General features: G+C 70.0%; 50 protein-coding genes, 2 tRNA genes and 1 CRISPR repeat array. Of the genes, 14 read left to right on the forward strand and 38 right to left on the reverse strand.

Going from position 1 to position 54580, the window contains the following annotated elements; all coding sequences use genetic code 11:
* Nucleotides 1-137 precede the first annotated feature (137 nt).
* The 7 genes from ACIRON_RS05410 to ndk all read right to left on the reverse strand — a co-directional run bounded on the left by ACIRON_RS05410 (nt 138) and on the right by ndk (nt 8505).
* Nucleotides 138-1820 carry a S8 family peptidase gene (locus ACIRON_RS05410; RefSeq protein WP_402989965.1) on the reverse strand — a complete coding sequence of 561 codons (1683 nt, stop codon included), beginning with the start codon at nt 1818-1820 and terminating at the stop codon, nt 138-140.
* A gap of 93 nt (nt 1821-1913) precedes the next feature.
* Nucleotides 1914-3137, reverse strand: a complete 1224-nt coding sequence (gene rodA, locus ACIRON_RS05415; RefSeq protein ID WP_402989968.1) for a rod shape-determining protein RodA — start codon at nt 3135-3137, stop codon at nt 1914-1916.
* Nucleotides 3138-3154: 17 nt separating this feature from the next.
* A complete protein-coding gene (gene mrdA, locus ACIRON_RS05420) occupies nt 3155-5242 on the reverse strand; it encodes a penicillin-binding protein 2 (RefSeq protein ID WP_402989970.1) in 2088 nt (695 codons plus the stop codon).
* Between the two features lies 1 nt (nt 5243).
* A complete protein-coding gene (gene mreD, locus ACIRON_RS05425) occupies nt 5244-5798 on the reverse strand; it encodes a rod shape-determining protein MreD (protein ID WP_402989973.1) in 555 nt (184 codons plus the stop codon).
* On the reverse strand, nt 5795-6811 hold the full coding sequence (mreC, locus tag ACIRON_RS05430) for a rod shape-determining protein MreC (RefSeq protein WP_402989975.1): 1017 nt from the start codon (nt 6809-6811) through the stop codon (nt 5795-5797). Before mreC ends, mreD begins: the two co-directional genes overlap by 4 nt.
* A gap of 1 nt (nt 6812) precedes the next feature.
* The gene (locus tag ACIRON_RS05435) at nt 6813-7838 is read right to left on the reverse strand and encodes a rod shape-determining protein (protein WP_402989978.1); all 1026 of its coding nucleotides are present in this window, start codon (nt 7836-7838) and stop codon (nt 6813-6815) included.
* 262 nt (nt 7839-8100) lie between these two features.
* The gene (gene ndk, locus ACIRON_RS05440; protein ID WP_091049296.1) at nt 8101-8505 is read right to left on the reverse strand and encodes a nucleoside-diphosphate kinase; all 405 of its coding nucleotides are present in this window, start codon (nt 8503-8505) and stop codon (nt 8101-8103) included.
* A 110-nt stretch (nt 8506-8615) separates the two neighbouring features.
* Between ndk and ACIRON_RS05445 the strand changes: the two genes are divergently transcribed.
* A complete protein-coding gene (locus tag ACIRON_RS05445) occupies nt 8616-11036 on the forward strand; it encodes a Tex family protein (RefSeq protein ID WP_402989983.1) in 2421 nt (806 codons plus the stop codon).
* A gap of 139 nt (nt 11037-11175) precedes the next feature.
* On the opposite strand, the gene ACIRON_RS05450 is transcribed toward ACIRON_RS05445, so the two are convergent.
* On the reverse strand, nt 11176-11883 hold the full coding sequence (locus tag ACIRON_RS05450; protein ID WP_402989986.1) for a pyridoxamine 5'-phosphate oxidase family protein: 708 nt from the start codon (nt 11881-11883) through the stop codon (nt 11176-11178).
* 73 nt (nt 11884-11956) lie between these two features.
* On the opposite strand from ACIRON_RS05450, the gene ACIRON_RS05455 reads away from it, so the two are divergent.
* Nucleotides 11957-13330 carry a PLP-dependent aminotransferase family protein gene (locus ACIRON_RS05455; protein ID WP_402989989.1) on the forward strand — a complete coding sequence of 458 codons (1374 nt, stop codon included), beginning with the start codon at nt 11957-11959 and terminating at the stop codon, nt 13328-13330.
* Here ACIRON_RS05455 and ACIRON_RS05460 read toward each other — a convergent pair.
* Genes ACIRON_RS05460 through ACIRON_RS05470 form a run of 3 tightly spaced genes read right to left on the reverse strand, consistent with a single transcriptional unit; the run spans nt 13317 to nt 15448 of the window.
* The gene (locus tag ACIRON_RS05460) at nt 13317-13586 is read right to left on the reverse strand and encodes a competence protein CoiA family protein (protein ID WP_402989992.1); all 270 of its coding nucleotides are present in this window, start codon (nt 13584-13586) and stop codon (nt 13317-13319) included. The two genes, ACIRON_RS05455 and ACIRON_RS05460, sit on opposite strands and share 14 nt — an antisense overlap.
* 10 nt (nt 13587-13596) lie before the next feature.
* The gene (locus tag ACIRON_RS05465; RefSeq protein ID WP_402989995.1) at nt 13597-14016 is read right to left on the reverse strand and encodes a DUF4233 domain-containing protein; all 420 of its coding nucleotides are present in this window, start codon (nt 14014-14016) and stop codon (nt 13597-13599) included.
* A complete protein-coding gene (locus ACIRON_RS05470; RefSeq protein ID WP_402989998.1) occupies nt 14006-15448 on the reverse strand; it encodes a bifunctional folylpolyglutamate synthase/dihydrofolate synthase in 1443 nt (480 codons plus the stop codon). The genes ACIRON_RS05465 and ACIRON_RS05470 overlap by 11 nt, the downstream gene beginning before the upstream one ends.
* Before the next feature lie 104 nt (nt 15449-15552).
* On the opposite strand from ACIRON_RS05470, the gene ACIRON_RS05475 reads away from it, so the two are divergent.
* Complete coding sequence (locus tag ACIRON_RS05475) at nt 15553-17373, forward strand: M48 family metallopeptidase (RefSeq protein ID WP_402990001.1); 1821 nt, start codon at nt 15553-15555, stop codon at nt 17371-17373.
* Nucleotides 17374-17475: 102 nt separating this feature from the next.
* Here the strand turns inward: ACIRON_RS05475 and ACIRON_RS05480 are convergent, their stop codons facing one another.
* Complete coding sequence (locus ACIRON_RS05480; RefSeq protein WP_402990004.1) at nt 17476-18345, reverse strand: GNAT family N-acetyltransferase; 870 nt, start codon at nt 18343-18345, stop codon at nt 17476-17478.
* Between the two features lie 80 nt (nt 18346-18425).
* Between ACIRON_RS05480 and valS the strand changes: the two genes are divergently transcribed.
* Nucleotides 18426-21053, forward strand: a complete 2628-nt coding sequence (valS, locus tag ACIRON_RS05485) for a valine--tRNA ligase (protein WP_402990007.1) — start codon at nt 18426-18428, stop codon at nt 21051-21053.
* A gap of 150 nt (nt 21054-21203) precedes the next feature.
* Here the strand turns inward: valS and ACIRON_RS05490 are convergent, their stop codons facing one another.
* The 5 genes from ACIRON_RS05490 to ACIRON_RS05510 form a co-directional block, all read right to left on the reverse strand.
* Nucleotides 21204-22133 carry a hypothetical protein gene (locus ACIRON_RS05490; RefSeq protein ID WP_402990009.1) on the reverse strand — a complete coding sequence of 310 codons (930 nt, stop codon included), beginning with the start codon at nt 22131-22133 and terminating at the stop codon, nt 21204-21206.
* A gap of 116 nt (nt 22134-22249) precedes the next feature.
* Nucleotides 22250-23542: an ATP-dependent Clp protease ATP-binding subunit ClpX gene (clpX, locus tag ACIRON_RS05495; protein WP_402990011.1), complete on the reverse strand. Its 1293-nt coding sequence runs from the start codon at nt 23540-23542 to the stop codon at nt 22250-22252.
* A 100-nt stretch (nt 23543-23642) separates the two neighbouring features.
* Complete coding sequence (locus ACIRON_RS05500; protein ID WP_355231559.1) at nt 23643-24248, reverse strand: ATP-dependent Clp protease proteolytic subunit; 606 nt, start codon at nt 24246-24248, stop codon at nt 23643-23645.
* Between the two features lie 4 nt (nt 24249-24252).
* On the reverse strand, nt 24253-24915 hold the full coding sequence (locus ACIRON_RS05505; RefSeq protein WP_371113349.1) for an ATP-dependent Clp protease proteolytic subunit: 663 nt from the start codon (nt 24913-24915) through the stop codon (nt 24253-24255).
* 121 nt (nt 24916-25036) lie between these two features.
* A complete protein-coding gene (locus ACIRON_RS05510; RefSeq protein WP_402990015.1) occupies nt 25037-26047 on the reverse strand; it encodes a hypothetical protein in 1011 nt (336 codons plus the stop codon).
* Nucleotides 26048-26255: 208 nt separating this feature from the next.
* On the opposite strand from ACIRON_RS05510, the gene ACIRON_RS05515 reads away from it, so the two are divergent.
* On the forward strand, nt 26256-27014 hold the full coding sequence (locus ACIRON_RS05515; protein WP_402990018.1) for a hypothetical protein: 759 nt from the start codon (nt 26256-26258) through the stop codon (nt 27012-27014).
* A 71-nt stretch (nt 27015-27085) separates the two neighbouring features.
* On the opposite strand, the gene tig is transcribed toward ACIRON_RS05515, so the two are convergent.
* The 6 genes from tig to ACIRON_RS05545 all read right to left on the reverse strand — a co-directional run bounded on the left by tig (nt 27086) and on the right by ACIRON_RS05545 (nt 31330).
* Nucleotides 27086-28474 carry a trigger factor gene (gene tig / locus ACIRON_RS05520; RefSeq protein WP_091049259.1) on the reverse strand — a complete coding sequence of 463 codons (1389 nt, stop codon included), beginning with the start codon at nt 28472-28474 and terminating at the stop codon, nt 27086-27088.
* Nucleotides 28475-28531: 57 nt separating this feature from the next.
* Nucleotides 28532-28604: transfer RNA gene (locus ACIRON_RS05525), tRNA-Pro, on the reverse strand.
* 35 nt (nt 28605-28639) lie between these two features.
* A tRNA-Gly gene (locus tag ACIRON_RS05530) sits at nt 28640-28713 on the reverse strand.
* Between the two features lie 105 nt (nt 28714-28818).
* A complete protein-coding gene (locus tag ACIRON_RS05535) occupies nt 28819-29895 on the reverse strand; it encodes a PP2C family protein-serine/threonine phosphatase (protein ID WP_402990021.1) in 1077 nt (358 codons plus the stop codon).
* A 66-nt stretch (nt 29896-29961) separates the two neighbouring features.
* Nucleotides 29962-30804 carry an Fpg/Nei family DNA glycosylase gene (locus ACIRON_RS05540; RefSeq protein ID WP_402990024.1) on the reverse strand — a complete coding sequence of 281 codons (843 nt, stop codon included), beginning with the start codon at nt 30802-30804 and terminating at the stop codon, nt 29962-29964.
* Nucleotides 30805-30811: 7 nt separating this feature from the next.
* Nucleotides 30812-31330: a ribose-5-phosphate isomerase gene (locus ACIRON_RS05545; RefSeq protein WP_091049251.1), complete on the reverse strand. Its 519-nt coding sequence runs from the start codon at nt 31328-31330 to the stop codon at nt 30812-30814.
* 93 nt (nt 31331-31423) lie between these two features.
* On the opposite strand from ACIRON_RS05545, the gene ACIRON_RS05550 reads away from it, so the two are divergent.
* Nucleotides 31424-32647 (forward strand): inositol monophosphatase family protein, encoded by a 1224-nt coding sequence (locus ACIRON_RS05550; RefSeq protein ID WP_402990027.1) that lies wholly within the window; start codon nt 31424-31426, stop codon nt 32645-32647.
* Nucleotides 32648-32654: 7 nt separating this feature from the next.
* On the opposite strand, the gene ACIRON_RS05555 is transcribed toward ACIRON_RS05550, so the two are convergent.
* The 3 genes from ACIRON_RS05555 to ACIRON_RS05565 are packed head-to-tail and all read right to left on the reverse strand — an operon-like array spanning nt 32655 to nt 34796.
* A complete protein-coding gene (locus ACIRON_RS05555; protein ID WP_402990030.1) occupies nt 32655-33227 on the reverse strand; it encodes a hypothetical protein in 573 nt (190 codons plus the stop codon).
* A 19-nt stretch (nt 33228-33246) separates the two neighbouring features.
* A complete protein-coding gene (locus ACIRON_RS05560; RefSeq protein ID WP_402990032.1) occupies nt 33247-33891 on the reverse strand; it encodes a class I SAM-dependent methyltransferase in 645 nt (214 codons plus the stop codon).
* The gene (locus ACIRON_RS05565) at nt 33888-34796 is read right to left on the reverse strand and encodes an alpha/beta hydrolase (RefSeq protein ID WP_402990035.1); all 909 of its coding nucleotides are present in this window, start codon (nt 34794-34796) and stop codon (nt 33888-33890) included. Before ACIRON_RS05565 ends, ACIRON_RS05560 begins: the two co-directional genes overlap by 4 nt.
* Before the next feature lie 39 nt (nt 34797-34835).
* Here ACIRON_RS05565 and cls point away from each other — a divergent pair, with 39 nt between their 5' ends.
* Nucleotides 34836-36308, forward strand: coding sequence for a cardiolipin synthase (cls, locus tag ACIRON_RS05570; protein ID WP_402990038.1), 1473 nt, complete (start codon nt 34836-34838; stop codon nt 36306-36308).
* A 71-nt stretch (nt 36309-36379) separates the two neighbouring features.
* Nucleotides 36380-37642 (forward strand): hypothetical protein, encoded by a 1263-nt coding sequence (locus tag ACIRON_RS05575; RefSeq protein WP_402990041.1) that lies wholly within the window; start codon nt 36380-36382, stop codon nt 37640-37642.
* A gap of 9 nt (nt 37643-37651) precedes the next feature.
* On the opposite strand, the gene ACIRON_RS05580 is transcribed toward ACIRON_RS05575, so the two are convergent.
* The 8 genes from ACIRON_RS05580 to ACIRON_RS05615 form a co-directional block, all read right to left on the reverse strand.
* Nucleotides 37652-38440: a 2-phosphosulfolactate phosphatase gene (locus tag ACIRON_RS05580; protein ID WP_402990044.1), complete on the reverse strand. Its 789-nt coding sequence runs from the start codon at nt 38438-38440 to the stop codon at nt 37652-37654.
* Complete coding sequence (locus ACIRON_RS05585; RefSeq protein WP_402990047.1) at nt 38437-38868, reverse strand: hypothetical protein; 432 nt, start codon at nt 38866-38868, stop codon at nt 38437-38439. The genes ACIRON_RS05580 and ACIRON_RS05585 overlap by 4 nt, the downstream gene beginning before the upstream one ends.
* Before the next feature lies 1 nt (nt 38869).
* A complete protein-coding gene (locus tag ACIRON_RS05590; RefSeq protein WP_402990050.1) occupies nt 38870-39280 on the reverse strand; it encodes a hypothetical protein in 411 nt (136 codons plus the stop codon).
* 143 nt (nt 39281-39423) lie between these two features.
* Nucleotides 39424-40038, reverse strand: a complete 615-nt coding sequence (gene rdgB, locus ACIRON_RS05595; protein WP_402990053.1) for an RdgB/HAM1 family non-canonical purine NTP pyrophosphatase — start codon at nt 40036-40038, stop codon at nt 39424-39426.
* Nucleotides 40028-40735 carry a ribonuclease PH gene (gene rph / locus ACIRON_RS05600; RefSeq protein WP_402990056.1) on the reverse strand — a complete coding sequence of 236 codons (708 nt, stop codon included), beginning with the start codon at nt 40733-40735 and terminating at the stop codon, nt 40028-40030. Before rph ends, rdgB begins: the two co-directional genes overlap by 11 nt.
* A 9-nt stretch (nt 40736-40744) precedes the next feature.
* Nucleotides 40745-41521, reverse strand: a complete 777-nt coding sequence (locus ACIRON_RS05605; RefSeq protein ID WP_402990059.1) for an SGNH/GDSL hydrolase family protein — start codon at nt 41519-41521, stop codon at nt 40745-40747.
* 73 nt (nt 41522-41594) lie between these two features.
* Nucleotides 41595-42431 (reverse strand): hypothetical protein, encoded by an 837-nt coding sequence (locus ACIRON_RS05610; RefSeq protein WP_402990062.1) that lies wholly within the window; start codon nt 42429-42431, stop codon nt 41595-41597.
* Nucleotides 42428-43357 (reverse strand): ABC transporter ATP-binding protein, encoded by a 930-nt coding sequence (locus ACIRON_RS05615; protein ID WP_402990064.1) that lies wholly within the window; start codon nt 43355-43357, stop codon nt 42428-42430. The genes ACIRON_RS05610 and ACIRON_RS05615 overlap by 4 nt, the downstream gene beginning before the upstream one ends.
* 133 nt (nt 43358-43490) lie before the next feature.
* Between ACIRON_RS05615 and ACIRON_RS05620 the strand changes: the two genes are divergently transcribed.
* Together ACIRON_RS05620 and ACIRON_RS05625 are read left to right on the forward strand one after the other, a co-directional pair.
* The gene (locus ACIRON_RS05620) at nt 43491-44651 is read left to right on the forward strand and encodes a sensor histidine kinase (RefSeq protein ID WP_402990067.1); all 1161 of its coding nucleotides are present in this window, start codon (nt 43491-43493) and stop codon (nt 44649-44651) included.
* On the forward strand, nt 44648-45334 hold the full coding sequence (locus ACIRON_RS05625; RefSeq protein WP_402990070.1) for a response regulator: 687 nt from the start codon (nt 44648-44650) through the stop codon (nt 45332-45334). The genes ACIRON_RS05620 and ACIRON_RS05625 overlap by 4 nt, the downstream gene beginning before the upstream one ends.
* A gap of 23 nt (nt 45335-45357) precedes the next feature.
* Here ACIRON_RS05625 and ACIRON_RS05630 read toward each other — a convergent pair whose 3' ends face one another.
* A complete protein-coding gene (locus ACIRON_RS05630) occupies nt 45358-46128 on the reverse strand; it encodes an MBL fold metallo-hydrolase (protein WP_402990073.1) in 771 nt (256 codons plus the stop codon).
* Nucleotides 46125-46982: a glutamate racemase gene (murI, locus tag ACIRON_RS05635; RefSeq protein ID WP_402990076.1), complete on the reverse strand. Its 858-nt coding sequence runs from the start codon at nt 46980-46982 to the stop codon at nt 46125-46127. Before murI ends, ACIRON_RS05630 begins: the two co-directional genes overlap by 4 nt.
* A 118-nt stretch (nt 46983-47100) precedes the next feature.
* Here murI and ACIRON_RS05640 point away from each other — a divergent pair, with 118 nt between their 5' ends.
* The 4 genes from ACIRON_RS05640 (at nt 47101) to ACIRON_RS05655 (ending at nt 50873) form a co-directional block, all read left to right on the forward strand.
* Nucleotides 47101-48099: an alkaline phosphatase family protein gene (locus ACIRON_RS05640; protein WP_402990079.1), complete on the forward strand. Its 999-nt coding sequence runs from the start codon at nt 47101-47103 to the stop codon at nt 48097-48099.
* 42 nt (nt 48100-48141) lie between these two features.
* The gene (locus ACIRON_RS05645; RefSeq protein ID WP_402990082.1) at nt 48142-49197 is read left to right on the forward strand and encodes an alkaline phosphatase family protein; all 1056 of its coding nucleotides are present in this window, start codon (nt 48142-48144) and stop codon (nt 49195-49197) included.
* A gap of 74 nt (nt 49198-49271) precedes the next feature.
* Entirely contained in the window at nt 49272-50498 is a 1227-nt protein-coding gene (locus tag ACIRON_RS05650) for an FAD-dependent monooxygenase (RefSeq protein ID WP_402990085.1), read from the forward strand.
* A gap of 30 nt (nt 50499-50528) precedes the next feature.
* Nucleotides 50529-50873, forward strand: a complete 345-nt coding sequence (locus ACIRON_RS05655; protein WP_402990088.1) for a hypothetical protein — start codon at nt 50529-50531, stop codon at nt 50871-50873.
* 94 nt (nt 50874-50967) lie between these two features.
* Here ACIRON_RS05655 and ACIRON_RS05660 read toward each other — a convergent pair whose 3' ends face one another.
* Both ACIRON_RS05660 and ACIRON_RS05665 read right to left on the reverse strand, forming a co-directional pair.
* Nucleotides 50968-51447 carry a TrmO family methyltransferase gene (locus ACIRON_RS05660; RefSeq protein ID WP_402990089.1) on the reverse strand — a complete coding sequence of 160 codons (480 nt, stop codon included), beginning with the start codon at nt 51445-51447 and terminating at the stop codon, nt 50968-50970.
* Nucleotides 51448-51475: 28 nt separating this feature from the next.
* Entirely contained in the window at nt 51476-51832 is a 357-nt protein-coding gene (locus tag ACIRON_RS05665; protein WP_402990091.1) for a hypothetical protein, read from the reverse strand.
* Between the two features lie 180 nt (nt 51833-52012).
* Nucleotides 52013-54485: a CRISPR direct-repeat array (repeat unit 28 nt; unit sequence GGCTCATCCCCGCGGACGCGGGGAGCAC).
* The last annotated feature ends 95 nt before the right edge of the window (nt 54486-54580 follow it).

Genomic DNA, 54580 nt, shown 5'->3' on the forward strand with positions numbered 1-54580 from the left:
TCCCCCCCCGGCCCCCACCCCGTGCCCAACCCACCAACACCCCCAAAACCCCCGCCACAAAACCCCCCCCCCCCCCCCCCGCCGGGGCCCCCCCCCCCCCCCCCCCCCCCCCGGCTGCGGCGTTGCCGGTGGTGGGATCAGGCGATGGAGGTGTCGTCGATCAGGAAGCTGGTCCCGAGGGAGGAGTCCTCGGTGCCGGTGAACGTCAGCGTGACGGTGCTGCCCGCGAAGGACCCGAGCGAGAACGACTTCAGCGAGTACGACGAGCTCGCATTCAGGTTCGAGTACGTCGCCAGCGTCGTCGACCCGACCTTGACGGTCAGCTTGTCATAGGCCGTCGAGGTGGTCGTCTCGTTGGTGATCACCCGCAGGTAGAACGACAGGGTCTTGCCGGTCGTGGGCAGGGTGACCGACTGCGACAGCGTGTCGGTGCGAGCGGAGCCGTAGCCGTTCAGCCACGCCTTGTAGGAGCCCGAACGGGCCGGGGCGCTGCTCGAGCTGTCGATCACACCCGAGGAGGCGCTCCAGCCGGTCGCACCCGACTCGAAGCCCGGGTTGGTCAGCAGGTTGCCCGTGGTCGGCGGGTCCGTCGGGTCGGTGCCACCGCTCCACAGCGAGTAGAGGAGGCGGTTGGGTGAACCGGTCCCCGGCGAGGTGACCACACCGGTGGTGGCGTTGGCGTTGATCGCCGAGGCGACGGCGGAGGCCGACGCCGTCGGGTTCGCCTGCAGGTAGAGCGCGGCCACACCGGCGACGTGCGGGGTCGCCATCGACGTACCGGAGATCGTGTTGGTCGCCGTGTTCGAGGTGTACCACGCCGAGGTGATCGAGGAGCCCGGGGCGAACAGGTCGACGCACGAGCCGATGTTGGAGAAGCTCGACCGGGCGTCGGTGTTGGTCGTCGAGCCGACGGTCAGGGCTCCGGCCACCCGGGCGGGCGAGCCGTTGCACGCGTTCGCGCCGGAGTCGTTGCCCGCGGCCACGGCGTAGGTGACGCCGTCAGCCATCGAGCTGGTGACCGCGGAGTCGAGGGTCGAGGAGACCCCGCCACCGAGCGACATGTTGGCGACCGCCGGACCGGAGGTGTGGTTGGAGGTCACCCAGTTCACACCCGCGATCACTCCGGCGGTCGTGCCGGACCCGGAGGCGTCGAGCACGCGGACGGGCACCAGGGTGACGTTCTTGGCGACGCCGTAGGTCGACCCGCCGACGGTGCCGGCGACGTGGGTGCCGTGGCCGTTCTCGTCCTCGGTGCTGGACCCGATCGCGGTGTAGCCCGAGGTCACCCGGCCACCGAAGTCCGCGTGCGTGGAGCGGATCCCGGTGTCGATGATGTACGCCTTCACACCCGAGCCGGTGTAGTCGTAGTGGTAGTTCGAGTTCAGCGGCAGGTTGCGCTGGTCGATCCGGTTGAGCCCCCAGGTGGGGTTGGCCTGGTCGCCGCTGGCCTTCACGACCTGGTTGGCCTCGACGTAGTCCACGTCGGGATTGCTGCGGAGCGCGTCGAGCGCGTCGGCGTCGAGCGTGGCGGAGAAGCCGGTGATCGCCTTGTCGTAGGCGTACTTCACCGAGCCACCCTTCTCCTTGGCGAGCGCCCGGGCGTCGGCGGCGTTGGCCTTGGCGGCCGCACCGTTGCCCTTCATCACCACGATGTAGGAGTTGTCGATGGCCGTCGACTTCTCGGCACCGATCAGCGGTGCCGGACTGTCGGCTGCGCCGGCGGGACCGGACATGGCCAAGATGGTGGTGGCGGCGCCGACGGCGGTGACCGTCGCTGCTGCCAGTGCGCCGAGACGCTGGGTTCTGTGGGGTCGGTTCACGATTACTGCTCCCGTCGTCAAGCAGCCTCGGGTTGAGTGCTGCAAGGGGTAACAGATGCCCTGTGGGGCAACCGGGACGGAACGTAATCGAGTTTACTGACGATGAAACGCGACATCTTTTCGCACTGCAGCAACCTGCAGGCGATCGCGCGAACGGAGGTCCTGAAGTGGTCCGGACCGGTCCAGACCGGTGCGACGCGAACGGGCCGAGATGCCGAGCAGCAGACCGACCGCCAGCAGCGCCGCGATCATCGAGGATCCGCCGTAGGAGATCAGCGGCAGCGGCACCCCGGTCACCGGCATGATGCCCAGGCACATCCCGATGTTCTGGAAGCTCTGGATGCCGAGCCAGCACACGATCCCGGCCGCCGCCACCCGCCCGAAGAGGTCGTCGGTGCGCGCCGCGATCCGCAGGCCGCGCCACAGCACGACACCGATCAGCCCGATCACCAGCAGCGAGCCGACCAGCCCGAGCTCCTCCCCCACGACCGTGAAGATGAAGTCGGTGTGCTGCTCGGGGACGAAGCCCGCACGGGCCTGCGATCCCTGGAACAGGCCCTGCCCGAAGATGCCGCCGTCGCCGATCGCGATCCGCGCCTGCTGGACGTTGTAGCCGGCCCCGCGAGGATCCAGCGACGGATCGGTGAACGCCATGAACCGGTTGATCTGGTACTGCTTCAGCACCCCGGTCGCGACCACCGTCGTGGCAGCCGCCACGCCGGTCAACGCCAGCAGCGCCAGCCATCGCCGCGGTGTCCCCGCGGCCGCCAGCACGCAGAAGACCGTCACCCCCAGCACCAGCGTGGTGCCGAGGTCGGGCTGGAGCAGGACCAGGGCGATCGGCACCGCCGCGACCAGGATCATCGCGACCACGTCGCCCAGCGACACCCGTGCCCGCCAGCGGCCCTCGCTGCGCTCGGCCAGGACCAGCGCCATCGCGATGACCACGGCCAGCTTGGCCAGCTCCGAGGGCTGGACCTGCACCGGCCCGAGATTCACCCACGACTTCGACCCGTTGACCGTCGAGCCCATCACGAGCACCAGCACCAGCCCGACCACCGCGGCCAGATAGACCACGGGCGTCAGCAGCCGGACCCAGCGGTGGTTGGTCGCGACCACGCCCACCATCATCACCAGCCCGGCGGCCACGTTGATCGCCTGTTTGCGCAGGTAGGCGGTGGTGTCGCCACCGGTGATCGCGTCACGGTGGATGGTCGCGGACCAGACCAGCAACACCGACAGCGACACCAGGACCAGGACCGCACCGAGAAGGATCAGGTCGATGCGGCGTACGAAGGCCATCACGTCGTTCTTCATGACTCGGTCTCCTCCGCTCAGTCCTTGGGAGCGGCGATCGAGCCGTCGGCACCGAAGGCCGGCAGGTTCTTCGGCGGGTCGATGCCCGTGATCATGGCCTTGTTGGGCCGGACCTCGACACCGCCCTCCTCGATCCCGTAGAGCGACTCCCACAGCTTGCGTACGGCATCACCGACCGATCCCGAGCCGGTGCCACCTTGGGAGATGGTCATGATGACGACGTACTTCTTGTTGTACGAGGCGACCCATCCGGTCGTCTGCTTGCCGGTGACCTCGGCGGTGCCGGTCTTGCCGCGCACCTTAACCTCGTCGAGCGGGAACCCGCCGAACTTCCACGCCAGCGAGCCGCTGCGCGGGGTGCCGAGGAGCGCCTCGTTGACGTAGTCGATGCTCTTGGCCGACATCTTGACCTTGCCGACGACCTTCGGGTCGATCTTCTCGACCACGGTGCCGTCGCCGCTGACGACCGCCTTGCCGATCCGGGGCTCGTAGAGGGTGCCGCCGTTGGCGAGGGACGAATAGGCCCGGGCCAGCTGGATCGGGGTGACCATGGTGTCGCCCTGGCCGACGGAGAAGTTCACCGCGTCGCCGGTGCGGTAGTAGTTGCCCTCGATGCAGAACTCGTGGGCGAACAACTGCAGGAACGCGGTCGGCGCATTGTCCTTCTCGTCCATCCGGCAGTAGTAGCCCTTCATGGCCTCGTAGTACTCGGCCTTCCACTTCCGGTCCGCGATCCGGCCCGACGACTCACCGGGCAGGTCGATGCCGGTGCGCTTGCCGAAGCCGAACGCCTTGGCCGTCTCCACCAGCGGGTCCCTGGCCTTGACGTTGGCAGGGTTGGAGCCGTACTTCTGCCAGTAGTTGACCCCGATCTGGTAGAAGAACGTGTTGCAGGAGACCTCGAGCGCCTTGGCGAAGTCGATGAAACCGTAGGCGCCCGACTCGTAGTTCTTGAACCAGCGGTTGCCGACCTGGAGTCCGCTGGAGCAGTTGAGCCTGGTGTCTCGGCTGTATCCGTTGTTGAGCGCACCCACCGTCATGAACGGCTTCCAGGTCGACCCGGGCGCGAACTGACCCTGGGTCGCCCGCGGCAGCAGCGGGTAGCCCGCCTTCTCGGAGTAGAGCCGGTCCAGCTGCTTCTGGGTGATCCCGCCGACCCACTCCTCCGGGTCGTACGTCGGCTGGCTGGCCATCGCGACCAGCCGGCCGGTCTGTGCCTCCATGACCACGACAGAGCCGGAGTCTGCCTCGTAGTTGCGGCCGGTGATCTTGTCGAAGGTGCCGCGGGCGGTCTCGATCGACTCGGCCAGCAGCTTCTCGGCGCGGCCCTGCACCTTGGCGTCGATGCTGGTCACCAGCGTGTCGCCGGGCTGGGAGGCGACCGAGTCGCCGCGCCCGATCTCACGGCCGACCGAGTCGACGGTGACGGTGTCGTAGCCGGGCATCCCGCGCAGCCACTGGTCGTACTCCTTCTCGACGCCGGAGCGACCCACCATCGAGGTGATGTTGAGCGACTCGTCGCCGCGCTCCTTGGCGTTGTCGTTCTCGTCCTCGGTGATCGGGGAGAGATAGCCCAGCACTCCGGCGGCGTTGATACCGAAGGGGCTGGGGTAGGAGCGCAGCGTCTGCTTCTCCGCGACCACCCCGGGGAAGTCCTCCGGCTGCTCGAGGATGCGCAGCGCGGTCGACTCGGAGACGTCGGTGGCGATCGGGACCGGCTGGTAGCGGGTGCCGGACCAGCTGGCGATCGCCTCGTTCTGCTTCTTCGGGGACACGTCGACGGCCTTGGCGACGCGCTTCATCAGCGTCACCTTGTCGTCGTCGTCGAGGCCGTCGAGCACGCCCTGATCGAGGCTGACCACCCAGGCGGAGCGGTTGGTCACGATCGGCCGGCCCTGGGCGTCGACGATGATGCCGCGCACCGGCTGGCGCACGATCTCGCGCTTGGACTGCGAGGCCGCGGCCGCCTGATAGGCGTCGCCGTGGCGTACCTGCAGGTAGAAGAGCCTGACCCCGAGCGTGGCCAGCAGCGAGAAGACGAGCGCCTGGATCACGATCAGCCGCAGCCGGCTGACCTGCGCGGTGGAGAGTCGACTCGCCGCCATCTCAGGAGTCCCCCTTGCCGATCAGCCACAGCAGCGCCGGGATCAGCAACGGCGCCAGCAGCAGGTCGTAGCCCACGCTGATCGCCACGGTCGGCAGCAGCGTCAGCGGCGCCTCGCCGAGGATCAGGCCGCTGACCGCGAAGATGCTGACGCCGATGAACGCGCAGGTGGCCACCGTGGCCATCACGGTCATCGCGTTGGGACGGCCCTGGCCGCCGTGGCTGCGGCTCTCGCCGATGCTGCCTTCGCGGACGCGTCCGGCGACGTAGCCGACGATCAGCAGCGCGAGGGCCCACCGGCCCGCGGTGTGGTCGGCGGGCGGCGCCAGATCGAGCAGTACGCCGGCGGCGAACCCGGTCACCAGACCGGCCTGCCCGCCGCGGGAGAGCGCGACCGCGAGCACGACCAGGAGCGCGAGGTCGGGGGTGATCCCGCGGATCGCGAAGGCCGGGGCCACGCTCAGCTGGAGGACGACGGCGATCACGACCAGCATGCCGACCAGGACGTTGCGCAGCACCGGTGCGGCGCTCGGGGCGCGGCCTTCCACCTGGCTCATCGCAGCTCCCCTTCCGGCGTGATCACGGCGCGGTCGCTCATGGTGCCGTTGGGCACCACCACCCCGACGACGTCGAGCGAGCCGAAGTCGACGTACGGCTTGATCCGGGCCGTCTGCGAGGAGTCGCGCACGCTCTCGAAGGTGTCGGTCACCTCGCCGATCGGCAGCCCGGAGACGTACGGAGCGGCCCGGCCGTCACCCCAGGTGATCACCGTGTCGCCCTTGAGCGGGGCGGTGGACCGGTCGACGAGGTCGAGGGTCAGCAGACCGGAGCCGGCGACCACACCGGAGCCCCGGACCATGCCGACCTGGCCCGACTTCTTGCCACTGCGGTCCTCCCCGCCGACGCGACCGCCGACGACCGAGGCGGCGTCGACGATCAGCAGGACCGTCGCCGAGGTCTTGGTGACCCGCAGTACCCGGCCGACCAGGCCGTCGCCGGTCACCACCGACATGTCGGACCTGATCCCGGCGGCGCTGCCGGCATCGATGGTGACGGTGCGGCGGAAGGTCTGGGCGGGGCCGTAGGCGGTGACGCGCGCCGGCACCATGGAGTAGCCGAGATCCTCGGCGGCGCGGGTGATCGACTCGTACTCGGCGAGCTTGGCCCGGCCGTAGTCGGTGACCTCGACCTGACGGCGCAGCGTGGAGTTCTCGGCCTCGAGCTTCGCGACCCGGTCGCGCAGGTCGTCGCGGGTGTCGAACCACTCCGGGATGTCGGTGAACGGACGGGCGACCAGGGCAGCGCCGGTCTCGAGCGGGGAGACCACCTCGCCGACCGCGGCCCGGGCCGGCTCCAGGACGGGGGTCTGGTCGAGCGTCGCCAGCGTCGCGCAGCACAGGATGAGCGCGATCAGCCAGGAGCGCTTCGGGCCCCCGCCGCCGGGCTTGGTCTCGAGGCTGCCGCGGCGGTTGAGCCTCTCCCGCGGCGTACGGACCTTGGGTTTGGGGCCTTTGCGTTGTTCCAGCCCTTTGCGCAGACGTTCGCTGGGGCGGGGGCTCAGCAACGACACGTCACCATCTCCTGTTCTCGTTCACCAGGACGGGGCGGAGCACGTCGTAGTCCTCCACGCAGCGGCCGGCGCCCATCGCGACCGAGGTCAGCGGGGACTCGGCGACGTGGACGGGCATGCCGGTCTCGTGGCGCAGGCGCTCGTCGAGCCCGCGCAGGAGGGCACCGCCGCCGGTCAGCACGATGCCGCGGTCCATGATGTCGCCGGCGAGCTCGGGTGGCGTCTGGTCGAGGGTGGACCGGACCGCGTCGAAGATGTCGTGCAGCGGCTCCTCGATCGCCTTGCGCACCTCGGCACTCGAGACGGTCACGGTGCGCGGCAGGCCGCTGACCAGGTCGCGTCCCCTGATCTCGGCCTCGGGCTCGTTGGGCAGCGGCCAGACCGAGCCGAGCGTCATCTTGACCTCCTCGGCGGTGCGCTCGCCCAGGAGCAGCGCGTGCTCCTTCTTCAGCCAGGTCATGATCGAGTTGTCGAGCTGGTGGCCGGCAGTCCTGATCGACTGCGAGGTGACGATGCCGCCGAGGCTGATCACCGCGACCTCGGTGGTGCCGCCGCCGATGTCGACGACCATGTTGCCGGTCGGCATGTGCACCGGGAGCCCGGCGCCGATCGCGGCCGCCATCGGCTCCTCGATGATGTTCACCATCCGGGCGCCGGACTGGTAGCCGGCCTCCTTCACCGCGCGGATCTCGACCGCGGTGATCCCGGACGGGACGCAGATGACCATCCGCGGCTTGGCGAAGTAGCGGCGGCGGTGGACCTGCTGGATGAAGTAGCGAAGCATCTGCTCGGTGGCCTCGAAGTCGGCGATCACGCCGTCCTTCAGCGGCCGCAGCGCGACGATGTCGTCAGGCGTACGTCCCAGCATCTTCTTGGCCTCATGGCCGACGGCGACCATCTCGCCGGTGTTCTTGTTGAGCGCGACCACACTCGGCTCATCGACAAGGACACCCTTGCCGCGAACGTAGACGAGTGTGTTTGCGGTGCCGAGGTCCACCGCCATGTCACGTCCAATGATGCTCGCCATACGTCCTCGCGTTCCCGGGGCGCCGCGTCGGGGATCTGTGCTGCAGGATACGGGCCTCCCGACGAGGCTACGAAGGTCCGAGCCTCAATCCGGAGAGGCTCGCCGAAACCGCAACGATACGGGGTACGTCCGCGGCGTCGAAGCCGGGGATACCTGGTTTCGGACACCGTCGAAAGACCGTGAAAACGAGAGATCGCGCCGGTGGTTCACCGGCGCGATCGGTCAGCGGATCCGCGCTTCGCGCGGCCCCTTGCTCGACGTCTCAGGCACCGAACCAGAGCTTGATCTCGCGGTCGGCCGACTCGGGCGAGTCGGAGCCGTGCACGAGGTTCTCGCGGTTGGAGAGGGACAGGTCGCCGCGGATGGTGCCCGGGGCGGCCTTACGGCCGTCGGTGGCCCCGTTGAGCGCACGGACGACCTCGATCGCCTCGTCGCCCTCGAGGACGGCGGCGACGAGCGGGCCGGAGGTGACGAAGTCACGCAGCGGCGGGTACCACGGCTGCTCGACGTGCTCGGCGTAGTGCTCGTCGGCCGTGCCCGCGTCGATGGTGCGGTGCTCCAGCTTCACGATCGAGAGGCCCTTGGCCTCGTAGCGGGACAGGATCTCCCCCACCAGGCCCCGGCGGACGGCGTCGGGCTTCAGGATCACGAACGTGCGCTGCGTCATGGGCTGAGCGTATCGGGGCGGGCCGGCCCGGGCACGTTCGGGCCGGTCGCGGCCGTGCCTCGTCGGCCTTGTTGAAACCATGTCGGTGGGATGCGGCAGGATTGCGTTCCGTGACGACAACCCCATCAGCTCCGACGCTCGCAGACTCGATGGCCGCCATCCCGGCCCGCATCGCCGAAGATCTCGGGGTGCGCCCGGCGCAGGTGACCGCCGCTGTCGCCCTGCTCGACGAGGGCTCGACGGTGCCGTTCATCGCGCGCTACCGCAAGGAGGTGACCGGCGGCCTCGACGACGCCCAGCTGCGTACGTTGGAGGAGCGTCTCGGCTACCTGCGCGACCTGGAGGAGCGGCGTGCGGCCGTGCTCGCCGAGATCGCGAAGCAGGACAAGCTCACCCCCGAGCTGCAGGCCTCGATCCTCGCCGCCGACACCAAGGCGCGGCTGGAGGACATCTACCTGCCGTTCAAGCCGAAGCGGCGCACCAAGGCGATGATCGCCCGCGAGAACGGGCTCGAGCCGCTGGCCGACGGGCTGATGGCCGACCCGTCCCAGGACCCGGTCGCTCTCGCCGAGGGTTTCCTCGGGGAGAACGTGGCCGACACGAAGGCCGCGCTCGACGGCGCCCGGGCGATCCTGGTCGAGCGGTTCGGCGAGGACGCCGACCTGATCGGCACGCTGCGCGAGCGGATGTGGAAGCAGGGTCGCCTGGTGACCCGCGTCCGCGAGGGCCGCGAGAACGACCCGGCGGCGGCGAAGTTCTCCGACTACTTCGAGTTCTCCGAGGCGTACGCATCGCTGCCCTCGCACCGCACCCTGGCCGTCCTGCGCGCGGAGAAGGAGGAGGTGCTCGACCTCACCCTGTCCCCCTACGTCGAGGAGCCGGAGCCCGGGGTCGCCACCGACTACGAGCGCTCGATCGCTGCCCGTTTCGAGATCACCGACTCCGGCCGTCCGGCGGACAAGTGGCTGGCCGAGACGGTGCGGTGGGCGTGGCGTACGCGGATCCTCTTCCGTCTCGAGCTCGACATGCGCACCCGGATCCGCACCGCCGCCGAGGAGGCCGCGATCGCGGTCTTCGCCGACAACCTGCGCGACCTGCTGCTGGCCGCGCCGGCCGGTACGCGGGCGACGATGGGCCTGGACCCCGGCATCCGCACGGGCGTGAAGGTGGCCGTCGTGGACGCCACCGGGAAGGTGGTCGACACCTCGACGGTCTACCCGCACGAGCCGCGGCGTGACTGGGACGGATCGCTGGCGACCCTGGCGAAGCTGGCCAAGAAGCACTCCGTCGACCTGATCGCGATCGGCAACGGCACCGCCTCGCGCGAGACCGACAAGCTCGCCGCCGACCTGCTGAAGCTGCTGCCGGACCTGAAGATGACCAAGGTGATGGTCTCCGAGGCCGGCGCCTCGGTCTACTCGGCCTCGGCGTACGCCTCCTCCGAGCTTCCCGAGCTCGACGTGTCGCTGCGTGGGGCGGTGTCGATCGCGCGCCGTCTCCAGGACCCGCTGGCCGAGCTGGTCAAGATCGAGCCGAAGTCGATCGGGGTCGGGCAGTACCAGCACGACCTGCCCGAGTACGGACTCTCCAAGTCCTTGGACGCGGTCGTCGAGGACTGCGTGAACGGCGTCGGCGTCGACCTCAACACCGCCTCGGCTCCGCTCCTGCGCCGGGTCTCGGGGATCACCGAGTCGCTCGCCTCGGCGATCGTCGCGCACCGGGACGCCAACGGCCCGTTCCGGACCCGCCGCGAGCTCACCAAGGTGGCGCGGCTCGGCCCGAAGGCGTTCGAGCAGGCGGCCGGGTTCCTCCGGATCCGTGGCGGCGACGACCCGCTCGACATGTCCGGTGTCCACCCGGAGGCCTATCCGGTGGTCAACCGCATCCTGGACAAGGCGTCGGCGGACATCGGGTCGCTGATCGGCAACACCTCGACGCTGAAGTCGCTGAAAGCGTCGGAGTTCGTCGACGAGCAGTTCGGTCTGCCGACGGTCACCGACATCCTCTCCGAGCTCGAGAAGCCCGGCCGCGACCCGCGTCCGGAGTTCCGCACGGCCACCTTCTCCGAGTCGGTGCACGTGATCGCCGACCTGCGTCCCGGCATGGTCCTGGAGGGCACCGTCACCAACGTGGCCGCCTTCGGCGCCTTCATCGACATCGGGGTCCACCAGGACGGCCTGGTCCACATCTCCGCGATGTCGGACAAGTTCGTCGAGGACCCGCGCGACGTGGTCCGCTCCGGTGACGTCGTGCGCGTCAAGGTCCTGGAGGTCGACGAGGCCCGCAAGCGGATCTCGCTCACGCTCCGGCTCAACGACGACGCTCCCGCGGGTGCGGGTGCTGCGGGCGCCAAGGGCGAGGCCGGCGGTCGCCGCGGCGGTCGCCCCGGCGGTGGCCAGCGTGGCGGCCAGGGCAGTGGTCAGGGCAAGGGCGGGCCCAAGGGTGGCGGCAACCGTGGCGGGCAGAACAACCGCCCCGCTCCCGCCAACAGCGCCATGGCCGACGCGCTGCGGCGCGCCGGGCTCAGCTGACCCTCGCCGAGTACGCAGTTGTTGCGGCCGAATCCGTAGTTGTGTAGATCGAATCTGCGGTTGTGGGCGACGAAAGTGGAGTTTCGTCGCCCACAACCGCGTTCTCGGCCCGCAACAACTGCGGACTCGCGCTCCACAACTACCGATTCGCGGGGCTCTGGGCGGCTCCGAGCCCGGCGGCGCGACGTACGACATCCTCCGGGGCCGGACCGGTCGCGTCCTCAGACGTGACCGGGGCGCCTGCGACGCGGTGGATCGGGATCACGCCCGCCCAGGTTCCGGCCTCGATGTCCTCGGGGTCGTCGACCGGCCCCTCGGCGCGGGCCTTCATCGAAGCCTCGGCGAGCGGGAGAGCGAGTACGGCGGTCGCGGCGAGCTCCTTGCGGGTCGCCGGACGCAGGGTCTCCCAGCGTCCGGGGATCATCTGGTCGACGACCAGCGCCAGGGCGTGCTCGCGCTCCTCCGGGTCCTCGACCAGGCGGGCGCGGCCGATGATCACCGCCGAGCGGTAGTTCATCGAGTGGTGGAACCCGCTGCGCGCCGCGACCAGGCCGTCGAGCTCGGTGATCGTGACGCACACGTCGCGCTCCAGCGCCCGGGCGAGCCAACCGGCGGCGACCGAGCCGTGCAGGTAGAGCGACCCGCCCGCGTCCGGGCCGTCGAGATCGAAGCCGTACGCGGTGGGCAGGACGACCGGGTGGGCGTCCTCGCCCGACCCGACGGTGACGCCCAGGTGGGCGATGAGCGCCTCACCGAGGAAGGTGTGCAGGCGCTCGCGGTCGGGGACGGCGCGGTTCTTCCCGCGGCTGACACTGGTGCGTGGAGTGGGTGACAATGTCGTGCTCATGGCACCATCCTGGTAGCGAAGTGGCCTGCACGCACGGGCCAATTCTGACCTACTCCGACAGGCCATTCGACCGATGCTCCCCGTGACCCTTGACCGCATCTGCGGCGAGCCGCTCCCCGCCCAGCTCGCCGGTCAGGTGCGCACCCTGGTCCTCTCCGGCACCCTCGGGACCGGCGACCGGCTGCCCTCCAGCCGCGCGCTCGCCGCCGATCTGGGCGTCTCGCGCGCGGTGACCGAGCAGGCCTACGACCAGCTCACCGCCGAAGGGTGGCTCGAGGCGCGCCGCGGATCCGGGACGTACGTCGCCACGACCCACCCGAGGGGAGTGACGCCTCGGCCGACGCGCGTGACCTCTGGGCCGACCGGGGTGACGCCTCGGCCGACGGGAGCGACGTCTCGGCAGACGGGGGCATCCTCCCGGCTGGATACCGGCACGCCGTTCTTCGATCCGCGGCTGGAGCCGGGGTGGCGGCGGGCGTGGCGGGAGGTCTCGGCGGCCGCTCCGCCGCGCGGCTACGACGATCCGCGGGGGCTGCTCGAGCTGCGCGAGGCGCTGGCGGCGAGGCTCGGGCGCACCCGTGGCCTCGACCTCCACCCGGACGAGATCATCGTGACCGCGGGCACCACCGACGGGCTCCGTGCGCTCCTCCCCGAGCTGCGCCACGGGCCGGTGGCGGTCGAGGATCCGGGATACCGGGCGGCGGCCGAGACGGTGCTCACCTACGGTCGCGAGGTCATCGACCTGCCGGCCGTGGAGAGGGTCACAGACCTGGGGCCCGCAGTCGCGGCGTACGTCACTCCGGCTCATCAGCACCCGCTCGGGCGCGTCATGCCGGCGGCCGACCGGCTGGCGCTGCTCGAGGCGGCCAGACGGGCGGACGCGGTCGTGATCGAGGACGACTACGACTCGGAGTTCCGCTACGACGTCGCGCCGGTGCCGGCGATGGCCAGACTGGATCGCGGCCGGGTGGTCTATCTCGGCACCGCGGCGAAGTCGGTGGTACCGACGCTGCGCCTGGGCTGGCTGGTCGCACCACCCGACCTGCACGAGCTGATCCTGCGCCGCCGCACGATCACCCACGCCGGCGCCGCCTGGCCCTCGCAGCGCGCACTCCTGACGCTGCTGCGCGACGGCTGGCTCGACCGGGCCGTACGGTCCGCCCGCCGCGTCTACGCCGAGCGTGCCCCGAGGGTGGCCGAGGCGATGAGTCCCTACGCCACGCTCGCCGGCCCGCTCGCCGGGATGTACTCGACCTGGCTGCTGCCCGAGACGGACGCGCTCCGAGCCCGCGACGCCGCCCGGGCCGCCGGCTTCGAGATCAACCTGCTCTCCACCTACGCCCGCACCAGCGGCCTGACCGGGCTGGTGATCGGGTTCGGCGGCGTGAGCGACGCGGAGCTCGATCAGGCGCTCGCCGCGATCACCGGCGTACTCAGCGACCGCTAGCGTCGTCCTCGATCAGGTCGAAGAGGTTCTCGAGGCTGTCCGGGTCGTCCTCGCCTCCGCCGACGGCCCACCCGGAGCTGGTCCGTCGCAGCTGCGCGCCGACGAGCCGGCACGACTCCCCTGCCTTGTGCGCGTAGTGGGCCGTACGCGTCCGCGGCCGCCGCAGCACCAGCGCGTTGCCGCACGCCGGGCACAGTGCCCAGTCGGTGGCCGTCTCGTCGTCCGTCGCCATCTGCAGCTCGTCGCGCTCCTCCACGGCAGCCAACCTACCTGGGCTCGGCCTCTTCCCCGGCCTCTTCCTCGGCCTCTTCTTCTGCGGTGATCCGGTCGAACGCCTCGAAGGCCGCGGCACGCTCGCTCTCGATCTTGCGACCGAGGATGTCGGCCATGCCCCACAGCACCGCGAAGATCACGCCGACGACGAACATGATCGGGATCAGGAAGCCCATCCCGATCGCGACGACCTGCAGCACCCAGCCGACCCAGTAGGCCCACGGGCGGCGCAGCATGCCGGCGACCAGGATGCAGGCCACGAAGAACCCGAGGCCCAGCGGAAGCGCCAGCCCGGCGGAGACCCCGCCGATCGAGATCATCACGGGTGCGGCCAGCGCGACCGCGAGTCCCTCCATCGAGATGATCGCGGCGCACATCCCTCGCCGCGGCGACTTCTCCCGCTCACTCGCCATCTGCGTCCGCCTCCAGATAGGCCTCCAGCTCGGGGTCGGTGGTCGGCACGACCTTCGCGGTCGCCGCGGAGACACCGGAGGAGCCACGGGCGCCCAGCAGCGTACGCGCCTCTCCGGCGGTCACCACCGAACCGGTCACGAGCACCGCACCCTCGGAGATCGAGCCGGTCTCGGCGGACTCGGACAGGGCGAGCGCGGCGTCGATGGCGTCGGCGAGGCGGGGCACCACCGAGACGCGCTCCTCGCCGTAGAGGTCGACGGCGACCTTGGCGAGCTCGACGGCGGGCAGAGCGCGCTCGGTCGAGTTCTGGGTGATGACGAGGTGCTCGAGCGCGGGCTCGAACGCGGCCAGCAGGCCCTCGACGTCCTTGTCCCCCATCACGCCGATCACACCGACGACGCTCGAGAAGGAGAACGAGTCCTCCAGGGCGGCCACGGTGGCCGAGGCACCTGCCGGGTTGTGGGCGGCGTCGATCAGGATCGTCGGGGACGAGCGCACGATCTCCAGGCGCGCCGGCGAGTCGACCTTGGCGAACGCGTCGCGCACGACCTCGTCGGCCAGGACGGTCTCGCCGAGGAAGGCCTCGACCGCGGCAAGGGCCGCCGCCGCATTCTGCGCCTGGTGGGCGCCGTAGAGCGGCAGGAAGAGGTCCTCGTACGTCCCCCGCAGCCCCCGCAGCGTGAGGATCTGTCCACCCACCGCCGGGGTGCGGGACACGACCGCGAAGTCGGTGCCCTCCCACAGCAGCCGGGCGCCGACCTCGGCGGCGTGCTGGTCCAGCACGGCGGCGACGTCGACGGACTGCTCGGCGATCACGGCGATCGCACCGGGCTTGATGATCCCGGCCTTCTCGCGGGCGATCGCGACCGGGGTGTCACCGAGGTACTTCGCATGGTCGACCGCGATCGGCGTCACCACGGCGACGTCGGCGTCGGCGACGTTGGTCGCGTCCCAGCCGCCGCCCAGGCCGACCTCGACCACGGCCACGTCGACCGGCGCCTCGGCGAACTTGGCGTACGCCATCGCGACCATCGTCTCGAAGAACGACAGCGGGTGCGGCTGGTCCTCGTCGACCATGCCCAGGTAGTGGGCGACGTCGTTGAACGCGGCCACGAACTCGTCGTCGTCCAACGGCGAACCGTCGACCGAGATCCGCTCGTTGATCCGCTCGACGTGCGGCGAGGTGAACCGCCCGACTCGCAGGTCGAGCGACCGAAGCAGCGTGTCGATCATCCGGGAGGTGGAGGTCTTGCCGTTGGTGCCGGTCAGCTGGATGATCCGGAACGCGTCCTGCGGGTCGCCGAGAATCTCGAGCAGGGCACGGATCCGGTCCAGCGACGGCTCCAGGCGGGTCTCGGGCCAGCGCGACTGCAGCGCTTCCCAGACCTCTTCGATCGTGGCCGCCAAGCGCGGCGCGGGAGTCTCACTCATCAGCCCGAGTCTAAGGCGTGGTCCCTTCCCAGCGAATCGCCGGACCGACTACCCTCCCCCTCATCTCGGACTGACACCCCATCCCCCACCAAGGTCCCCCATTCATGCGTACGCTCCGGGCTGCTCTCGCGGTCTCGCTCCTGGCCGTCGCCTACGTCCTGGCTGCCTTCGCACTGGTCGGTCGGCAGGTGGCCCCGCGACGCCGCCCCCGGACCCCCAAGGATCCCGGTGGGCTCGTCCTCACCGAGCAGGACCAGCCGGGACTGTGGGCGGAGGTACTCCAGCTGGCCGCCGCCGCGGGGACCCGCGCTCCCGACGAGATCCGCCTGGTGCCGGACGCCAACGCCGCGGTCAGCGAGGAGACCAGCCTGCTCGGCCTGCGGACCGGGACCAGGCGGATGTTCCTCGGCGTACCCCTCCTCCAGGGCCTCTCCCGCAACCAGCTCCACGCGGTGCTCGCCCACGAGCTCGGTCACCACAGCACCACCCACACCCGGCTCGGCGCCCTCATCCACCGCAGCCGGCTGGCGATCGCCGAGGTCGCCGCGAGCCTGTCGAACCCGCTGGTGAAGCGGCCGTTCCGGACGTACGCCCGCCTCTTCTTCTCCCTCACCGGCCCCATCGCGCGGGCCCACGAGGTCGACGCCGACCGGCTCAGCGCGCAGGTCGCCGGGCCGCGGACCGCCGCGATCGCGCTGCGCACCCTCCCCGCGCTCGATGCCGCCTGGCGCATCTACCTGGAGCAGTACGTCGAGGCCGGCACCCACTACGGCCTGCGGCCCACCCGCTTCTTCGACAACTTCACGAACCTGATGAGCGACCCCGAGCGGCTCGAGGAGCTCGCCAGGATCAGCGCGGCGCCGCCGGAGGCGAAGACGTCCGCGTACGACTCGCACCCGCCGCTCTCCGAGCGGATCGAGCGGCTGGAAGCGATGTCCGACGACCCGGACGAGGGCGCCGCGGAGGACAAGTCCGGCAACGCCACCAGCATCCTGCGCTACCCGTCACAGAACTTCCTCGCCCTCGAGGACAAGACGTTCGCCGGCTCCGGCCTGACCCCGGCCCCGATGGCCGAGATCGTCACCGTCGCCGGTGCCCGCGCCGCCGCGATCAACGCCGAGGCCCTGCTGAACGCGATGCAGGAGAACCAGGTCCTGCCGGCCACGGTCCGCGGCGCCCTCGACAAGATCGCCTCAGGCGACCTCGACGCGCTCCTGGACCTGGTCGAGGTCGAGACCGCTCCCGAGCAGGCCGGCGAGGCGAAGCGGAAGGTCATCGCCCGGCTTCTCGGCGCCGCCATCGCCCATGAGCTGGTCGGCGAGGACAAGGCCCGCTACGAGCTCAGCTGGGCCGGCCCGTGGCGACTGGTCGACATCGCCGGCCAGGAGGTCGACCCCGAGGACCTCGCCTACGAGGCCCTCGGCTCCCCCGGCTTCGCCGCCGCCCTGCGCGCCTGGGTGCACCAGCTCGACGCGAAGGTCGACCCGAAGCCCGACAGCGAGGCCGGCCCGGCGCCGACCCAGCCCGACGGCTACATCGGCGCCCTCGCCCCGATCTCCGGCGACGGCTTCCGTACGCTGCTGGTCACCGATGCCGGTCTCATGCTGCTCAAGCCCTCCGGCTCCGACCGCCTCGCCACCGGGCTGGCCTCGGTGACCGCCGGCTCCCCCGGCCGCAAGCTGATCCAGCGCGCCCTGGACAGGTCACCGGCCGAGCTGGCCGCCACCGCCAACGCCGCCTATGTCCCCTGGGACCAGATCCGCGCCCTCCACCTCAAGCAGAGCAGCAGCGGCCGCCGCTCCGCCGACATCACGACCGCCGCCGGCAAGGGCTGGTCCCTGCGCTGGACCGACGCCGCCGAGGCCGAAGGCCACATCTGGCCCGCCGTCGACCACTACCTCGGCCGCCGCTTCACCGTCGACTGACCCGCCGAGTCGGCTCATCCTGACCCCGAACCCCGCCGAGTCGGCTCGTTGTAACGAGCCGACTCGGCGGGGAATCTGGTCAGTTCGAGCCGACTCGGCGGGTCAGTCGAGGATCGTGTGGTTGGCCATGTCGACGACGGGGCGGTAGCCGATCTTGGCGTAGACGTGGTTGGAGACGGGGTTGTCGGCGTCGGTGAACAGGCACAGCCGCGTGCCGTCGGCGCCGAGGAGGCGTGAGGCCTCGGCGGTGACGGCGGTGCCGTAGCCATGACCCCGCTGCTCCTTCGGCGTGTAGACCGGCGCGATCCGGACGACGCCGTGAGCCGGCGGGGTCGCGCCGACCAGGGACACGACCTCACCCTCGACCTCCCACAGCAGCAGGAACTCCTCGATCCGGCGCCGCACCTCGTCCTCGCCGACGGCGGCGTGCTCGTGGGCGTAGGCCTTGTTCGAGGACTGCTCCCGGGCCGCGTGCCCGAAGTCGGCCAGCCACTCCCGGCACAGCTCGAGGTCCTCGTACGTCGCCGGGCGGGCGTGCCCGGGCACACCGGACGGGATCATCAGCGTGCCGAGCTCGTGCAGACGCGACGCCATCGCGACGCTCACCCGCCCGCCCGCGAGCCGCGCGGTCTCCTCGGCCACCGTCCGGGCCGCCGGAAGCGCGCCGTTGGCCCCACCTGCGTACTCGCCCCTCGCGTGCAGCGCCCGCGCCAGCTCGAGCGCCGCCGGCTCGGGCATCGGGCAGACGTAGAGCGGGTAGGGCTCGAAGTTGGCCGTCCGCATCGCCGCTCCCACGACGCGGTCACCGTCGCGGGCGACCGCGAACCAGCGATACGGCCCCTCCTGCTCCACCCGGGTCGCCTTCTCCGCGTTGGTGGCGACCACGTTGGCGGTCACCGGCTCCGCGGCGAGATAGTCCTTCGCGACGGCGAGGAACTCGGCTGGGTCGGTGAAGAAGTCGATGGTGCCCATGACCGAAGCATGGCGAGGGCATGACACCGGTCTCAACCGGGTTTCGCGCCAGCAACCGCGCGCCCATAGGATTTGGTCCCATGACTGAGACCACGCCCACGCAGACCGCACCGGAGACGACTACGCCCGCTGAGCAGCGCGTAGTCGCCGTACCGGACAAGCCGGTCCTCGAGGGCCTGGAGGCCAAGTGGGCCGAGCAGTGGAAGAACGACAAGACCTACGCCTTCGACCGCACCCAGCCGCGCGAGAACGTCTACTCGATCGACACCCCGCCGCCGACCGTCTCCGGCAGCCTGCACGTCGGCCACGTCTTCTCCTACACCCACCCCGACCTGGTCGCCCGCTTCCAGCGGATGAACGGCAAGTCGGTCTTCTACCCGATCGGCTGGGACGACAACGGTCTTCCCACCGAGCGACGGGTCCAGAACTACTTCGGCGTCCGCTGCGACCCGAGCCTGCCGTACGACCCCGACTTCACCCCGCCGGAGAAGCCGGACCCGAAGCGCCAGATCTCGATCAGCCGGCCCAACTTCGTCGAGCTGTGCAACCAGCTGGTCGTCGAGGACGAGAAGGTCTTCGAGGACCTGTGGCGCACGCTGGGTCTCTCCTTCGACTGGGACCAGCAGTACACGACGATCGGCAAGGTCTCCCAGACCGCTTCTCAGCGGGCGTTCCTGCGCAACCTCGCCCGCGGCGAGGCCTACCTGCAGGAGGCGCCGACCCTGTGGGACGTCACCTTCCAGACCGCCGTCGCCCAGGCCGAGCTCGAGGCCAAGGACTACCCCGGCTTCTTCCACCGCGTCGCCTTCCACCGCCCTGACGGCACCCAGGTCCACATCGAGACCACCCGACCGGAGCTGATCCCGAGCGTCGTCGCGCTGATCGCGCACCCCGACGACGACCGCTACAAGGACCTGTTCGGCAAGACCGTCACCTCGCCGATCTTCGGCGTCGAGATCCCCGTCCTGGCCCACGAGGCCGCGGAGATGGACAAGGGCGCCGGCATCGCGATGTGCTGCACCTGGGGCGACCTCACCGACGTCCAGTGGTGGCGTGAGCTCAACCTCCCCGCCCGTGCCCTGATCGGCCGCGACGGCCGCTTCTCCCGCGAGACCCCGGAGTGGATCACCACGCCGGCCGGCACCGAGGCGTACGAGGAGCTCAAGGGCAAGACCGTCCACTCGGCCCGCGAGGCCGTCGTCGCGATGATCCGCGACTCCGGTGACCTCGAGGGCGAGCCGAAGAAGACCCAGCGGATGGCCAACTTCTACGAGCGTGGCGACAAGCCGCTCGAGATCGTCGCCAGCCGGCAGTGGTACATCACCAACGGTGGCCGCAACCCCGAGCTGCGTGAGCAGCTGCTGGCCCGCGGCGGCGACCTGACCTGGCTGCCCGAGCACATGCGCCACCGCTACGACAACTGGGTCGGCGGCCTCAACGGCGACTGGCTGATCTCCCGCCAGCGCTTCTTCGGCATCCCGTTCCCGGTCTGGTACGCACTCGACGCCGAGGGCAACCCCGACTACGACAAGCCGCTGCTGCCCGGCGAGGACCAGCTCCCGATCGACCCGTCGACCGACGTCCCGGCCGGCTACGAGGAGGCGCAGCGCGGCAAGCCCGGCGGCTTCCAGGGCGACCCGGACGTCATGGACACCTGGGCGACCTCGTCGCTGACCCCGCAGATCGCGGGCGGCTGGGAGGCCGACCCCGACCTGTTCAGCCGGGTCTACCCGATGGACCTGTGCACCCAGAGCCACGAGATCATCCGCACCTGGCTCTTCGGCCGCATCGTCCGCGCCCACCTCGAGGACGGCACCGTCCCGTGGAGCCACGCGATGATCGCCGGCTGGATCCTCGACCCCGACCGCAAGAAGATGTCGAAGTCGAAGGGCAACGTCGTCGTCCCGACCGAGATCCTCGAGAAGTTCGGTGCCGACGCGGTTCGCTGGCGTGCCGCGCTGACCCGGCCGGGCATGGACTCGCCGTTCGACGAGACCCAGATGAAGGTCGGTCGCCGCCTGGCGATGAAGATCCTCAACGCCTCCAAGTTCGTCCTCGGCAACGTCGGCGCGTCCACGCTGAACCCGGTCGCGATCACCCAGCCGGTCGACTGCGCCCTGATGGCCCGCCTCAAGGAGACGATCACCAAGGCCACCGACGCGTTCACCGCCTACGACTACTCCACGGCGCTGGAGACCTCGGAGAAGTTCTTCTGGGAGTTCTGCGACGACTACCTCGAGCTCGTCAAGGAGCGTGCCTACGACGAGGACGGCGGTCTCGCCACCGAGTCCGCGCGCGCGACGCTGGCCACGGCTCTCCACGTCCAGCTGCGCCTGCTGGCCCCCTTCCTCCCGTACGTCACCGAGGAGGTCTGGTCGTGGTGGCAGACCGGTTCCATCCACACCTCCTCGTGGCCGCGTGAGCTCGAGCTCGGCACCGCTGCCGCCGCCGACCCGGCGGCGCTCGACGCCGTCGCGGCGACCTTGACCGGGATCCGCGGTGCGAAGTCGACCGCGAAGGTGAAGATGCGTCACCCGCTGGCCAAGGCCGAGGTCACCGGCCCGGCCAAGCTGGTCAAGGACGCCGAGGCCGCCGCGCCGGACCTCAAGCGGGTCGGCAACATCGTCGGCGACCTCTTCTTCACCGTCGACGAGAACGCCACGGAAATCTCCGTCACCGCTGAGCTGGCAGAGGTCCCCGAGGCCTGAGCCCCGGGCCGAAACAGCCCGACGACCGAGCAGGCCCCGGACCGCGATGCGGTTCCGGGGCCTGCTTCGTCCCTCACTCCAGCCGAGCGCCCGGGGGGACTCGCTCGGCCGGTTCACTCTGGCGTGGTGCAGTCGCCATCGGAGTGATCCCTACTGCACCGACTTCTCGGCACAAGTCTGGTCGTCCTTGCTGCCTCGCTTCGGCTCCTGCTCCGGCTCCGGTGCTTCGGTCGTCCCAGCGTTGGACTGCTCGGTGTCGGACGGCTCAGCGGATTCGGTGGTGGCCTCGGGTTCGGCTGCGGGCGACGACCCTACCGGTGTCTTCGGCTCAGCGCACGCCTCATCACACTCGGGCGTGGCCTCGGACTCGGGAGCCTCGTCCGCTCCGGGCAGCGTCTTCACGTCCTCAGCGATCGCGGCGGTGAGCTCGCAGGCGTCCTGGATGACCTGTTCGGCCTCGGACTCGTGCTTGGTCGACTCCGCCTCGGGGTCCTCCGTCTTCGCCGTCTCCTCGTCGGATTCCCGGTCGGCCTTGGGCTCTTCCAGCGGAAGGTCCTCGACCGGGATGCCGGCGTCGGCGGCGATCAGCTGCCGCAGGAACATCGGCACGGCCTCGTCGACGGGGCGGGCGTCCTCCTCGGCCACGAACGGCCACAGCAGCGGCGCCATGATGCCCGGGATCGGTCCCACGGACGGGACCAGCGTCGGCGGCTTGCCGTGGCCCTCGTCCTCGCCGGGGTCGGCGGGCGTCGTCGGATCCGCGGAGGGCGGCGCGTCGGGCTGCTCGGCGGGCGCGGACGGTGCCTTGTCCGGCTTCTCGTCCTCGCGCCTCTTCGGCGGGGCCGGGTCCTCCCGGTCGCTCTCCCGGTCCGCATCGGTCGTGGTGCTGGGAATCGTCGACACCCCGGAGACGTCGGGAGACGGCGCCGGAGGGATCACGGTGAAGTCGGCCTGGCCCGAGAGCGTACGCGGCACCCGGTGCAGCGCGGAGACGTCCGGGCTGAGGGTCTGGATGACCACGAGCAGGCCGATGAGCACTACGGCGGCGTAGGCCATCACCGGGCCCCTCTGGAACCTCACGTGCCCACTTCCCTACCGAGTGACGGAGCTGGAAAGGTACAGATGCTCATCAGTGCGTATTGTGTCCGACCGTCCGGGCCAATACCGACCCGGACGGCGAAAATGACCCAAACGGGCTACGCGGACTTCTTCTTGGTTTCCTTCTCGCGAGGAACCAGGGTCGGCATCTCGCCGTCGTCGACCACCTCGCGGGTCACGATCACCTTGCCGACGTCGCCACGAGAGGGCACGTCGTACATCACGAAGAGGAGGACCTCCTCGATGATCGCCCGCAGGCCTCGGGCACCGGTGCCACGCTCGAGGGCCTTGTCGGCGATGGCGGTGACCGCTTCCTCGGTGAACTCGAGGTCGACGCCGTCGAGGTCGAAGAGCTTCTGGTACTGCTTCACCAGCGCGTTGCGCGGCTCGGTCAGGATCTGGACCAGCGCGGCCTGGTCGAGCTTCTCGACGCTCGCGATCAGCGGCAGGCGACCGATGAACTCCGGGATCAGCCCGAACTTGGTGAGGTCCTCGGGACGCACCAGCTTCAGCAGGTCCTCGGACTCCTTCTCGGCCTTGCCGCGCACCTCGGCGGTGAAGCCGAGGGTCTTCTTGCCGACCCGCTGCTCGATGATGTGCTCCAGACCGGCGAACGCGCCACCCACCACGAAGAGGATGTTGGTGGTGTCGATCTGGATGAACTCCTGGTGCGGGTGCTTGCGGCCGCCCTGCGGCGGCACCGAGGCGGTGGTGCCCTCGATGATCTTCAGCAGCGCCTGCTGCACGCCCTCACCGGAGACGTCGCGCGTGATCGAGGGGTTCTCCGCCTTGCGGGCCACCTTGTCGATCTCGTCGATGTAGATGATGCCGGTCTCGGCCTTCTTGACGTCGTAGTCGGCGGCCTGGATCAGCTTGAGGAGGATGTTCTCGACGTCCTCGCCGACGTAGCCCGCCTCGGTCAGCGCGGTGGCGTCCGCGATCGCGAACGGGACGTTGAGCATCCGAGCCAGGGTCTGCGCCAGGTAGGTCTTGCCGCAGCCGGTCGGGCCGATCACCAAGATGTTGGACTTGGCGACCTCGACCTGCTCCTCCTTGGCGTGCTTGCCGGGACCCTGCGGGCCGCCGGGCTGCAGGCCGGCCTGGACGCGCTTGTAGTGGTTGTAGACCGCCACCGCGAGCGACTTCTTCGCCTGCTCCTGGCCGATGACGTAGGAGTTGAGGAAGTCGAAGATCTCCTTCGGCTTGGGGAGGTCCGCGATCTCGACCTCGGAGCCCTCGTTGAGCTCCTCCTCGATGATCTCGTTGCAGAGATCGATGCACTCGTCGCAGATGTAGACGCCGGGACCCGCGATGAGCTTCTTGACCTGCTTCTGGCTCTTCCCGCAGAAGGAGCACTTCAGCAGGTCACCTCCGTCGCCGATGCGTGCCACGAGTGGCCTTCCTTCCCCGACTTGTGCTGCTAGGTCCGAATAGTTACTGACGGTACCCCGCGCCGCGCCCTCAGTGTGGGAGCGGCACGGGGCCCGAAGGTCAAACGAGCTGCGGCGTCTTGAGCGACTCGAGCACCGAGTCGATCAGGCCGTACTCGACCGCCTGGGCGGCGGTGAGGATCTTGTCGCGCTCGATGTCGTGGCTGACCTCGTCCATCGACTTGCCGCTGTGGTCGGCGATCATCTTCTCGAGCAGCTCACGCATCCGCAGGATCTCGTTGGCCTGGATCTCGATGTCGGAGGTCTGGCCGAAGGTGCCCTCGGTGTAGGGCTGGTGGATCAGGATGCGGCTGTTGGGCAGCGCCATCCGCTTGCCGTGCGCGCCCGCGCCGAGCAGGATCGCGGCAGCCGAAGCGGCCTGACCGATGCAGACGGTCTGCACGTCCGGCTTGATGAACTGCATCGTGTCGTAGATCGCGGTGCAGGCCGTGAACGAGCCACCGGGGCTGTTGATGTAGATCGAGATGTCCTGGTCCGGGTTCATCGACTGCAGGCAGAGCAGCTGGGCGATGACCGCGTTGGCGACATCGTCGCTGATCGGGGTGCCCAGGTAGATGATCCGGTCCTCGAAGAGCTTGGCGTAGGGGTCGATCCGGCGGACGCCGTAGGACGTACGCTCCTCCCACTGCGGGATGTAGTAGTTCATGTCTTCAGTCCTTCTTGTGAGCGGGGCGGCCCTCGTCGGAGGCTTCCTTGGCACTCCGGATGACCTGGTCGACCAGGCCGTAGTCGAGAGCTTCGGCGGCGGTGAACCAGCGGTCGCGGTCGGCGTCCGTGGTGACCTGCTCGACGCTCTGGCCGGTGTGCTCGCTGATCAGATCGAGCAGCACCTTCTTGATGTGCAGCGACTGCTGGGCCTGGATCTTGATGTCGGAGGCCGAGCCACCCATGCCCGAGGAGGGCTGGTGCATCATGATCCGCGCGTGCGGCAGCGCGTAGCGCTTGCCCTTCGCGCCGGCGCACAGCAGGAACTGGCCCATCGAGGCGGCCAGGCCCATGCCGACGGTCGCGACGTCGTTGGGGATGTAGTTCATCGTGTCGTAGATGGCCATACCGGCATCCACCGAGCCACCGGGCGAGTTGATGTGAAGGAAGATGTCGGCCTCGGGGTCCTCCGCGGACAGCAGCAGGAGCTGCGCGCAGATCGCGTTGGCGTTCTGGTCGCGGACCTCGGAGCCGAGGAAGACGATGCGCTCCCGCAGCAGTCGGTTGTAGATGTTGTCGTCGAGAAGGCTCAGACCGCCGCCGTTGCCGCCCAGGCTCGGGGAGAGCCCTGGGGCACCGGCATGAGCGTCAGCCGCGCTGGAGTCGATGTTCACAGGATCGACACTAGCCGCCACATCCAGTTGTTCCACGGCTGGTGTGCCATTGTTCGCCGACGGCAGAACTATTGGCGATCGCGTCGCGATCCGGGCGGCGCCGCGATTGCGACGGCTACGCCAGCCAGCGCAGCAGGGCGTCGTGGACCGCCGGATGGTTCGACAGCGGCGTCTCGGCGGTCGAGAGAGCGAAGCGCTCCGCCGTCGGGAACAGGTCGCGCACCCGCCGCGTCCGCAGCGGCGTCTTGTGCCGCCACCACAGCATCTCCCCGAAGAGTCGACCCACCCGGTTGGGGCGCGAGGTCGCCTTGTCGGTGACCAGCAGATAGTCGACATCAGGTCGCGGCGGGAGCATCGCCTCGTCGGCCCCGACGACCGCGATCCCGGCGAGGTGCTCGTCGATCTGCTTGCCGACCCCACCCGAGATCGGGGCGGAGGTGACCGCATAGGGAGTCGTGCCGAGGGCGATCAGCTCGGAGACGTACGTCGTCCAGGGCCGCGCGCCGGAGGTGGCCACCCCGAGCGCGTTGCGGGCGATCAGACCACCACCGGCGTAGCCGACCAGGACGATGCGCGGCGAGCCGGCAGGATCGATGTGCGGCTCCGCCACCAGAGCGTCGACGCACTCCTGGATCCGGCTGCTGAGCGCCACCGCGGCGGGCACCGACCTGCTGCCGGCCGACGCGTGCATGTGCAGCGGCATCCAGCCGAGCAGCTCGGCGAGCCGGTCGGCGTACGTCGCCCCGGTCGCCTGCGAGCCCTCGTCCCAGACGGTCTCGCTCTTGCCCGCCGGCGGGATCAGGACCAGGATCCGAGGGCTCGTCCCGACGTGCCGCTGGGCGGCGGCCCACTCCTTCGGGCTGACCGTGCGGCCCTGGTGCCGGACCGTGACGGCGGGTCCGGAGTCGGTGTTGACGACGCCGCGGACGATCGGCGTCGCGAGTGCGAACGGGGCCGCGAACGGACGTCGAGCGAAGGCCGTGATGCGCCAGGCGAGCTTCGCCAGACCGACGAGGCCGGCCACCTTGCCCTGACCGCGGTCGAGCAGCTCCTCGGCGTCGGGGTCCACCGGGGCGTCCTCGACGTTGAGGACCACGGCGCGGACGGTCTCAGGGCTGGGGGTCACGCTGGCAGCGTAGGGCCTCCGCGCCGCCGACAGGATCAGCTATGGCCGCTGTTCGGCCCGCCTGTGTCTCAGATCACACCGCGACGACCACATTCAGTCCGTTTGCGTTCACTCGCACGTATGGTGTCTGTGATGCTGTTGTTACTGGTGTTGCGTGACGGCAGCGGTCTTCACGGGTTACCGTCGGATGGGGAAGGGGGTGTCGGACGTGAGCGAGGAGAAAGAATCGCACTGCCTGTCGTGCGGCGATGCGCTGCTGCCGGGGGCCGTCTACTGCATCGGCTGCGGCACCCCGCTCCTGGCTCCCCCGGAGCGGCACCGTCCGCTCTTCGTGGACGAGCTCGGTGAGGGGGCGACCACGGGCCGCAGCACGCGCGGGTACTTCTTCGACGAGGCCGCCTCGCCACCGCCGGCGCGACGGAGGGGTCGCACCGCCCCGATCCTGGTGATGATCGTGGTGCTGGTGCTCATCGCCGGCGTGCTCGGGTTCATCTTCGGCAAGGACGGGATCGGACCCGTGCAGTCGGAGGCGGAGCCGGAGCCTTCGGCCAGCCCCACGAGCGAGCCGTCGAGCGAGCCCTCCGTGGACCCGGACGCCCCGCCCGAGCGCCAGCTGCTCCGCATCTCCCGCCTCGACACCGAGGCGGCCACCAAGCTCATCGGCACCTGGATCCCGCAGCTCGCGGCGGTCGGCGCCGGGGACGGCGGCGACACCGACTGGGACCAGGCGCTCACCCGCTACCAGAGGATCAAGACCGCCCACCCCGAGGCGCTGCTCCTCGACACCGGCGAGTGGCCGAGCTCGTACGTGAAGCCGGGGATGTACGCCGTCGTGGTGCCCCATCCCAGCGACACCTCCAGCCCCGCGCTGGAGTGGTGCGTCGAGCAGGGACTCTCGAAGACCGACTGTGCGGCCAAGCACCTGGAGGTCTCGGGCGATCCGACGGACAACTTCGACGCCCAGTAGCGCCGACTCACCCGAAAACGACAGCGCCCCCGCCGTGAGGCAGGGGCGCTGTGACGTACGTCAGAGGGTGATCAGGCGTCGGCCTTCTCGGTCTCCTCGGGGGCCTCGGCCTCAGCCTCGGGCTCGTCCTCGCCGATGGTGCCGTCGGGGCGGAGGTTCTTCAGCTCGACGTGGTTGCCGGACTCGTCGGTGACCTTGGCGGCCTCGACGAGCTGGGCCAGCGCCTTGCCGCGCAGGATCTCCTGGACCAGCTCGGGCACGTGGTTGTGCTCGAGCATGTGGTTGACGAACTCCTGCGGGTCCTGACCGGACTGCTGCGCACGGCGCATCATGTGCTCGGTCAGCTCCTGCTGCTCGACCCCGATCTCCTTCTCCTTGGCGATCTGGTCGAGGATCAGCTGAGCGGCGACGGCGTCACGAACGCGGCGCTCGAGGTCGGCCTCGAACTCCTCGATCGTCTGCTCCTCGTCCTCGAGGTACTTCTCGAAGGTGAGGCCGGCGAAGCCGAGCTGCTGCTCGATGCCCTCGCGGCGCGCGTTGAGCTCGTCGGTGACGATGCTCTCCGGCAGCGGGATCTCGATCTGCTCCAGGAGCGCCTCGAGGACGGCGTCACGGGCGGCAGCGGCCTGCTCGAGGCGCTTGCCGTTGCCGAGGCGGCCGCGGACGTCCTCCTCGAGCTCCTTGACGGTGTCGAACTCGCTGGCGAGCTGGGCGAAGTCGTCGTCGTAGGCGGGGAGCTCCTGCTCCTGCACCTGGTTGACGGTGACGTTGACGTCGACCTCCTGGCCGATCAGCTCACCGCCGACGAGGGTGCTCTTGAAGTCGGTGGACTCGCTGGCGGACAGACCGACGATGGCCTCGTCGAGGCCGTCGAGCATGCCGCCCTTGCCGACCTGGTAGCTCATCCCGACGGCCTCGGCGCCCTCGACGTCCTCGCCGTCCTTGGTCGCCTTGAGGTCGATGACCACGAAGTCGCCGTCGGCGGCGGCGCGCTCGACGTCCTTGAGGGTGCCGAAGCGCTCGCGCATCGCCTGGATCTGCTCCTCGACGTCAGCGTCGGTGAGCTCGATGTCGTCGACCTTCGCCTCGATGCCCTCGTAGTCGGGCAGCGTGATCTCGGGCTTGATGTCGACCTCGGCGGTGAACTCCAGGGTCTCGTTGTCCTCGAGCTTGGTGACCTCGATCTCGGGCTGCGCGAGCGGCTCGAGCGAGTTCTCCTGGAGGGCTTCGAAGTACATCTGCGGGAGGACGTTGTTGACCGCCTCGGAGAGCACCGCACCGCGGCCGACCTGCTTGTCGATCACCTGGGGCGGGACCTTGCCCCGGCGGAAGCCGGGGACGTTGATCTGCTTGGCGATCTGCTTGTACGCCGCGTCGAGGCTCGGCTTGAGCTCCTCGAAGGGCACCTCGACGGTCAGCTTGGCCCGGGTCGGGCTCAACGTCTCGACGGCGCTCTTCACAGGGTGTCTCCTGTCGTTTGTTTCTGAGAATGATGTCGCGTGCAGGGCTATGAAATGTCGGGGCGACAGGACTCGAACCTGCGGTCTCCTGCTCCCAAAGCAGGCGCGCTAGCCACTACGCTACGCCCCGTCAAGGGCCCCTCCCCAATCAGCGGGAATGGCACTTGGAGCGGATGACGGGAATCGAACCCGCGTAATCAGTTTGGAAGACTGAGGCTCTACCATTGAGCTACATCCGCGCACGCGAGAGCCAGCGCCCTCGTGCGACCTGCGAAATCCTGCCATAGATCTGGCTCACACCTGTAACCGGCTCCCCTACCGGCCGGTTCGCGGGGTCTGCCGGGTCACCTTCGCCCGACCGCGACGAGCGCGCGATCGTCGGAGCTGGCGCTCAGTCCCTCGAGCAGACGGCGCGCTCCCCCACCGCGGCCGGTGACCGCGAGGTGGTCGGCGGTGGCGACCAGATTGCCGATGCCGTGCTCGAGGTCGACGCCTCGCGCCTCCACGACGCCGTCGGTGTAGAGCATCACCATGTCGCCCACCCCGAGCACGCCCTCGCAGGCGTCGAACTCGACGTCGTCGATGAGCCCCAGCACCGGGCCGTTGCTCTCGGCCTCCTCCCAGCGGCCGGTGGCGGCGCGGCGCAGGAGGGCGGGCGGGTGACCGGCCGAGCGGATCTCGTACGCACCGTTGGTCAGGTCGATCGAGAGGTAGACCGCGGTCGCGAAGCCCTCCTGCCAGTCCTGGCGGATCAGGTAGCGGTTGGCGGCGGGCAGGAACTCCTCCGGCGGGAGCGCGCCGAGGAGACCACCGAACGCGCCAGAGAGCTGCAGCGCCCGAGTGCCGGCCCGCACCCCTTTCCCGGAGACGTCGACGACGACCACCTCGAGCCGGTTGTCCACCCTCACGGCGACCACGAGGTCACCGGCGAACTGGGTGCCGCCGGCCGGCATCACGGCGGAGTCGGCGAGCCATCCGTTGGGCATCGGCGGGATCGAGCCCTGGTCGAGCTTGCGGGTCAGGTCGCGGAGCAGGACCTCGTTGTTCAGCCCACCCACCCCGAGATCGCTGCGTCGCTCTCCGACGAACAGCAGGATGAAGCCGAGCATGAAGTGGACACCGATGGCGACGGCGTCCCTGTCTGAGAGCGTGAGCCGACTGGCCGCAACGACGATCATCACCATCACGAAGACGACGAACCAGCTCAGCGTACGCGGCCCGAGAAACACCGCGCCGAGCAAGAGCGGGACAGTCAGGACCGCCACCGGGACCACCTGCAGCCAGCCCGTCTGAGCCGCCGCGAGGACCGTCAGGACGACCGTGAGCGGGCCGAGCCACAGCACCGCTCGCAGCTCCGGGTCACGGAGTCTGCGGCGAAGGGAGTTGCTTCGCAGGCGGTCCGCGAAGGCATGGCTCGACATGGCCTCACTCTAGGTCTCGAGGTGGGGGCTGCGTGGTCGTTCTCGCAGGCCGGAGAGTAGTGCGGGCTACTTCTTTACGGTCGTCCGGGGCCGGTAGGTGGGCTGGCACTTCGGGCACCAGAACAGGTTGCGCTGCTGCAGCTCGGTGGTGCGTACGCTCGTGCCGCACACCAGGCACGGCTGGCCGTGGCGGCGGTAGACGTAGACCTCGCCGCCGTGGTCGTCCTTGCGCGGCGGACGGCCCATCGCCTCGGGGGTGTGCTCGTCGCGGACGGTGTCGATGCGGTTCCTCTGCACGCCGAGCTTCATGAGCTCGACCAGGTCGTCCCAGATGGCGTCCCACTGCTGCCTGCGCAGGGTGTTGCCCGGGCGCATCGGGTCGATCCGGTGCCGGAAGAGCACCTCGGCCCGATAGACGTTGCCCACCCCGGCCAGGACGGACTGGTCCATCAGCAGCGCGCCGATGGTCGTGCGGCTCCGGCTGATCCGCAGCCACGCCCGACCCGGGTCGGCGTCGTCGCGCAGCGGGTCCGGGCCGAGCTTCGCGACCACCGCGTCGCGCTGGGCCGCGGTGACCAGGTTGCACGTGTTGGCGCCGCGCAGGTCTGCGTACGTCTCGCTGCCGGTCAGGCGGAGCCTGACCTGGCCGACGGGCAGCGGCGGTTCGGCGACGTACGGCTTGAGGTCGAGCTTGCCGTAGAGGCCGAGGTGGATGTGGACGAACTGCTCCCCCGGGAACTCCAGGAACAGCTGCTTGCCCCATGCCTCGGCACCGGTGAGAACCTGAGCGTCCAGGAGCGCGGCGGAGTCGGCGAACCGGCCCTGCGGACTGCTGACCCGGACCTGCTGGCCGGCGAACGCCTCGCTCAGATCGAGTGCGAGACGGTGGAGGGTGTGCCCCTCGGGCATCCCCGGATCAGTCCTGGTCCTCGGCGGGCCCCAGGCCCTTGGCCGAGTCGGGAAGCGGCGGACGTACGCCGTCCGCGTCGTAGGCGTGGAGCTGGTCGATGCGGCGGACGTGCCGCTCGTCCTGGCTGAACGGCTCGGCCAGGAAGATCTCGACGAACTTCGTCATGTCCTCGAGGCTGTGCATCCGACCACCGACGGCGACCACCTGGGCGTTGTTGTGGTCACGGGCGAGCTTGGCGGTCTCCTCGCTCCACGCGAGCGCGCAGCGGATGCCGGTCACCTTGTTGGCCGCCATCTGCTCGCCGTTGCCCGATCCGCCGATCACGACACCGAGGCTGTCCAGCCCCTGCTCACGCTCACGAGCCACGCCCTCGGCCGCCCGGATGCAGAAGACCGGGTAGTCGTCGAGAGCGTCGTAGACGAACGGGCCGTGGTCGACAGGCTCGTAGCCGAGCTCGGTCAGACGGTTGATCAGGTGGGACTTCAGTTCGAGACCGGCGTGGTCACAGCCGATGTGGACGCGCATGCCTCCATCCTCTCCCACGGCTGCTGGATCTTCGGATTCGGTGGCCGTAAACCACCCGCACGAACACCCCGTCCACCGATAGATTGCCCGACCGTGGACCAGTGGAAGACGATGGACGACATCCTCGCGGCGCGCACCAGGTTCGAGACGGCCATCGACGGCTGGGCTCCCCCGGCCGCCCACGGCGTGGGTCTGCGGCCCTCGGCCGCCCCCGACCACCAGCCCGAGCACTTCCCGCTGGTCAACGCCTACGGCCACCGCCTCCCGGCGGTCGTGATCGCGACGGTCGTCGGCCACACCGCCGGGACGGCGGCGTACCGGCTGACGCGGGAGGAGCTCGAGCGGGCGATCGAGCTGATCTCCCCGGCGGGGGCCTACCTCGATTACGACCATCCCAACCTGGGGAGCTGGCGCGACCGGATCCTGCCGGCGCTGACCGAGGATCCGGAGGCCGAGGTGGTGGCGGTGTTCATCGGCGAGGAGCCGGAGGAGTCCCCCGACCCCGCGATCGACGCCTTCCGGGCGGCGTTCCCCGACCAGGCCGTCGCGATCGCGGCCGCGACGGCAGGTGCGGAGGTCGTCAGAAAGATGTACGGCACCGACCTGAGCCACTTCGACAAGTCGCCCACAGACTTCGCGACCGAGGCGGACCTCGCCTCGGAGAGGGCGATCCGGGAGACGATCGCGACGTACCGGCCCGAGGACGCGTTCGAGGGCGAGGAGACCGGGCGCAGCGGCGACAGCGAGCGGAGATGGCTCGTCGACCCGCTCTGCGGGACGCTCAACTATGCCGCCCAGACCCCGCTCGCCGCGGTGAACGTCGCGCTCATGACCCCCGACGGCGTGCTGACGGCGGTCTCCGCGGATCCGATCAGCGAAGAGATCTTCTGGACCGACGCCACCTCCGCCTGGTTGCGCCAGGGCGGCGGCGACACCGTCCTGACCCCCAGCCCACGCACCCGGCTCGTCGACATCCAGTGCGACGGCCCGCTCGACCGGCCGTTCGTCGGCGGACAGCTCGTCGCCGACCCACGCCTACGGGCCCACTTCGGCCCGCGCGTGATGTCCTCGACCCTGGCGGTGGCCTGGGTCGCGGCCGGCCGGCGGGCGGCGTACGTCACCGACGGTCACCTGGAGGGAAGCGTCCACTTCACGGCCGGCATCGCGCTGTGCCAGGCCGCCGGCTGCGTCGTCACCGACCTCAACGGCGACCCGATCCACACCGGTCGCGGGATGATCGCCGCGGCCGACGCGGCCACCCACCAGCTGCTGCTGGATCTGGTCCGCCCGCACCTGGCGGCCGCGGACGGACCCTGAGCTCGGCTCAGCGCTGCATCAGCGCATCCATCGCGACCGCGAGCGCAGCGGCGACCCGGAAGTCGACGCGCGGGTCGTGGACGGTGACCGTGTACTTGTCACGGAAGGCGAAGCGGCGCTCGATCGAGATCAACGGCTGGCCCTGCGAGGACACGTAGTCGAAGTGGATCGGGAGGAAGTCGAGCTCGGTGAAGCGACGCAGGATGGCGACCACCTGGTTGCGCTCCTGACCGGTTCCGGCATAGCCGGGGCACTCGACCTGGAACGTCGAGCGCAGCAGGCTCTTGCCGAAGTCCTTGCGGAAGAAGCCGAGCGAGGCACCGCTCGGGTCGGTGACGTCGTAGCCGGCGTTGAGGTCCATCACCGCCCGCGCCTTGAAGGCGAAGACCGCCTGCGACTTCGACTCGTCGGCGTAGAACGTCACCTGCTCCTTGAACGCCAGCCGCTTCTGCTGCGCGAAGGCGAGCACCTGCCCCTCCGAGCCGTCGGCGTTGGCGGCCTGGGCGACGTACTTGTTGGCGAAGGGCGTCACCTTCTGGCGGAGGAAGAAGCGGGGGACGTGGTAGGGCTGCTGCGTCATGCGCGCAACCTATCGGTCGTCAGCGGCGGCGCGCGACGAGATAGGCCTGCGGCGTCCGCTCCCAGTTCTCGGCGGAACGCACCACGGTCGCGGTGACCTCGAAACCCGCCTCCTCGAGCAGGGCGCTGGTCGCCTCGACCGGGAGCCGGTAGCCGTCGAAGGTGACGTCGTGGCCGTAGGCGCCGATGTGGCGTACGTGCTCGTCCCCGACCTGGAACGCGGTCACGAACCGGCCGCCGCGGCGGGTGACCCGGGCGAGCTCGGCGATGACGTCGGGCCGGCGCGCGGGCGGGGTGTGGATGAGGGAGTACCACGCCAGCACCCCGGCGAGCTCACCGTCGCGGAGCGGGAGGCGGGCCATGTCGCCGACCTCGAACCGGAGCGTCGGATGCCGCTCCTTGGCCTGCGCGATCATGCCGGTCGACAGGTCGACCCCGAAGACGTCGAGCCCCCGCTCGGCCAGATAGGCCGTCACCCGGCCGGGCCCGCAGCCGATGTCGCCGACGAGCCCGCCACCGTCCCTGCGTACGTAGGCGACGAACGTGTCGAGGACACCGGCGTCGAACGAGGTCTCGGTGACCGTCGGGTCGACGATCTCGGCGTACGCCTTGGAGACCGTGTCGTAGGCAGCCCGGACCTCGGTGACGTCGTAGGGCTCCGTCACGGGCGTCCCCGCAGGCTGTGCTGGTTCGGGCTGTGCTGGTGCAAGAAGGCAGCGGTCATCGCCATCACCGACTCCGCGGCCGGGAAGGTCTGGCCGTGGCGCCAGAAACCGTGGATCTGGCCGACGGCACGGAAGGCGACCACCTCGACGCCGAGGTCGGCCAGCCGGAGCGCGAGGTCCTCGTTCTCGTCGGTGAGGATGTCGCCCTCGGCGCTGACGATCAGCGTCGGCGGCAGGCTGCGAAGCTCCTCGTCGGAGGCGAGGTAGGGGCCGAGGTCGGGGTTGCGGAGATCGGCGTCGGTGGCGGCGTACTGCTTCCAGTACCACGCCGCCTCCTCCTTCCAGCCATCCTCCATCGCATAGCCCGGGGTGCTCATCGACGGGTCGAGGAACGGGTAGACCAGCACCATCGCGCCGAAGACGCCCGGGTTGCGCAGCGCCGCGACGAGGGCGAGGTTGCCGCCGGCGCTGTCGCCGTGGACGTACGCCGGCAGGGTGCTCAGCAGCGGGTCGTTGCCCAGCCACTTGAGGACCGTGTCGACGTCGTCGGGAGCCGCGGGATAGGGATGCTCCGGAGGTCTGCGGTAGTCGACCGACAGCACCCGCAGCCCGCTCCGGTTGGCCAGCCGCCGGCACGCGGCGTCGTGGACTTCGACGTCGTTGAAGACGAAGCCACCGCCGTGGAGATGGACGATCACCCCCTCGCGTACGTCCTCGGGGGTGTAGAGCCGGCACGGAACCCCGTCGGCGTCGATCCCGGCGACCTCCGCGACCTCCTCCTTCGCCTCGGCCGCGGCCAGCTTGCGGGCCTGGTCGCGCTGAGCGGCGACATCGACCTCCCACACCGGCGGCGAGGCCTCCTCGGCAGCGACGGCACGGCGGGCGGCAGGGAAGAGTCGAACCATGCCAGAAGATTCCCACACGAGTGGCCGTGGTGCATGCTGATGCGCATGACAGTGGCGGGGGTCATGGGGACCTCGATCTACATCATCGACCTGCTGATCAAGATCATCGCGCTCGGTGTCGTGCCGAAGAACCGGCGTCCGGGGACCGCGATGGCCTGGCTGCTGGCGATCTTCATCGTCCCGGGGCTCGGCCTGATCGGCTACCTGCTGCTAGGCCAGACGCGGCTCGACCGGCGGCGTCACGAGCGGCAGCGGGCGCTCAACGACGAGGTGACCAGGTACGTCGACGGCCTACCGAGGCCGCCGCACCCGGACTCGATCACACAGGTCGACGCGACCACTATCGAGCTCAACGAACGGCTCGGCTCGCTGCCTGCGACGACCGGGAACAAGGTCGAGCTCATCGCCGACTACGGCGCCTCGATCGAGGCGATGACCGCGGCGGTGGACCAGGCCAAGAACTTCGTGCACGTGCAGTTCTACATCACCGCCTGCGACCACGTCACCGAGCCGTTCTTCGACGCTCTCGACCGGGCGACCGCGCGTGGTGTGCGCGTGCGCCTCCTCCTCGACCACCTGGGCTCGCGCGGCATCCCGGTCTGGCGGCAGCTGGTGAGACGCCTCAACGCCTCCGAGATCGACTGGCACCCGCTGCTGCCGATCAACCCGCTGCGTGGCCAGATCCGCAGGCCCGACCTGCGCAACCACCGCAAGCTCCTGGTCGTCGACGGTCGGGTCGCGGTCACCGGGTCGCAGAACCTCATCGAGCCCGGCTACAACAAGCCGAAGAACCACAAGGCGGGCCGCGAGTGGGTCGAGCTGACCGCTCTGATCGAAGGTCCGCTGGTCTCGGCGCTCAACGTCATGTTCGCCAGCGACTGGGACACCGAGACCGGAGAGCTGCTCAGATCCGAGCTCGCCGTCTCCGCGTCGGTGGCGACGGCAGGCACGCGGGTCGGCGACGTCACCGGCCAGATCGTGCCGAGCGGGCCCGGTATCGACGCCGAGAACAACCTGCGCGCCTTCACCTCGCTGATCTACGCGGCCAAGGAGCGGCTCTCGATCACCAGCCCCTACTTCGTGCCCGACGAGTCGCTCCTCTACGCCGTCACGACCGCCGCCCAGCGCGGCGTCGCGGTGGAGCTGTTCGTCAGCGAGGGCAAGGACCAGTTCATGGTCTACCACGCCCAGCGCTCCTACTACGAGGCACTGCTCCGGGCCGGGGTCCGCATCTACCTCTACCCCAAGCCCGCCGTCCTGCACTCCAAGCACTTCAGCATCGACGACGAGGTCGCCGTGCTCGGCTCGAGCAACATGGACATGCGTTCCTTCGCCCTCAACTACGAGGTCTCGCTGATGCTCTTCGACGGCGACCCGGTCACCCAGATGCGGAAGGTCGAGGACAGCTACCGGGCCATGTCGCGCGAGCTGCTGCTCGAGGAGTGGCTCGCGCGGCCGAAGGTCGCGGCGTACGTCGACAACGTGCTGCGGCTCACCGCCGCACTCCAGTGAGCCCGAGGAGCGCGGCGGCTCCCGTGAAGAATTCGGCGGCGGGTTCGCCGGAGGCTCCCTAGACTCCCGCCGTGGACCTTCGAGCACGCGCTGCGACGCTCGCGGTCCTGGCCTTCCTGGGCTTCGTCGCCGCCGGATGCGCGGATCTTCCCGGGAGCGCCGGGCCCTCCCCCGCACCGTCGCATCCTCCGTACGACCCCACCCCGGCCGACTTCGAGGCGGTCGAGGACCTGCTCGCCGAGCGCGCGACGGCGGCCCTGCAGGGCGACGAGGCGGCCTTCCTCGCCACCGTCGACCCGCGCGACGACAAGCTCGTCGACCAGCAGCAGACGATCTTCACCAACCTCCAGCAGCTTCCGCTGAAGTCGCTCGCCTACCAGGTGAAGACCCTCGACCGCACCCCGGACGAGGTCCGCAACGACGGGGTCCTCTTCGCTCCGCAGGTCACCGAGGTGGCCCAGCTCGAGGAGGCCCACCGGGCACCTGTCGCCAACGCGACGGACATGACCTTCGTACGCCACGACGGTGACTGGGTGATCGGACGGGACCGCGCCGCACCCGAGGACAGGTACAGCCGGCCGTGGTTCGGCGGTCCGGTCACGGCGGCGAGCGGGCGGTCGGTCCTCGTCGTCACCGAGCGCGACGGACCCACCGGTGCCGCCGCGCTCCTCGACCGCGTCTCGACGGCGCGCGCCGAGATCAAGGAAGCCCTCGAATCCGTGTGGCGCGGCGAGGAGCGCGAGCCGGCGCTGCTCGTCGACGCGACGTACAACGGCCATCCGCCCGGGGACACCTTCGAGGGCGACGACGGCGCCGCCGCGGTGACCTACTGGGTCGACGCCTCCGGGTCCAGGTCGGGCTTCGCCGGCGCCGTCATCAAGGACAACCCCGAGGCGTCCAACCGGCTGGCCACCGACGACCACACGCTGCGCCACGAGCTGAGCCATGTCTACGGTCCGGCGCTGGTGCCCACCTGGGTCAACGAAGGTCTCGCCGAATACCTCTCCGGCTGCAAGGACAACATCTGCGGCGAGGACGAGCAGCGCGACAAGCTGCTCGCGCACGAGCGAGCGATCCCGGGCGACGGGGAGTGGGGCGAGGACGGGTCGATCGACTACGCCCTCTCCCACGCGGCGGTCTCGTGGCTGATCGACGAGAACGGTGGGCTGGAGAGGTTCCTGGAGTTCTGCAACGACTTCTACCTGCACCTGCCGAGCGGTAGCGACGACTTCCACGACGGGACCGACAAGGCCCTGCAGGAGTCGTACGGCATCACCCAGGAGCAGCTGGTCGAGGGCACCTGGGCCTGGTTCGAGCGGCTGCGCTCGGATTGATCGGTCGGCTCACGTCGGGTCGGTGAGCCCGGCCGTGGCCGCCCGGAACGACGAGCCGTGCAGGAGCGGCACCACCGAGGAGCCGTCCACGTCGGAGGCGACGTCGACGTCGTCGGCGTAGCCCTTCGCGGTCAGCTCCCGGCCGCCGGCGCAGGCACGGAGCGCGTCCGGAAGATCGGCAGCACGGAAGGCGTCGCGTGCCATCGCGGCCTCGGGCGAGAGATCGCCCGCGAAGCCGGCGCTGTCGAGAGCGGCCAGGACCGCCCCGGCACCCCAGAGGTCCTCGACCGCGGGGCGGAGCGTGCCGTCCGGCCACCGCTCCCCCGACGCGATGAAGGCGACGCTCGCACCCTCGGCGCAGCGAGGAGCCAGCCACTCGGCGACCGCGGTGCGGTTGCGGAGCGAAGCGCCGAGGACCGTGGCGCCGCCGTCAGCGAGCAGGGTGCTGATCGTCGAGCCGTTGGGTGAGGGCAGCACCAGACGCCGGACTCCCTCGGCCCGGTGCAGCGACGCGGGCGAGAGCGAGGGCCGGCCCGGCACCGCGTCCTGACGTTGCACCGCTAGAACGGCATCGTGCTCACGTGCGTACGCCTCCGCGCGGTCGTCCCGCCACCGGAACGGGAACACCTCGATCCCGCGCTCGACCGCGACCGTCAGCGTCGTGGTGAACGAGAGCACGTCCACCACGACGGCGATGTCCACCGGCCCGACCGCCTTCGCGCCCACCGGCCCCCACTCGAGCCGGAACCGATAGGCGTGCTGCCGGTGCTGCGCGTCGAAGTCGGGCTGACAGTTCACGAGCCGTGAGTGTAGAAGTCAGCCAGACGTTGGATGGCTTCCGCCTTGGTCATCGCCCGCACCTCCGCCTCGGGGATGCGCGCCTCCTGGATCAGGACCCGGAGCACTCCCATCGGGATCGCCTCGCGCGGCTCCGGCATCTGGCTGCGCGAGGGGAGGTTCTTGTCCTCCACGCATGCCCAGAAATCCTCAGCGGTGACCTCGAGCTGATCCTGGAGGATGTGGCCCCAGATGCTCGGCCCGTAGTCCGTTCGGTCGACCGGATGACTGATACGGGTGTAGAGGATGCGGCCGTCGGGCACGGCGAGCTCGTAGTTGACATGATGAGTGCCGCGCTTGCCCGTGGCCCGTCGGCGCTCGATCCATCCTTCGGTGACGCAGAAGGACTGGTGGTCGACCCTCGTCGCCGGACGTCTGCGCTCGACCATGTCAGGCCAGCAGCCAGTCGCGTAGCTGCTGGTCGGAGGCCAACCCCACGATCTGCACCAGGCCCCAGTTGTCGGCGTGGTTAGGCGCGGCGTGCAGCCGGTCGACCCAGTCCTCGGCGTAGTCGCGAAGCGCGTCGACCATCTCCTCGACCGCCTCGTCGAGGGTGACACCGTCGGCAGCCACCGGCAGGCCCGGGATGAAGATCGACCACGCGTCGTTCTCTGCGACTGCGACCGCACCCGAGGGACGTACGCCGATCAGGAAGTGGACCAAGCGATCCGCGTCCACCGCCGCCACCCGGCGCGTCCCACGCGAAATGGTCGCCGGGCGGCCACCATCTGCGGCGTCGAGCATGTCCTTGAAATGCTCGCGTGCCTCGCGGGCACTCTGGTAGTCCACTGATGCACCCATTCGACCCCCTTCCACCAAGTGTGTACACAGTGTACACGCGCGCGGGGTTACCGAAGTGAACGCCGGCCAGACATGAACAAGGTCGAAGATTGCAGCCACCAGGCGACTGCAATCTTCGACCTTGTCTGAAAGCTCGCGGCGGCTCAGGCCAGCAGCTTCGCCATCTGCGGCGCGATCTCGCGCAGGGCGCGACCGCGGTGGGAGATGGCGTCCTTCTCCTCGATCGACAGCTCCGCAGACGTACGTCCGTCCTCGGTGTCGACCGCGACGAACAGGACGTCGTAGCCGAACCCGCCGTCACCACGGACCTCACGGAGGATCCGGCCGTCCATGCGGCCCTCGACCACGATCTCGCCACCGTCCCAGACGAACGCGATCGCGCAGGCGAAATGGGCGCCGCGGCGCTCGTCGGGGACGTCGGAGACCTGAGCCAGGAGGAGCTCATTGTTGCGCGCGTCCGACTTGGGCGGGCCACCCCAGCGTGCCGAGAGCACCCCGGGCATCCCGTTGAGCGCGTCGACGCAGAGCCCCGAGTCGTCGGCGACGGTCGGCAGGCCGGTGGCCTTGAACCCGGCCCTGGCCTTGATCAGCGCATTGCCCTCGAAGTCAGGCGCGTCCTCCACCGGCTCGTCGTAGTGGGCGACGTCGTCGAGGCCGACGACCGAGACCCCAGGCACCAGCGGCGAGAGGATCCGGAACATCTCCTCCAGCTTCTTGGCGTTGCGCGAGGCGACGTGGACCTTCGGCTCAGCCGGCAAGTGCGGCCTCCTGCAGCTTGGTCAGGTCGGCGCAGCCCTTCTCGCCCAGCGCCAGCAGCGCGTCGAGCTCGGCGCGATCGAAGGCGACGCCCTCGGCGGTGCCCTGCACCTCGACGAACTTGCCCTCGCCGGTCATCACGATGTTCATGTCGGTCTCGGCGCGGACGTCCTCCTCGTAGGGGAGGTCGAGGCGCGGCACACCGTCGATGATCCCGACCGAGATCGCCGCGACGGACCCGGTCAGCGCCTTGGAGACACCCAGCGAGGCGACCGCGTCGGCCAGCGCGACGTAGGCGCCGGTGATGGCCGCGGTGCGCGTGCCGCCGTCGGCCTGCAGTACGTCGCAGTCGATGTTGATGGTGTTCTCGCCGAGCGCCTTGTAGTCGATGACGGCGCGCAGCGAGCGCCCGACCAGCCGGGAGATCTCGTGGGTACGTCCGCCGATCTTGCCCTTCACCGACTCGCGGGAGGAGCGCTCTTGGGTGGAGGCGGGGAGCATGGCGTACTCCGCCGTCACCCAGCCCAGCCCGGAGCCCTTGCGCCAGCGCGGCACGCCCTCGGAGGCCGAGGCGGCGCACAGGACCCGGGTCTTGCCGAACTCGATGAGGACGGAACCGGCCGCGTGGTCGAGCCAGTTGCGGGTGATCTTGATGGGGCGCAGCTCGTCGTCGGCGCGCCCGTCAGCTCGTGTGGTCACGGGACCACCCTATGCAACCGGCGTCCGCTCCGGTCGAGCCGGTCGCGCCCAGGCCCGGCGCACCACCCAGGGCCCCAGATCCCGCGCGCGCCGCCCCATCCACGGCACTCCCTCACCGGCCATCCAGGCCAGGTCCTGCCGCCAGGTGGTCGGCAGGCCGCCGGCCGGCTCCAGCGACGGAGGCTCGAAGGTGAAGCCGTACGTCACCAGCTGCTCGCCGAACGCACGCGCCATCCGCCGGTGGCCGAGCTCGGAGGGATGCAGCCGGTCGGCGGCCCAGAACCTCCGCTCGTGCAGGTCGGGCACCGCACCCAGGTCGAGCCGCAGACCCCCGTAGGTGGCATGGACCTCGTCCCAGATGGCGTTGAGATCAGCGGTCCGCCGCTGGATCGACCGCTTCATCCAGCCCGGCATCGGCCACATCACCGAGTGGTCGTGGAAGCGCGCCGTCATCAGCAGCGCGCCCTGACCCGCGAGCGCGTCGGCGCAGGTCATCAGGTCGTCCCGGAGCCTGGCGGTGTCCCAGGCCGAGCGCATCACGTCGTTGACCCCGACGATCAGCGAGGCCACGTCGGGCCGGTGCGCCACGGCATCAGCGAGCTGCTGCTCGACCACCACGGTCGACGTCGCACCGATCACCGCGGTGTTGCGATACGAGATGTAGTACGTCTGGCCCAGAGCCTCGGCGAGCAGCCGGGCCCATCCTCGCCAACCCTCGATGACCGGGTCGCCGAGGCCAACGGTGGCGCTGTCGCCCAGCGCCGCGTAACGCAGGTAGTTGCCCACGGCTCACAACGATGACGGGGGCGGGTGCCGAAGCACCCACCCCCGCGTGTCGTGTCGCGAACAGTCCGATGAACTACTTCAGCTCGGACTTGAGGACCCGCATCGTGCCGAGCACCAGCGGCAGCCCGACCCACAGCGCGATCGAGGTGGCCAGCCGGGCGATCCCGAGCGCTCCGTCCTCGACGGCGACTCCGGCCGCCTGCATCTCGTTGCCGGCGATGAAGGGCATCATCGCGACCTGCATCGAGATCCACGGGAAGACGTCCTGCGCCCAGTCGAAGATGAAGTAGAGGGCGCTGAAGACGGACGCCTCCAGGATCAGCGTGTAGCCGTAGTAGATGACCAGAGCCGCCGGGGTGTTGAGCAGCAGCATCGCGAACCCGAAGCCCATGAGCAGGTAGAGGATCTGCGTCGCCAGGGTCCACGCGAGCGCCTCACCGGTCACGTTCCAGCTCGGGTCCGATCCGGCGATCGCCGCTCCCGCCACCGTCCCGAGCGCACCGATGCCGACCGCGATGGCCATGGTCACGATGCCGAGGACGAAGACCGCCACGAGCTTCGCGAAGACGACCTTGAGCCGGCTGGGCTCGAGGGTGAAGGTGACCATGTGGGTGCGCTGGCCCCACTCCTGGGTCACGATCATGATCGCCAGCACCGGCACCAGGAGCGAGACCGGGAACGAGAGGGCGCTCATCCAGGTCGAGGCGTCCAGCGCGGACATGTCGGACAGCGCCGTGACGAGCAGGATGATGCCCGCGACCAGGGCGATGAGCCCACCGGTGATCATCAGCATGACCCGGCCGGCGCGCGTGTCGGTCATCTTGCGCCACTCGACCATCACCAGGCGCCCGAACGGCACCTTGGAGGCCGTGGGCAGCGGGGTCGACGGCGCTACGGAAACGGCGCTCATGAGGAGACTCCTTCGGCGTGGATCTGCGCGACGTTCTCGCGCTGGGTTTCGGCGGTGAGCTGCAGGAAGATGTCCTCGAGCCCGGCACCGCCGTCACGCAGGTCGGTGAGCACGACGCTCGCCTCCAGGGCCGCCTTGCCGACCTCGGCCGGTGCGGCGGAGACGCGCATGCCGGTGCCGATCGGCTCGACGCTGTAGCCCTTGGCCTTGAGCGCGACGGTGAGCGCCTCGTTGTCCAGGGCGGTGACCAGGGACTGGCCGACGGTGCCCTGGCTGGAGAGGATCTCGTCCTTGGTGCCCTCGGCCACGATGCGGCCGTTGCCGATGAGGATCAGCTCGTCGGCGATCTGCTCCACCTCGTGCAGCAGGTGGGAGGAGAGCAGGACGGTGCCGCCGCGGTCGGCGTACTCCTTCAGCAGGCCGCGCATCCAGCGGATGCCCGCCGGGTCGAGGCCGTTGGCCGGCTCGTCCAGGATCAGCACCTTGGGGTCACCGATCAGCGCGTGCGCGATGCCGAGACGCTGCTTCATGCCCAGGGAGTAGTTCTTGATCCGGCGCTTGGCCTCCGACGGCGTCAGCGAGACCAGCTCGAGCATCTCGTCGACGCGCGACTTGGGCAGGCCCATCGTCATCGCGGCGAGAGTGAGCACCTCGCGGCCGGTGCGGCCGTCGTGCTGGGCGCTGGCGTCGAGCAGGACGCCGACGTGGCGGCCGGGATTGGGGAGGTCGGCATAGAGGCTGCCGTTGATCGTTGCCCGACCCTTGGTGGGGTTGGTCAGTCCGACCATGATGCGCATGGAGGTCGACTTGCCCGCGCCGTTCGGGCCGAGGAAGCCGGTGACTTTGCCGGCCTCGGCGGTGAACGACACGTCGTCGACCGCGGTGAAGGTCCCATAGACCCTCGTCAGTCCTTCGACTTTGATCATGACGTACATCCTGCCGTGCATCCGGCGCAGACTGCATCGGACATACGGATGACCTGCAACCCGACGAAAGTATGGGGCCCGCCGCGACCACGGGATCCTGTGTCGAGGACCTTCGGTGACTAGCGTGTACGCCGTGCAGCAACGTTCCCCGGACGACTATCAGCCACGCCTGAGCCTGTGGGGACACGTCTGGCGCTATCTCGCCGCGCTGGGGATCAGCGCGCTCGGGCTGAGCAGCAGCGTCGGTGGCTGGCCGGACTGGCGTCTCGCGCTCGACATCGTCCTCGGCGTCGCCAGCCTGGTCCTGGTCATCTGGCGGCGTCGCTGGCCGGTCGCGATCGTCACGATCGTCACCGTCGCCAGCGCATTCTCGATCCTCGCCGCCGGCGCGTCCGCGCTCGCCCTGGTATCGCTGGCGACCCGCCGCCGCTGGCGCGAGATCATCCCGATGTCGCTGCTCAGCTTCGTGGCCGGGATGTTCTGGCTCGCGGTGATGGACACGGCCGCCCCCTCTGGACCGACGGGGTTCGCGCTGTGGGGCATCAACGCGGGTGTCAGCGTGGCGGTCATCGCCGCGATGGTCGCGTGGGGCATGTACATCGGCTCCCGACGTGAGCTGATCGCCACCCTCCGGCTCCGTGCCGAGACCGCCGAGGCCGAGCAGGCGCTGCGCGTCTCCCAGGCCCGCGAGACCGAGCGCCGGCGGATCGCTCGCGAGATGCACGACGTGCTCGCCCACCGCATCTCACACATCTCCATGCAGGCCGGCGCGCTCGCGTTCCGCGAGGACCTCTCCGCCGACCAGGTCCGGGCCCAGGTGGGCACCATCCGCGACGGTGCCCACCATGCGCTCGAGGATCTCAGGGCGGTCCTCGGCGTGCTGCGCGGCAACGGCGAGGATCCCGAGACCGCGCCCCAGCCGACGTACGCAGATCTAGGCCGTCTCGTCGAGGAGGCTCGCTCGGGCGGCATGAACATCACCTTCGACGACGACGTCGAGGGCTCCCCACCGGAGGCGGTGGGACGCTCGATCTACCGGGTCGTGCAGGAGGGCATCACCAACGCCCGCAAGCACGCTCCGGGGGCACTGCTGCGGATCACGCTGAGCGGGTCGATCGAGCACGGCATCGAAGTCCTTCTGCGCAACCGGCTCGGCTTCGACTCCAACACGCCCGGCGCCGGGTTGGGCCTGATCGGGCTCACCGAGCGCGTCGATCTCGCGGGCGGACGGCTCGCGCACCGTACGGAAAAGGATGTCTTCATTCTCGAAGCATGGCTACCGTGGGGCCAGTGAGCAGCCCAGGGACCAGCCCAGAGACTCCGATCAAGATCAAGGTGGGGATCGTCGACGACGACCCGCTGGTGCGTTCGGCCCTCGGGCTGATGCTCGGCGGTCAGGCCGACATCGAGGTCGTCGGCGAGGCGACCGACGGCCAGGAGGCGCTCGCACTGGTGCGTACGTCCGTCCCTGACGTGGTGCTGATGGACATCCGGATGCCACGGATCAACGGGCTCGAGGCGACCCGGCGCTTGATGACCGAGTCCCGGGCGCCACGGGTGATCGTACTGACGACCTTCGGCGCCGACGAGTACGTCGTCGACGCTCTCGCCGCCGGCGCCGACGGGTTCCTGCTCAAGGACACGCCGCCGCCCGAGATCGTCGCGGCGATCCGCGCGGTCGCCTCGGGCGAGCCGATCCTCTCCCCCAAGGCCACCCGCACCCTGATCACCCGGCTCCGCGCCGAGCCGACCGGCGAGCGTGCCGCTGCGGCCAACCGCCGGCTCGAGGAGCTCACCGAGCGCGAGCACGAGGTCGCACTCGCCGTCGGTCGCGGGCTGAGCAACGCCGAGATCGCCAAGGAGCTCTACCTCTCGATCCCCACCGTCAAGGCGCACGTGTCTCGCCTGTTCGACAAGCTCGGTGCCACCAACCGGGTTCAGATCGCGATCACCGTCCACGACGCCGGGCTGGTCTGAGCCCGGCTCGACCAGCGAGCGACTCAGACCGTGTAGACAGCTCCGGTCGCCGCCAGCTCAGTCGGCCCGTCGTACGCCGAGCGCGCTTCGCGAAGGGCGTCGGCGGAGTCGTGCCAGGGCGGGACGTGGGTGACGACGAGCTTCTTCACATGCGCCTTGGTGGCGTACTCGCCGGCGTGGACGCCGGTGATGTGCACCCCGGGCGGGTTCTCGACGCCGTCGCGGAAGGCGGCCTCGCAGACGAACAGGTCGGCGTCGGTGGCGATGTCGAGCAGCGCCTCGGTCTCGGCGGTGTCGCCGCTGTAGGCGATGACCTTGCCGTGCGCCTCGATCCGGAGCCCGTACGCATCGACCGGGTGCTCCACGGCCGTCGGAATGATCCGGAAGGGACCGAGATGGATCGGCCCGGTGTAGGTCGAGAACGCGAACTCCTCGCGCATCCCGGGGCGCTTGGGCAGGTCGTACGCCTTCGCCAAGCGCCGGCCGGTGCCCTTGGGGCCGTAGACCGGGATCGGCGGCTGCGGGCCGGTCGGGTGCCACTTGCGGAGCACGTAGTAGGAGGTCATGTCGACGCAGTGGTCGGCGTGCAGGTGCGAGAGCAGGACCGCGTCGATCAGCAGCGGGTCGATGTAGCGCTGCAGGACCCCGAGCGCGCCGTTGCCCATGTCGAGGACGATCCGCCACGTACGTCCGGCATCGTCGTCGGCCTCGACGAGATAGCAGGAGGCGGGGCTGTCGGGCCCCGGATAGGAGCCCGAGCATCCGATGATGGTCAGCCGCATCCCGGAGGTCATCCCATCCCCCCGGCGAACTGCTGGGCGGCGGCGAGCTCCGGACCGAGGAAGCGGGCGCCGATCGCCTTGAACTCGGCGGGGTTGCCGGTGGTCAGGAACGTGTAGGTCGGCTCCCCACCCTCGCGCATCAGGTCGTGCTCGGCCAGGACGCGGTAGACGTCCTTCGCCGACTCCTCGGCACTGCTGACCAGCGTCACGTTGTCGCCCATCACATAGGAGATCACACCAGTCAGGAGCGGGTAGTGGGTGCACCCGAGGATCAGCGTGTCGACCCCGGCACTGGTCAGCGGGTCCAGATATTCGTGCGCGGCGGCCAGGAGATCGTCGCCGCCGGTGATGCCGGCCTCGACGAACGGGACGAACTGCGGGCACGCCCGGGTGTGCAGCTCCACGTGCGGGGCGGCGGCGAACGCGTCGTCGTAGGCCATCGACTCGGCCGTCGCGTGGGTGCAGATGACCCCGATACGGCCGGTGCGGGAGGCGGCGACGGCGCGGCGGGTCGCCGGCAGGATCACCTCGACGACGGGCAGCGGCTTGTAGCGCTCCCGGGCATCGCGCAGCATCGCGGCCGAGGCCGAGTTGCACGCGATGACCAGCGCCTTCACACCCTGCGCGACGAGATGGTCGAGGCACTCCAGGGCGTACTCGCGCACCTCGGCGATCGGCTTGGGGCCGTAGGGGGCTCGGGCGGTGTCCCCGACGTACAGGATCGACTCGTGGGCGAGCTGGTCGATCACCGAACGTGCCACGGTGAGACCACCGAACCCCGAGTCGAAGATCCCGATCGGGGCGTCGCGATCGGGCTGGGCTGAACCCAGGGACGAGGTCGAACCCAGTGACGAGACGGACTGCACGATCGTCAAGGCTAGGCCCAAACACCGCCACTTCGCAGTGCTGGGGGTCACTCGAGACATACCCGAGATCCATCTCACGTTCATGAGCGGCGTACGAAACTGTTGTTAACGTCCGGTTATGACGATTTCTCGACGGTCGCTGGTGCTGATGGTCATGATCGCCCTGCTGGGCGTCACCTTCGCTGTCGTCGAGCTGCCCGGGCGGCCCGCGCAGGCGGCGACGACGAAGCGGGTGCTGGCGATCTCCGTCGACGGTCTGAGCGTGACCGCGATCGACAGGCTGGGCCCCAAGAGGCTGCCCAACATCTACCGGCTGATGCGTGGCGGCGCCTCGACCCGCGAGGCCCGCAGCGAGTACGAGCAGAACGTCACCCTGCCCAACCACACCTCGATGGTCACCAGCCGCAGGATCACCCGTTCCGCCCACGGCCACGGGGTCACCTGGAACACCGACCGGTCGTGGATGACGGTGCAGAAGACCGCCGGACACCCGGTCTCGTCGGTCTTCAGCCAGGTCGAGCGGACCGGCCGGAGCAGCGCCCTGTTCGCCTCGAAGTCGAAGTTCGGCCTCTTCGACCGCTCCTGGCCCTCGATCGACCGGTTCGTGGTCGACGGCGACGCCGACCTGGCTGACCGGGCCGCCCGCGACCTGGCGAGCAAGAAGCGTGCCTTCACCTTCGTCCACCTCGGCTCCCCCGACCACTACGGCCACCGCGATGGCGGGATGAGCGCGGCCTACCGCGCCTCGGTGATCCGCACCGATGCCCGCATCGGTCGGCTGCTGAAGGCGATCGACTCCTCGACGACGCTGAAGCGGTCGACGTACGTCATCCTCACCGCCGACCACGGCTTCAAGGCCGGCGCCAAGGACCACAGCGCGCACCTCTACTCCAACTACCGGATCCCGTTCGTCGTGTGGGGCCCCGGGGTCGCCCGCGGCGCCTCGCTCTACCGCCTCAACCCCGACTACCGGGCGCCGGGGACGAGCCGGCCGACGTACGCCGGCAGGCAGCCGATCCGCAACGGCGACCTCGGCAACCTGGCCCTCGACCTGCTCGGCCTGGGTCCCATCCCCGGCAGCACGTTGAACTCAACTCAGTCACTAGACATTCGCTGAGCGTTCGCCTGCGGCGCCATCGGGTTCACTTAGGGTGTGCCGGTGCGTCGCCTCTTCCCTCTCCTCTCCGTCGGGATCTTCCTCGTCGTCGTGCTCGTCGTGGCCCTCACCGCCCTGCCCGACCGGGACGGCGGCAGTGGCGACGGGGGCAGCCGTGGTGACGCGAGCGGTGGTGGCGACCGCGCGGAGCGTGAGCCCACCCCGGTCGACCGGAAGGTGCTCGCGATCTCGATCGACGGGCTCAACCCGGATGCGTTGACGAAGCTGGGGCCGGCCAAGACGCCCAACATCCACCGGCTGATCGACGAAGGCGCCTCGACGCTCAACGCCCGCACCGCCTACGAGAAGAACATCACCCTGCCCAACCACACCGGCATGGTCACCAGCGACCCGATCGACCCCGACGAGGGCGGTCACGGGGTCACCTGGAACGTCGGCGACCCGGCGAGGTCCATCGCGAAGGACGAGGACTCGGTGTTCACCGTCGCCCACGAGGCCGGGCTCAGCACCGGTGTCTTCGTGACGAAGCAGAAGTTCGAGCTGTGGCAGCGGGCCTGGGAGGACGACATCGACCTCTACGTGCCGATCGACGACCACGACGAGCTGGTCCCGGAAGCCGTCGAGGACCTCGCCGAGGAGCAACGGGACCTCACCTTCGTACATCTGTCCCTGCCCGACGTCGCCGGACACGAGTTCGGCGGGATGTCGCCGGAGTACCTCGATGCCGTCGAGGAGTCCGACGCCCAGGTCGGCGAGTTCCTCGACGTCGTCGACGCCGATCCCGGGCTGGCGAAGGAGCTCGACGTCATCCTCACCGCCGACCACGGCTTCAAGCCGGGCATCACCAACCACTCCGAGAAGGTCTACGAGAACTATCGGATCCCGTTCGTCGTGTGGGGGCCGGACGCCGGCGCCGGCGCAGACCTCTACGAGCTCAACGCCGACGACTACCGCGACCCGGGCAAGAGTCGCCCCGACTACGAAGGCCCTCAGCCCGTACGCAACGCCGACCTCGGCAACCTCGCCCTGGATCTTCTCGGCCTCGGCCCCATCGAGACCAGCGACATCGGCAAGGACCAGACACTCGACGTCAAATGACGTTGTCGTAACCGTCCACGAGCACACACGCCCCTGAGGTACGTTTCGAACGTAACCTCCCCAAGGAGCGTGCGATGTCAGTCACCCGGATGGCTCGGGCAGCTTTACGCAGGGATCGTCGTGTCCGGCGGGTCACGATCATCGGCGCCGGCATCGGCGGTCTGACCCTCGCCGTCGAGCTGCGCCGCAGGGGTATCGAGGTCGAGGTGTACGAGGCCGCGGCCGATCCTCGCCCGGCCGGCGACGCCGTGCTGCTACCGGCCAACGCGACCAGGCTCCTGGAGCGCATCGGACTCGAGCCGGATCTCGGTGAGGCGGCGGCGACCGTCGACGGCTGGGTCTGGCGCGACGGCCACACCGGCGCCGCGATCGGCCGGGTGCTCTCGGCCGCGGAGTACACCGACCGCGCCGGGGCGCCCTGCTACGGCATCGGTCACGCCGACCTGCGTGCGCTCCTGGGCCAGGCCTTCGGCACCGACGGGCTCCACCTCGGCCACCGTCTGGTCGAGCTGACCGACTCCGGCGACGGACCCGTGACCTTGGAGTTCGCCGACGGCGGGTCGGTCGAGGCCGACCTGGTCATCGGCGCCGACGGCGCCGGATCGATGCTGCGCGAGCACGTCGTCGGCTACGACGACGCCCAGTTCTCCGGCTGCATCGCCTGGCGTGGGATCGTCCCGCGCTCGCGGCTCACCCTGCTCCCCGATCCTGGCCGGGTGCAGGTGTGGACGGGTGCCGACGGCCACCTGTTGCATCATCCGGTCGGTACCGGCGACCACGCGTTCCTGCTGGTCAAGCGGCAGCTCGGACCCTGGGCATCGGACTCGTGGTCCTGGCCGGCCGACCCCGACGAGCACGTGCACGCCTACGCGGGCTGGCACCCGGCCGTGGTCCAGATGATCTCCGCCGCACCGTGCTCGGAGCACTGGGCACTCTTCCACCGTCCTCCCCTGGCCACCTGGTCGCGCGGCCGTGTCACGTTGCTCGGCGACGCCGCCCACCTGATGGCGCCCCACCACAGCCAAGGTGCCGCCCAGGCGATCGAGGACGCGATCGTCCTGGCCGAGTGCCTCGCCACCGACGACGACACCGCCCGCGCCCTCGCGACCTACGAGGTACGCCGCCGCGACCGCACCCGCCGGATCCAGATCGCCTCGCTGGCCGCCGCCGACGTCCTCCACCTCCCCGACGGTCCGCGCGCTCAGGCTCGCAACAAACGGCTCGGGTCACCCGGTGCGTACGACCGCCATCTCGCCTGGATCCACGACCACGACGTGGCCGGTCCTGGCCACGAGCCGTAACCCCGAGGCCCGCTGCCGCGTTGCCCGGGAGTGAGTGCCTTCCTCGGACGCAAGGGGTTCTGGGCCCTCGGCATCTGGGCGATGTACGCATCGGCCGTCGCCGTGGCGCTGGTGCAGCTCGGCGCCGAGCCCGAGGACGGCGGCGTCTGGGCCGGGCGCCCGATGGCCCCCGGCAGCCCCGCCGCCCTCATCGCGAAGCACGACTGCTGGAGCGCCGAGGCCCCACGCGACATGACTGGCCGACTCCCCGGCCACGCCATCGTCGCCACCGGCCCCGCCCCGCGCTACGTCGACGCCCACCTCACCGGCAAGGCCCTCGACCAGGTCTTCTCCGGCGAGGACCACGGCCTCGTCGTCTACGCCTTCTGCCGCTGATCCCAGCCGCCGCGCGGGTCGAGCCGCCGGAGCCGCTAGGCGAAGGCGTGTCGAGACCAACACAGTCATTCACCGATCGGCGGTCGATCAACATTCAGTCGCGCTGAGGAGCGAAGTAATCGCCAAGCATGTCGGTGACCCAGGCTGGTTGGCGGGTGTCGCCGCGTGTGCCGAACTCGGCGAACCATGGCTTCACATCAAGGACGGGGGTGCCATCGACGGCGTCGAGGTCTTCGACGTGGAGGTCGAGCCCGTCGACCTTGAGGAGCTTGCAGCGGGAGATGCCGAGCCAGTTGCGGCGGCGCATGTTGCGGTGGCCGAGGTTGCCGACCTCGGGCCAGACGGGGTTCTCGCGGGCACGACGTAGCCCGAGGTTGAGGTCGGTCTGGTCGGTGAGGTGGAAGAAGAAGACGACCTCAAGGTGGGAGAACTCCTCCAGACCCTGGGTCGCCTCGACCGGATACAGGTCGGGGTCGAGGCGGATGATCGCCTGGGTGCCACCCCAGTAGTCGTCGGTGGGCTCCGTGCGGCCGCCGACGACGGTGGCGATGGGGGTCATGGGGATCGATTCCACGCGTGCTCCTTGGTGGTGGGGCGTTCGTTCAGGCTGTTGCGAGATAGGCTGCGGCGCGCTGGTCGAAGTCGGCGAACTCGCTGGTGGCACGTACGGGCTGCAGCACCTGCCGGACGGTGGCGGCCATGTCTCGAACTCGGCCGGACCGTACGCCGACGGTCGCGTCCAGTGCGGTCGACCAGGTTGCTCCGGCGCGGTCGAGGTGGCCGCGGGCGGCCTGGATCTCGCCGAGGTAGCCGAGGGTGACTGCGTGGGTGCGTACGAACTCCTTGCCGCGCAGTTCGACGCTGCGGGTCAGCGCGGCCTCGGCCCCGTTGAGGTCACCGCTGGCGTAGAGAGTGCGGCCGGTCTCGTGGGCCAGTGATGCCTGGGAGAAGAAGAACACTCGGCTGGGCTCTTCATCACCGCTGCTGGTAGAAGCGAGATCGTTCTCCGCGCGCAGGAGCGCAGCTTGAGCCTCAGTCCGAGTGCGGTCGTCACCTTGAGGATCGCCGACCAGGTCGGAATGCCCTCCGCGGAAGGTGCATTGTAGAGACCGTCGCGACTCAGCCCGACCCGTCGCGCGAGCTCATTCCCGCGGTCGCGGGAAGCACGCCGACAAGAAGGCCAAGGAGTTCGAGGCCGCGGGCTCATCCCCGCAGTCGCGGGGAGCACATCGCTCCGGACGGCGCATCTCCGGCCACGGTCGGCTCATCCCCGCGGACGCGGGGAGCACATGCCCGACCGGTTCGACAAGCAGGACCGGTACGGCTCATCCCCGCGGACGCGGGGAGCACGCCGTGCTACCGATGCGGGACTTGATCCGGTCCGGCTCATCCCCGCGGACGCGGGGAGCACTCGAGGTCGACCCACTCGGCGCATTCGTCGCACGGCTCATCCCCGCGGACGCGGGGAGCACATCAGGGACCACTCACGATCGGACAACTGCCTGGGCTCATCCCCGCGGACGCGGGGAGCACTTGCGCATGGCGACCGCCCGCTCGACCCCGATGGGCTCATCCCCGCGGACGCGGGGAGCACGGCCGAGAACTCAATGTAGACGAGGTTCGTCGCGGCTCATCCCCGCGGACGCGGGGAGCACGCGCGAGAGCCCGGCGACCTGACCGTTCTGCGCCGGCTCATCCCCGCGGACGCAGGGAGCACGCGGTCTGGCTGGTGGACATGTCGTGCTCCTAGTGGCTCATCCCCGCGGACGCGGGGAGCACGTCATGACTGCGCTCGACCGATTCCCGGGCGACGGCTCATCCCCGCGGACGCGGGGAGCACTCCCTGGTCAAGGGCAACGTCTTGCAGCCGTTCGGCTCATCCCCGCGGACGTGGGGAGCACACAGCGTTGGCCCGGCGCTCGGCGGTGCGGTCCGGCTCATCCCCGCGGACGCGGGGAGCACCGGCGGGGCGTGGTTGTCGATGGTGCGGGCGACCGGCTCATCCCCGCGGACGCGGGGAGCACATGTGGGTCGCGACGTGCACTCGGCCGGCTTCGGGCTCATCCCCGCGGACGCGGGGAGCACCCTGGAGACTGACGCCGCCCCCATCTTCGAGCAGGGCTCATCCCCGCGGACGCGGGGAGCACCGCCGGTCGGAACCTGGTCGTCCACGGGGACACGGCTCATCCCCGCGGACGCGGGGAGCACTGCCTGCACGGGGCGGCGATGCACTGCGGCCTGGGCTCATCCCCGCGGACGCGGGGAGCACGTCGCCACGTCGGCATCGTTCCCGTGGCCTGGCGGCTCATCCCCGCGGACGCGGGGAGCACACGTCGAGCATCTTGATCTCGTGCTCGAGGAACGGCTCATCCCCGCGGACGCGGGGAGCACTCGCCCGTGGCCGTGCAGGTCGGACGGGGTCAGGGCTCATCCCTGCGGACGCGGGGAGCACGCGGCCTCCGCGACGTTCTCCACCAGGACGGCCGGCTGATCCCCGCGGACGCGGGGAGCACCGGGGGTGGAAGGGGGTCGGTGTCGACGGTGAGGCTCATCCCGCGGACGCGGGGAGCACTTCGTCCCAGGCGTCTGGGTGGGCACGGTCGGAGGCTCATCCCCGCGGACGCGGGGAGCACGCCCACACGTTGCCGCCGTAAGGCGTGGAGTTGGGCTCATCCCCGCGGACGCGGGGAGCACGGTGTTCACACATTCGTGATAGAAACCGCCCGTGGCTCATCCCCGCGGACGCGGGGAGCACGCGAACCTGCCGTTGGCCGCACGCATGCGACCGGGCTCATCCCCGCGGACGCGGGGAGCACCCCGCCACCCCGAACGAGGTCGACGAGTGGGAGGGCTCATCCCCGCGGACGCGGGGAGCACCAGGCTATCGAGTCCTTGAACTTGCCCCACAGGGGCTCATCCCCGCGGACGCGGGGAGCACACGTACGGCTCGGACGGCTCGTTCAGGGCCTACGGCTCATCCCCGCGGACGCGGGGAGCACTCCTTGCCGCCGTTGCGCGTCCACTCGCCGTGGGGCTCATCCCCGCGGACGCGGGGAGCACCGCACAGGCGGTCGTGGCCTCTTCGGCGGTCGCGGCTCATCCCCGCGGACGCGGGGAGCACGTCAGGGAGCCGTCCGCGAGGAGGTGAACGCCGGGCTCATCCCCGCGGACGCGGGGAGCACGCCAACGTGGTCGACCTCGACGAGTGGTGGTTCGGCTCATCCCCGCGGACGCGGGGAGCACCGGGGTGGTCGAGGCCACCACGATGGCCGAGCAGGGCTCATCCCCCGCGGACGCGGGGAGCACCGGGGAATCTGGAGGGAGGAGGGGTTGCCACCCGGCTCATCCCCGCGGACGCGGGGAGCACCATCAAGCGCATCTGCTGCGGCATGGCATCAACGGCTCATCCCCGCGGACGCGGGGAGCACACGAGGCCCTTCCAGGATCCGATCCCCTCGGGCGGCTCATCCCCGCGGATGCGGGGAGCACAGGTCCATGGCGTCGCTCGTCTTCGGGTCTTCCGGCTCATCCCCGCGGACGCGGGGAGCACCGCCGTGGGCTCGCTCGCAGCCCGACGGCCCGTCGGCTCATCCCCGCGGACGCGGGGAGCACGGACGCGGGGAGCACGGACGCGGGGAGCACGGACGCGGGGAGCACGGACGCGGGGAGCACGGACGCGGGGAGCACGGACGCGGGGAGCACGGACG

This window comes from Nocardioides sp. NPDC101246, from assembly GCF_044767415.1.
Lineage (GTDB): Bacteria > Actinomycetota > Actinomycetes > Propionibacteriales > Nocardioidaceae > Nocardioides.

Coding starts and splice junctions, on each gene's coding strand:
- ACIRON_RS05565 (WP_402990035.1), bottom strand. CDS start 34,796: ATGGTTCGACTCTTCCCTGCCGCCCGCCGTGCCGTCGCTGCCGAGGAG.
- ACIRON_RS05500 (WP_355231559.1), bottom strand. CDS start 24,248: ATGAACTACTACATCCCGCAGTGGGAGGAGCGTACGTCCTACGGCGTC.
- ACIRON_RS05475 (WP_402990001.1), top strand. CDS start 15,553: ATGCGTACGCTCCGGGCTGCTCTCGCGGTCTCGCTCCTGGCCGTCGCC.
- ACIRON_RS05535 (WP_402990021.1), bottom strand. CDS start 29,895: ATGTCGAGCCATGCCTTCGCGGACCGCCTGCGAAGCAACTCCCTTCGC.
- ACIRON_RS05590 (WP_402990050.1), bottom strand. CDS start 39,280: ATGGGTGCATCAGTGGACTACCAGAGTGCCCGCGAGGCACGCGAGCAT.
- ACIRON_RS05555 (WP_402990030.1), bottom strand. CDS start 33,227: ATGACGCAGCAGCCCTACCACGTCCCCCGCTTCTTCCTCCGCCAGAAG.
- ACIRON_RS05640 (WP_402990079.1), top strand. CDS start 47,101: ATGACGATTTCTCGACGGTCGCTGGTGCTGATGGTCATGATCGCCCTG.
- ACIRON_RS05540 (WP_402990024.1), bottom strand. CDS start 30,804: ATGCCCGAGGGGCACACCCTCCACCGTCTCGCACTCGATCTGAGCGAG.
- rodA (WP_402989968.1), bottom strand. CDS start 3,137: ATGAAGAACGACGTGATGGCCTTCGTACGCCGCATCGACCTGATCCTT.
- ACIRON_RS05470 (WP_402989998.1), bottom strand. CDS start 15,448: ATGAGTGAGACTCCCGCGCCGCGCTTGGCGGCCACGATCGAAGAGGTC.
- ACIRON_RS05465 (WP_402989995.1), bottom strand. CDS start 14,016: ATGGCGAGTGAGCGGGAGAAGTCGCCGCGGCGAGGGATGTGCGCCGCG.
- cls (WP_402990038.1), top strand. CDS start 34,836: ATGCGCATGACAGTGGCGGGGGTCATGGGGACCTCGATCTACATCATC.
- ACIRON_RS05610 (WP_402990062.1), bottom strand. CDS start 42,431: ATGAGCGCCGTTTCCGTAGCGCCGTCGACCCCGCTGCCCACGGCCTCC.
- ndk (WP_091049296.1), bottom strand. CDS start 8,505: ATGACGCAGCGCACGTTCGTGATCCTGAAGCCCGACGCCGTCCGCCGG.
- ACIRON_RS05630 (WP_402990073.1), bottom strand. CDS start 46,128: ATGACCTCCGGGATGCGGCTGACCATCATCGGATGCTCGGGCTCCTAT.
- ACIRON_RS05480 (WP_402990004.1), bottom strand. CDS start 18,345: ATGGGCACCATCGACTTCTTCACCGACCCAGCCGAGTTCCTCGCCGTC.
- ACIRON_RS05585 (WP_402990047.1), bottom strand. CDS start 38,868: ATGGTCGAGCGCAGACGTCCGGCGACGAGGGTCGACCACCAGTCCTTC.
- ACIRON_RS05650 (WP_402990085.1), top strand. CDS start 49,272: ATGTCAGTCACCCGGATGGCTCGGGCAGCTTTACGCAGGGATCGTCGT.
- ACIRON_RS05455 (WP_402989989.1), top strand. CDS start 11,957: ATGCTCCCCGTGACCCTTGACCGCATCTGCGGCGAGCCGCTCCCCGCC.
- ACIRON_RS05545 (WP_091049251.1), bottom strand. CDS start 31,330: ATGCGCGTCCACATCGGCTGTGACCACGCCGGTCTCGAACTGAAGTCC.
- ACIRON_RS05615 (WP_402990064.1), bottom strand. CDS start 43,357: ATGATCAAAGTCGAAGGACTGACGAGGGTCTATGGGACCTTCACCGCG.
- ACIRON_RS05435 (WP_402989978.1), bottom strand. CDS start 7,838: ATGGCGAGCATCATTGGACGTGACATGGCGGTGGACCTCGGCACCGCA.
- mrdA (WP_402989970.1), bottom strand. CDS start 5,242: ATGGCGGCGAGTCGACTCTCCACCGCGCAGGTCAGCCGGCTGCGGCTG.
- valS (WP_402990007.1), top strand. CDS start 18,426: ATGACTGAGACCACGCCCACGCAGACCGCACCGGAGACGACTACGCCC.
- mreD (WP_402989973.1), bottom strand. CDS start 5,798: ATGAGCCAGGTGGAAGGCCGCGCCCCGAGCGCCGCACCGGTGCTGCGC.
- ACIRON_RS05450 (WP_402989986.1), bottom strand. CDS start 11,883: ATGAGCACGACATTGTCACCCACTCCACGCACCAGTGTCAGCCGCGGG.